Below are 56287 nucleotides of genomic sequence, written 5' to 3'. Positions count from 1 at the left end.
CTACCTGCTGGGCAAGCGCTTCGTGCCGCGCTACGCGGTGCCGCTGACCCTGGTGGTCGCTGTGGCCTATGCCGCGCTGCGCGGTCAACTGGCCTGGAACACCGTGAGTTTCTCGCTGGCCGTGCCAGTGTTCACAGCGCCGAGCTTCACGCTGTCGGCCATCGTCAGCCTGGCGCTGCCGCTGTTTGTCGTGACCATGGCCTCGCAAAACCTGCCCGGCGTGGCGGCCATCCGCGCGGCGGGTTACGACATGCCCATTTCGCGTCTGCTCACGATGACGGGCGTGGCGACCCTGGTGCTCGCACCCTTTGGCGCCTTTGCGCTGAACTTCAGCGCCATCACCGCCGCCATCTGCATGGGCCACGAAGCGCACGAAGACAAGGCCAAACGCTACACCGCCGCCGTGGTCTGCGGCCTGCTTTACGTGCTGGTGGGCATCTTTGGAGCCACGGTCACGGGCCTGCTGCTGGCCTTCCCCAAGGAACTGGTCGCGGCCATCGCGGGCCTGGCCCTGCTGGGCAGCATCGCGGGCGCGCTCGCTGCCGCCTTCGCACAGGAGGACCAACGCGAAGCCGCGCTCATCACCTTCCTCGTCACGCTCAGCGGCGTCGTGATCGCAGGTGTGGGTTCGGCGTTCTGGGGGGTGGTGGCGGGGGCGATTGCGTTGGGGTTGCGGAGGAAGTGATTAAGTTCACTTCATACCGTCCTAATTTTTCAGGACCAAGACAGCAACTCTAAAACTCAGAATCCTGATGGATTGGGCCAGCTCGGATCACCCGCAATACGATTGAAGAACTCATTAAGAGAATCGCAAATCTTCTCTCCCCACATCCAATGAACTGCATTGGGGTTGGCGCTTTTTGGTTTGATACAAAAGAACAAATCTACATCGCGTTCAAAAAATGGTACGACCTCTGGCTCTATCTGCGTATAAGGTGCCATCCATCCACATGTTCCATTAATCAACTCAGGAATATGTGTTGGAATAAGTACGTTATTGAATGAAAAACTTATCGCGTCATCGTGCCCGCGAACCGTACCAACGCCTATCTCGGCGTAGTAGCTCCTGAGCTGCCCAGGAAGACGAAACTGCAAAGATTCCTCGGTCTTCAGAATGATCTCTTCCGAGCACTTCCAAAAGCCACTTGCATAAATTGCATATGGATTCGGGAACACTGTTGAGTCCGCTAGTGCCTCAATCGTCAGAACTTTGCCATTTCGCATTGAATACATGGATTCAAACATCTTGCATGCCTGCAACTGCAATTTCTTGAATATCCGAACCGACTGATGTAAATAACAATGCGGTCTTCACACCGCAACTCAGCTCACAAAATCACCTCTCTCGGTAATACATCCGCATCGCAATCGGCGCCGCCACGGCGGTGATGGCGGCCGAAGCGACCAGCACCCAGACCACATCACCGCCCACCACGTTGCCATGCATCAGCCCGCGCGCGGCGTTGGTCAGGTGAGTGACGGGGTTGAGGTTGACCACGGTCTGCATCCAGCTGGGCATGGTGGTTGGGTTGACGAAGATGTTGCTGACGAAGGTGAGCGGGAACAGCAGCAACATGCTGGTGGTCATCACCATTTCGGGCGTGCGCACCAGCATGCCGATGATGATCCAGAACCAGGACAGGGCCGAGGTGAAGAGCAGCACCAGCAGCAAGGCCATCACCACGCCGGTCACGCCACCTGTCGGGCGAAAGCCCAGGATCAGGCCGACGGTGAGCACCACGAGGGCCGCCAGCAGGTAACGGCTCAGGTCACCGAACAACGCTCCGACGATGGGGCTGGGCTGCCAGATGGGCAGCGAGCGGAAGCGCTCGAACAGGCCCTTGGTGATGTCGGTGCACAGGCCCATGCCGGTGTAGATGGTCAGGAAGACCAGGGTCTGCACCACGATGCCCGGGATCAGCCACTGCAGGTAAGCGTCGGTCGAACCGGCCAGCGCGCCACCGAACAGGTAGGTGAACATGAAGGTCATCATGATGGGGAAGACCAGCACGTCGAAGAGCTGGAAGGGCACGTGCTTGATCTTGAGCATGGCCCGCCAGGCCAGGGTCAGCACAGCCGCACCCGCGCTGGCACGAGCGGGGCGCGGGTCCTTGCTCAAGACGCCATGCAGGGAAATCTTGTCGCTGCTCATTGCTTGCCTCCTTGCTTGTTCGTGCCGTCCGCAGTTTTGTCTTCTGCGGGTTTGCCGGTGATGGCGAGGAACACATCGTCCAGGCTGGGTTGGGCCAGGGCGAATTCGGCGATGGCGATGTTCGCGGCCGCGAGCTGGGCCAGGGCCTGAGGCGCGAGTTCGTCGCGCGCGACCTTGGCGCGCAGCAGCCCTTCGTCGTCGTCACCCGCCTGCACCTCACCCACCGCTTCGCCCAGCACCCGGCGCAGGATGTCTTCCGCCGCCGCGCGCTGAGTCACGTCGGCCAGGCGCAGTTGCAGGGCGCGGCCACCGACCGAGGCCTTCAGCTCACGGCTGGTGCCTTCGGCGATGACCTTGCCGTGCTCGATGACGGCCAGGCGTTCGGCAAGGCGGTCGGCCTCTTCAAGGTACTGCGTGGTCAATAGCACCGTCGTGCCTTCGGCGGCGATCGCGCGCACGATGTCCCAGACCTGGTTGCGACTGTGCGGGTCCAGGCCCGTGGTGGGTTCGTCCAGGAACAGCAGGTCGGCCGTCACGATCAGGCTGGCGGCGATGTCCAGCCGGCGCCGCATGCCGCCCGAGTAGTTGCGAGCCTGGCGCTTGGCGGCTTCTTCGAGGTCGAAGGCGGCGAGCAATTGCTTAGTCCGTGCCTTCGCCGCGCTCCACGTGAACCCCAGCAGCCGCGCGATCAGGATGAGGTTTTCCTCGCCGGTCAGGTCTTCGTCCACGGAGGCGAACTGCCCCGTCACGGCCACCTTGGCGCGCACCTGGGCGGCTTCGGTCACAAGGTCATGCCCGAGCACACGGGCTGTGCCGCCACTGGGGCGCAGCAAGGTGGTCAGCATGCGGATGGTGGTGGTCTTGCCCGCGCCGTTCGGGCCGAGCAGGCCGTAAACCGAACCGCGCGGGATCGCCAAATCGATCCCCTGAACGGCGACGAAATCACCGAACTGCTTGCGCAGTCCGTGGGTCTCGATCGCCAACTCCGTCACAAGTGCAGGCATCCCGTCCCCCCCCAAATAAAGAGCGCTGAGTTTACGGGTTACGCCCTGTTTTTTGCGTGACAAACTGTGCTTCGACACTGGGGGAAACGCGCAACCGCGCCCGGAGCGCCATCCTTCGAGCGCTGTCGCCCAGACCTGGTCAAATCCCTCACAGGGTCTTGAATTTTCCCAGCGTGTGGCGCGCCCATTGCGAAGCGTCATAGCGTTGCACGCTGCGCTGCATGCTGGCCATGCGCTCCTGCTGCTCCTGAGTCGGCATGGCCAGGGCGCGGTCGATGGCGGCATCCATCTGAAAGTTGGAGTAGGGGTTGGCCAGCACCGCGCCGTCCAATTCCACCGCCGCGCCCGTGAACTCGGACAGCACCAGCGCCCCTCCCAGATTGGCACCGTTTCCATTCTCCCGAGCGGCCACGTACTCCTTGGCCACCAGGTTCAGGCCATCGCGCAGCGGGGTGATCCAGCACACGTCGGCACAGCGGTAGTAGGCGATCAGTTCCTCAAAAGGGATGGCCGAGGTCGAGAGCCACAGCGGCCGGTAGGCCAGCGTGCTGTAGCGGCCATTGATGCGCCCGGCGATCTGCTCGATCTCGCGCTGCACATTGCGGTAGACGCCCATGCCCGAGGCCGCCGACACCGACGTGACGAGCAGTTGCACCTGTCCGACCAGCGCCGGTTGACGCTCCAGCAGGCGCTCATAGGCCAGCAGCATGTCGCGCGTGCCCTTGGTGTAGTCCGTGCGTCCGACGGAGACGATGAGCCGACGCCCGGCCAGTTCCTCGCGGATGCGCATCTCGCGTGCCTGCGTCGTCTCGCGCGCCGCCAGTTCACGGATGTAGGGCACGTTGGTGCCTACCGGGCAGGCGTCGACATGGACCACGCGCCCCTGGTAGCCCAGCTTGACCGGCGAGGAGGCCTGCGACAACGCCAGGCCCTGGTGCGACATGCTGGATGGCGCTGCGGCCTCCTCCAGGATCTTGGCGCCCTTGAGGTTGCGCGCCGCCGCCGCGAAGCCTGCGGCATAGCGCGGGATGTGGAAACCCACAAGGTCGCAGTCCAGCAGGCTGTTCATGATTTCGTCGCGCCAGGGCAGGATGCTGAAGATGCTGGACGAGGGAAACGGCGTGTGGTGGAAGAAGGCGATCTTCACGTCCGAACGCAGCTTGCGCACGTAATGCGGCGTGAGCCACAGGTTGTAGTCGTGGATCCAGATCACCGCACCCGGCGCGGCCTGGGCCACGGCGGCCTCGGCGAACAGGCGATTGACCTCGCGGAAGGTCGGCCAGTCCACCGCGTCGTAGTTGTAGCGCTCGGGAAAGGAATGCAGGATGGGCCAGAGCGCTTCCTTCGAAGTGACGTGGTAGAAGCTGCGCACCTGCTGCGCGGTGAGTGGCAGGCGCGAGACGTTGTAGGTGCCATAGGAATCCTGGATGCGCACGACGCGCTCGAATTTATCGGCCTCGCGCCCCTTGCCTTCCACCTGCTTCCAAGCCACCCAGGCGCCGCGCTCGACCGAGCCGAAGAAGCTCTTGAGCGTGGGCACGATGCCATTGGGACTGGCGTGCTCCTTGTAGACCAGTTGGCCGTTCTCCACATGCTCCTCATAGGGCTGGCGGTGGTAGACGATCACCAGGTCGGAGGGTTGCGTTGTGTTGTCCATGGAAGGCTCCTTTCTGTTCTTCTTCACAGTTTCAAAGGGATGGCGCGAAAAATCCGCGTGTGACGAAGCCGTGGTGATGCACCGCGTCGAGGATGCCGGCGGCCCCCGCACGCGGGCTGCGGTAGATGCGCCGCGGGCGGACTTCATGCGCCTGCGCGGGTTCGTCCCAAGCCTGCTCCCGTTCCAGAACGCGCAAGGCTTCGAGCAAGGCAGCCTCGGCATTGCCCACGGCCACGCCGCTGAGCCCGGAGGCGAACAGGGACAGGTCGTTGAGCGTGTCGCCCGCCACCAGCACGTCCTGCGGCGGCAGGCTCAGGTGCGCGATCAGTTGCCGCAGCGTCGGCCCCTTGGAGACACCGCGCGGCAACACGTCCAGGAAGGTGCCGGCCGACAACAGACCGTCGTAACCCGCCGCGTCGATCTTGGGCAAGGTGTCGGGCGACAGCGCGTCGGGTTCGTACCAGTAGCTCAGGCGGTAGCGAAAGGGCGTGTCCTGTTCGCGCAGTCCGGGTTCGTCGGCCAACAAGGCCCGCAGTCGCGCGCGGGCTTGTTCAGCCGAGGCCGCGCCAAGCGTCCAGCGCGCGGCGATGTCCGCTTCCAGCGCAGGCAGCGGTTCGATGCCTGGCCCCCCAGCGACCGTGGTGCCCACGTCACCGATCACGTAATCCGGCCGGGGCACGGCACCCGCGGCCACGAGGCTGCGGATGAAGGGCAGGTCACGCCCGGTGACGAAGATCAGGGTCAGGTCGTTCGGCTGCCGCGTGCGCAAGGCCTGCAGCCATTGGTAGAGCGCGGCGCGCTCGGTGTCGCTGCCACCGAGGAAGGTGCCATCCAGATCGGTCGCCAGCACCAGCGGGCGATCGAGCGCGGGAAAAACGTCGTGAGAGATCGGCGTGGAAGACGGCGATGTCATGCGGGTCAGACTCCTGGCTGCGGCAGTCCCGGCGCACACGGCGCCACGACTGCCTGGGTGAACAGGCCGGGGACGGAAACGGCATCGGTGCGCGGACGCGAAAAGAGGAAGTGACTTTGGAGAACGCCGCCGTGGCACCGAGGCACGGGGGCCGCACCACGACGGCGACCGGGACGCGCGCCCCGCGCTCAGGGCCCGGGGCGTGAGGGTTTCCGCCGTCCGGTCAGGACAGGCGATTCAAGGACGCGCAACCAAGCGGAGGCTCGGAGCGTCGGTTCGTCGCGTAGCGCAGCACGGCAAAGCGCTCGCCCGGCAAGGGCGGCGTGAGCGTGCTGCGCGAGCGCACCATGCCGCGCGTGAGGGCCGCCCCCAGCTTCGCGTTCACCCGCGCACAGCACCGCGCCTGGCGGCGCAGGACGCATTTGGCGTGCAGGTGAGGAAAGGCAGCGGAGTGCATGGACTAAGGCAGACTCAAAAACCAAACGCCGCGTGGCACTTCATCAAGAAAGCAAGTCGCGGCGTGGGATTAGGGAACATTCTAGAAGCCCTGCGCCAAAGGCCTACGCAAAAACCCGGCTCACGGGTGCGACTTACCACGATGTGGGTCGGCGGGTCGCAAAGGAAATCCGCGGACTGCGAAGGAGGGTCGCGACGGCTGCACACAAGGCAAACGTGGGCGCCGGTGGCCACGGGGGCAACGCGGCCGATGCGGGCTGCGGATCAAGGCGCTCCCCGACCCACCCTCAGGATGGCGGCCCCAGACGCTGCATCAAGCGTTTCAAGGCGTTCTGGTACTGCTGCGCCATCATCCGAGCGAGTTGCGGCTGGCCACGGGCGGCCACCAAAGCCAAACCACTGCCATGAGCATGATCGATGAGGAGATCGCGCCAAAGTTCAGGCTCGTCCGTCAGCATGGCCACGAGCGCGGTCAAACGATCGGTGATCTCCCGCGTCACGCCCGCGAACGCTTGTGGCGCCGAGAAAATGGCCAGTGTCAATTGCGGGTGCTTGCCAATGGCCTTGTGGTAGCGGGTCAGCAAGGCGCTGATCGCGGGCCGTGGGTCCGACGTCGCGTCCATCGTCGCGCCCAGCGGCTCCAACACGTCGGCGTAAACCTGGTCCGACAAGGCGCGCAACAAGGCCTCGTGCGTTCCGACATGACGGTACAGGCTCATCGGTGTCACGCCCAGGCGCTTGGCCAGGGCGCGCATCGTCAGACCTTGCCCGCCGCTCTCATCCAACAGCGACAGCGCCGTGGCCAGGATGGTGTCACGCGACACCCCCGCGCCCTGCGCGGGACGACCGCGCGCCAACGTCATGGCCTGACCCGATAGGTCGACTGCACGAGCCCGGAGGGGAAGCTGCGGGACGAGACCAAGGCCAAGTCGATATCACGGGTCAAAGCGCCGAACAGTGGACGCCCTGAGCCCAGCAAGACAGGCACGGTGGTGATCACCAGGTCGGCGACCAAGCCCTCGCGCAGGAAAGACTGCAGCAGCAGCCCTCCGTCCAGATAGACGCGGCGTATGCCCTGCCCCGCCAACGCCTCCATGATGGCCTTGGGCGCAAGCCCGGAAAAACGCACTTTCCCCTTCAATGCCTCGGGCACCGGCATTCCCTCGAGTTGGCGAGACAGCACCAGCACAGGCTGCTCGTAGGGCCAGGCATCGAAGGTGAGCACCTTCTCATAGGACCCACGGCCCATGACGATCATGTCCTTGTCGGCGATGAAGGCGGCGTAGCCATGGTCCTCGGTGGGGTCGTCGCGTTCCAGCAGCCATGCGATGTCGCCATCGTCCCGGGCGATGAAGCCATCCAAACTGGTGGCGATGAAAACGTGGGCAGTGGTCATGTCGACTCAAAAATATACAATGTATATTTTAGTGCTCAATGCTCAGACTTCTGAGCCATCCAGGCTCTTTGGCTCAGGAAAAATGGTTCCAGATCGGCCCGTCACGGGTCGAGTCACGGCATCATCGCGACGGCATGACGAAAAACACTGCGCCTCCCCTGCCCGCCGCGATGCAGACGCCGCCCGACCTGCTGCGTCGGCTGCTTCGCGCCAAGGACCGCATGGACGCGGCCTCGCATGAGGCCTGGCCGGTCGAGCGGCTGGCGCGGGTCAGCAAGGTTTCGGCGACGCATTTCGCGCATGCCTTCCGCGATGCGTTTGGCCTGCCGCCCCACCGCTACCTGCTGACGCGCCGCATCGAGCGCGCCCTGGCCCTGCTGCGTGACACCGAACTGCCCGTGACCGACATCGCCTTCCAGACCGGTTGGGAAAGCCTGGGCAGCTTCGGCCGCACTTTCCGCGACATCACCGGCCTGAGCCCGAGCGCGGCGCGGATCCAAGCACGCGCCCGCGCTCCCCAAGAGTCACATACGCTGGCCCTGGTGCCGGCTTGCTTCATGAGCGCGGCACAACGGCCTGCGCTCGACATCGCAGTTTCGGAGAAGCGCCGCCGCGAAGCCGCCGGTATAAACCGCGCCTGAACTCACCTCAGGAAAGGACTTGGCCATGCGCCTTGGTGTTGAAGTCGTCGGGCTCTACGTGCGCGACCAGGATGAAGCACTTGCGTTCTACGTTGAACAGCTTGGGTTTCGCGTCCACACGGACGTGCGCAATGGGGACTACCGCTGGCTCACGGTCCAGCTACCCGATCAACCATCGTTCCAGCTCGGCCTCTTTTTGCCCGGACCGCCCATGCATGACGCGACGACGTCCCAAACCCTGCAGGCCATGGTGGCCAAGGGCGCGATGCCGCCGCTAGTGTTGACGGTGGACGATTGCCGCGCCGCGCACGCGCAGATGCAGGCGCGCGGCGTGGAGTTCACGCAGGCGCCGACGGAACGTTATGGCAGCGTGGATGCGAGCTTTCGCGACCCATCCGGCAATGGCTGGAAGCTGGTCCAGGCGCGCGGATGAACGCGCAACAAGACAAGAAAAGGAAACGACCATGAACTGGAACCCAGGCATCCGCCAATTCCACCGCTGGGTGTCGCTCGTCTTTACCCTCACGGTGATCGCAAACTTCGCCGCGATGGCGATGAACGGCGGCCAGGCGCCGATTTGGATCGTCTACGCGCCGCTGCCGCCGCTTTTCGTGCTGCTGGGCACGGGCCTCTACCTGTTCGCGCTGCCCTACCTCGGCAAACGACGGAAAGAGCAGGCGCGCTGAGTCCGCTCGGCACCCCATCAAATCGCCACGAGCTGGCGTATGCCCTTGTCTTTCATTTCGCTGCCAGGCCCCTTGGCGATGACGGCACCACGCTCCATGACCACGTACTCGTCGGCCAGTTCCTCGGCGAAGTCGTAGTACTGCTCGACAAGCAGGATGGCCATGTCGCCGCGGTCGGCCAGCATGCGGATGACGCGGCCGATGTCCTTGATGATGCTGGGTTGGATGCCTTCGGTGGGTTCGTCGAGCACCAACAGCTTGGGTTTGGCCGCGAGCGCGCGGGCGATGGCCAGCTGTTGCTGCTGGCCACCGGAGAGGTCTCCACCGCGCCGCCCCAGCATCTGCTTGAGCACGGGGAACAGTTCGTACAACTCGGACGGGATGGGTGTGCCGCCAGGTTGGCTGGCCAGGCCCATGCGCAGGTTTTCCTCGACGGTGAGGCGAGCAAAGATTTCGCGGCCTTGGGGCACGAAACCGATGCCGGCGCGGGCGCGTTCGTAGGGCGTGGCCTTGTGGATGTCCTGGCCCTCAAATTCGATGCTGCCGTTCTTGATCGGCACCAGGCCCATCAGGGACTTGAGCAAGGTGGTCTTGCCCACGCCGTTGCGGCCGAGCACGACGGTGACTTTTCCAAGGGTAGCGCTGAGGCTCACGTCGCGCAGGATGTGGGAGCCGCCGTAGTACTGGTTGATGTTCTTGACGTTCAGCATTTTTCTGACTCTCCAGCATGCGCGGTGACTTCGGCGAAGACCGCCTGCCGAACGGCGCCCCCGGCCCGGCCCGATTGCGCCGGCCGCTGCGCGGCTGCCCTGCGATGCTCGGACAACCGGTCCATCGCATCACTCGCTGCGTTCGCTGCGCTCTCTCCGCTCAAACAGACGCGATGAGTCAGACCACGAAGCACGCGCGACTGCGCGCGTGCCGACCGGCCGCCCTGCGCTTCTCGGCGGCGCAGACGGGCCGGGCCGGGGGCACCATTCGACAGGCTTCCTAGAGTCGAGCAACGCCGTGCGATTTTTCGCAAAGTTTGGCACCCAACTCCAACATCCGAAAAGGCGTCGGGGCCCCAACTCAAACCCTGTTCCGCTGTGCTCTCCCCCTTCGTCACCGCAACGCGGCAAGGCCTGTGTGGGGCAGCGAATGGACGCGGCCGAGCAGCGCAGCGGTTGGCGGAGAAAGGGGCGCGCCGTGTCTGAGCGCAGCGAGTTGGCGCGTCCCCCGCCAACCGCGAGCAGCGCAGGGCAGTCGCGCAGCGACCCGTGTCCTCTGAGCGGAGCCACACAGGCCTTGCCGCGTTGCATCGCAACCCATGCAAACAATGCAACGCGAACGGCAAAAGAAAATCCTCACCGCCCAAGGTACACCTCGATCACCCGTTCATCCGCCTGCACCTGCTCCAGTGTGCCCTGGGCCAGCACCGAACCGTCGCAGAGCACCGTCACGATGTCGCTGATGGTCTTGATGAAGCTCATGTCGTGCTCCACCACCATCAGCGAATGCTTGCCCTTGAGCGTCAGGAACAGCTCCGCGGTACGCGCGGTTTCCTCGTCCGTCATGCCCGCCACGGGTTCGTCGAGCAGCAGCAACTTCGGGTCTTGCATCAACAGCATGCCGATTTCCAGCCACTGCTTCTGGCCGTGGCTCAGATTGCCCGCCTGACGGCCCACGCTGTCCGCCAGATGGATGGTGTGCAGCATGTCGGCCAAGCGATCCGCCTGCGCGGAATCCAGCTTGAAGAAGATGGAGGACTTCACGCTCTTGTCCATCTTGAGCGCCAGCTCCAAGTTCTCGAACACCGTCAGTTGCTCGAAAACCGTGGGCTTCTGGAACTTGCGCCCGATGCCCAGCTGCGCGATCTGAGGTTCGCTGTAGCGCAGCAGGTCGATCGTGGAACCGAAGAACACCGTACCCTCGTCAGGACGGGTCTTGCCCGTGATGATGTCCATCATCGTCGTCTTGCCCGCGCCATTCGGCCCGATGATGCAACGCAGCTCTCCGGGCGCGATGTCCAGGCTCAGCTTGTTGATGGCCTTGAAGCCATCGAAGCTCACGCTCACGTCTTCCAGGTAGAGGATGCGGCCGTGCGTCACGTCCACCTCGCCCGCCTTGACATGACGTCCGTAGCTGGCGTGTTGGCCGCCGGCTTCGGTGTTCTGGCGCGCGACGTCCATTTGCGATTGGATGCGCTGCGCACCCAGTTCGAGCAGATCGGGCGTCATTCTTGATGGCCCCCCCGGAATTTTTTCCACAGACGCTTGACCAGCCCCACGATGCCGTCAGGCAGGAACAGCGTCACCAGGATGAACAAACCACCCAGGAAGTAAAGCCAGAAAGCAGGGAAGGCCGCGGTCAGCCAACTCTTGGCGCCGTTGACCACGAAGGCGCCGACGATGGGGCCGATCAGCGTGGCGCGTCCGCCCACCGCCGCCCAGATCGCGATCTCGATGCTGTTGGCCGGACTCATCTCGCCCGGGTTGATGATGCCGACCTGGGGCACGTAGAGCGCACCCGCGATGCCACACATCACGGCCGACAGCGTCCAGATCGTCAGCTTGTAGCCCAGCGGGTTGTAGCCCGAGAACATCACCCGGCTCTCCGCATCGCGGATGGCCTGCAGCACCCGGCCGAACTTGGCGTTCATCAACCAACGCCCGAGCAGGAAGAAGCCCAGCAGCGTCAGACCGGTCAGCATGAACAGCGTCATGCGCATGCCTTGCCCGATCGGAATGCCCAGAATGCGCTTGAAGTCCGTGAAACCGTTGTTGCCGCCGAATCCCGTCTCGTTGCGGAAAAAGAGCAACATGGCGGCGAAGGTCAGCGCCTGCGTGATGATGGAAAAGTAAACGCCTTTGATGCGCGAGCGGAAGGCGAAGTAACCGAAGACGAAAGCGACCAGGCCCGGCACCAACACGATCAGGATCAGCGTGGCGACGAAACTGTCGCTCAAGGCCCAGTGCCAGGGGAATTCCTTCCAGTTGAGGAACACCATGAAGTCCGGCATGTCGCTCTTGTACTGGCCGTCGCGGCCGATCTGGCGCATCAGGTACATGCCCATCATGTAGCCACCGAGCGCGAAGAACAGGCCATGCCCCAGCGAAAGGATGCCGGTGTAGCCCCAGATCAGGTCCATGGCCAGCGCGCAGATGGCGTAGCACATGATGCGCCCGAGCAAGGCCACCGTGTAGTTGCTCATGTGGAACACATGGCCCTCGGGCACCAGCAGGTTGAGCACGGGTGCCAGCACGAGCACGGCGATCAGGGCCGCGAGAAAGGCCGTCCAGCCGCGCCGGTTCAGCAGAGGCGCGGCGGCGGGAAGCGTGAGGGATGTCGTTGTCATGTCGGTCCGCGCCTCAATCCACCGAGCGGCCTTTGAGGGCGAAGATGCCTTGAGGGCGTTTCTGGATGAAGGCAATGATGAACACCAGCACCATGATCTTGGCCAGCACCGCACCCTGCCAACCTTCGAGCAGCTTGTTCACCAGGCCCAGGCCCAGCGCGGCGTACACGGTGCCCGCGAGCTGGCCGACACCGCCCAGCACCACGACCATGAAGGAATCGACGATGTAGCCCTGGCCCAGGTCCGGGCCCACGTTGCCCACCTGCGAGAGCGCGCAGCCCGCCAGTCCCGCCACGCCCGAGCCCAGCGCGAAGGCATAGGTATCGACCCGCGCCGTGTTCACGCCCATGCAAGACGCGATGGGACGGTTCTGCGTCACGCCGCGCACAAAGAGCCCGAGCCTCGTGCGGCTGATCAGCAAGGCCATGCCGAGCAGCACCGCGAAGGCGAAAGCGATGATGACCAAGCGGTTGTAAGGCAGGGTGAGGTTGGAGAGCACCTGCCAGCCCCCGCTCATCCAGGCCGGGTTTTCAACTGCCACGTTCTGCGCGCCGAAGAGGGAGCGCACGGCCTGCATCAGCACCAGGCTGATGCCCCAGGTGGCCAGCAAGGTTTCGAGCGGGCGGCCGTAGAGGAAGCGGATCACGCCACGCTCCAGCACTGCACCCACCAGGGCAGACGCCAGAAACGCCACGGGCACCGCCGCCACCAAGTACCAGTCGAAGGCGCCGGGCAGATAGGTGCGGAACAGGCCCTGCACCACGTAGGTGGCGTAGGCGCCGATCATGATCAGTTCGCCGTGCGCCATGTTGATGACACCCATCAGCCCGTAGGTGATGGCGAGGCCCAGCGCGGCCAGCAGCAGGATGCTGCCCAGGCTGATACCTGTGAAGAGCACGCCTGCACGCTCGCCCCAGGCCAGGTGATCTTCGATGGCGCGCTGGGCGGCCTGGATCGCGGCTTTGACCCGAGCGTCTTGCTCGCTGGCGAGCTGCTGGCCCAGCAACTGCCGCGTGGCGGGCGTGCGATACGCCGACAGCACCTGCACCGCCGCGTAGCGCTGCGCGGGTTCGTTGCTGGACAGCAGAATCGCGGCGCGCGCCAAGTCGAGTTGCTCGCGCACGGCTGTTTCTTTCTCGGCCGCGAGCGCCTTGTCGATCAAGGGCAAGCGAGACTCATCGGGCTCGGTCGCTAGAGATGTGGCCGCCGCCAAACGCGCACGCACGTCCGGACCGAAGAGCTGCAAGGCAGCCAAGGCATTCGCGATTTCGCCGCGCATGCGGTTGTTGTTGACGACGTCCTCCGCGTCCTCGGGCAAGGGGACCGGCTGGCCAGTCACAGGGTCTTCGCCCTTCCACTCGCCCTCCACCTCGCGCACGAGGATGACCTTGCCTTCATGCACCTTGACCGCGTCGTCGGTCAAGGCCTGCAACAAGGCGGCCAAACGCTCGTCGGGTGTTTGCACCGCCTGCTGCATGGCCGCGATGCGATCACTCGAATCTCCAACCACGATGGCCCGCGCCTGCTCGGGTGTGAGCGCCTGGGCAGGAACCACGCTCAAGAGCGCGGCGAATGACAGCAAAAGTTTTTTCAGCATCACGAGGAATCTCTAGAGTGAACGCGGCGCACCACGCTCACGCTGCAAATCCCATACCAAAATGGACGCCCCCCGAAGTGGTCTACGACCACTTCCCCCCACTGGGGGGGCGGCGCGACCGCTTGGGGCGGCCCGGCGCGGCGCGCCCCCGCATGGGGAACCCGCCGCGCAAGCTGCAAGCCCAAATTACATTTTTGTCTTGCCGTCCGGCTCGTCCTTCTTGCCCTTGTTCTCGGGGATGTAGGGGCTCCAGGGTTGGGCCTTGACCGGGCCGGGCGTCTTCCACACCACGTTGAACTGGCCATCGGCCTTGACTTCGCCGATGAACACGCTCTTGTGCAGGTGGTGGTTCTTCTCGTCCATCTTGGACGTAATGCCCGAAGGTGCCTTGAAGGTCTGACCGGCCATGGCCTTGATCACCGCGTCCACGTCCGTGGTCTTGGCCTTCTCGACGGCCTGCTTCCACATATTGATGCCGATGTAAGTGGCTTCCATCGGGTCATTGGTCAGCGGCTTGTCCTTGTGGCCGGGGATGTTCTTGGCCTTGGCGTAGGTGGCCCACTTCTTGGTGAACTCGGTGTTGGCCGGGCTCTTGATGCTCATGAAGTAGTTCCAGGCGGCCAGGTGGCCCACCAGGGGTTTGGTGTCCACGCCGCGCAGTTCTTCCTCACCCACCGAGAAGGCGACCACGGGCACATCGGTGGCCTTCAGGCCCGCGTTGCCCAGTTCCTTGTAGAAGGGCACGTTGGAGTCACCGTTGATGGTCGAGACCACGGCCGTCTTCTTGCCTGCGGAAGCGAACTTCTTGATGTTGGCGATGATGGTCTGGTAGTCGGAGTGACCAAAGGGCGTGTACTCCTCCATGATGTCGGCGTCCGCGACGCCCTTGCTCTTGAGGAAGGCACGCAGGATCTTGTTCGTCGTGCGCGGATAGACGTAATCGGTGCCCAGCAGCACGAAGCGCTTGGCGGAGCCGCCGTCCTTGCTCATCAGGTATTCCACGGCGGGAATGGCCTGCTGGTTCGGTGCGGCGCCCGTGTAGAACACGTTCTTGGACAGCTCTTCACCTTCGTACTGCACGGGGTAGAAGAGCAGACCGTTCTGTTCCTCGAAGACCGGCAGCACGGATTTGCGCGACACGGAGGTCCAGCAGCCGAAGACCACGGCCACCTTGTCTTGCGTCAGCAGCTGCTTGGCCTTCTCGGCGAACAGGGGCCAGTTGGAAGCCGGGTCCACCACCACAGGCTCGAGCTTCTTGCCCAGCACGCCACCCTTGGCATTGATTTCGTCAATCGCCATGAGCACGGTGTCTTTCAGCACCGTCTCGGAAATGGCCATGGTGCCGGACAGGCTGTGCAGCACGCCCACCTTGATGGTGTCGGCGGCTTGGGCGGACAGGCCCGTCAGGCCGAAGGTGGACACAGCGGCCGCGGCGGCCAGTGCCTTGAGGGTGTAACGACGTTGCGATTTCATGGGGAAAGACTCCGTTCGATGAGGGAAGGGGGTGGGAAAAAAAGCAAGGCCAATGTAAAAAAGGCCGCTCCATGCAGGAATACGCCGGACGGCGTACGCACCCGACACCCCAGGCCCGTCACCGGGCGCGCACGGTCAAAACGCGAGGCCACAGCCTGCGCGTTCCCCTTCGCTCCCCTACAGGGACGACGCACAGGCACGGGCAGACCAGTGCAGGGGCAGCCCACAGTCCAGGGCAAACCCCTAGTCGGGCTCGAAGCAAAATGGTTGCACGCGCAACCATAAGGGCGCTACAGTGGCGCAGCCGGCTTACACGGCATCCACCAGACCAGGAGACAAAACCATGCCCACCCTCACTTCGCACGTGATTTCCACCCGCCCCCGCCGCCTGTTCACGGCCAGCTTGGCCGCCACGCTGCTGTCCACTGGCCTGCTGGCTGCGGCCCCGGCCGTGGCCCAGAACTTCCCCAGCAAACCCATTGAATGGGTCGTGCCTTACCCTGCGGGGGGCGGCACCGATGTGCTGGCACGCACCCTGGCTGAGTCCATGAGCCGTACCCTGGGACAACCCATCGTCATCAACAACAAGCCGGGGGCAGCCACCAGCATCGGCGCGGCTTACGTCGCCGAAGCCAAGCCGGACGGCTACACCCTGCTGTCGGCGGATACGGCGACGCTGGCGGCCAATCCCTTCCTCTATCGCAAGCTGCCCTATGACGCGGAGAAGAGCTTCGCGCCCATCGGCCTGACGGTGCGCTTCCCGCTGATCCTGGCCGTCAACCCGCAGGTGCCCGTCAAGGACCTGAAGGAGTTCACAGCCTGGGCCAAGGCCCAGCAGTCGGGACAGAGCGGCGCCAACTACGGTTCGCCGGGCGCGGGCAGCCCGCACCACCTGGCCACCGCGCTGTTCGCCCAGCAGACCCAGCTCACGCTCACGCACGTGCCCTACCGCGGCGCGGCGCCCGCCATCCAGGACGTGGTCGGCGGCCAGATTCCGTTCATGTTCGTGGACACCGCCGCAGGCAAAGCCTTCCTGGAAAGCGGGAAGCTCAAGCCCATCGGCGTGGCCAGCGCCCGCCGCGTGCGAGGCTTCAACACGGTGCCCACACTGAACGAACAAGGCCTCAAAGGCTTTGAAGCCTATGCCTGGCAGGGCGTGGTCGTGCCCGCTGGCACGCCCGCGCCGGTGGTGGCCAAGCTGCACAAGGCCCTGCACGACGCCTTCAACGACGACAACGTCAAAGCCCGCCTGATCGCGCTGGGCCTGGAGGCCATCCCGAGCACGCCCGAGGAGATGGCCGCCTACGCCGCGGCCGAGCGCGCCAAATGGGCTCCCGTGATCAAGGCGGCCAACATCACGGTGGAGTGAGCGTGACTCAGGCACCCGACCAACCCATCCCGCTGGAACGCACGTTCACTTACCGGCTGCATTTGTTGCACAAGGTCAGTGATCTGGAGACCCAGCAGCGCTACCCTGGGACGGTCGGGCTGAGTCTGAGCGATGGCCGCTGCCTGACCGCCATCGGCCGCTTCGAATCCCTGTCGGTCAAGGACTTGGCGCGCTACGCCAACCTGAACAAAAGCCAGGCCAGCCGTGCCGCGCAGGCTCTGGTGACACTGGGTCTGGTCAGCAAGCGCGACAGTCAACACGATGGCCGGGGCGTCACGCTGACGTTGACCGCGACAGGTCGCAAGGCCTGCGCGCGCGCCATGCAATTGGTTCACGAACGCAACGCGGAAATCGTCGGCTGCCTCACGCCCGCCGAGCAGGCCCAGCTGAGTGGTCTGCTCGACCGGCTGGTGGCGCACAACCTAGGCCTGGCGCTCGCCCGTGGCGCAGCGGACCTCGGCGAGCCCGAAGACGAAGACGCCGCATCGGCGCTCTGAGCCCCATCCGAACTGTCGACCCCTGCGCCGTTCCCTCTTTCCACGCCACGAGGAGCTCCTCATGAAGATATCCAAGATCCACCACGTCGCCTACCGCTGCAAGGACGCCAAGCAGACCGTGGAGTGGTACCAGAAGTACCTGAACATGGACTTCCAGCTGGCCTTCGCCGAGGACTATGTGCCCTCCACCAAGGCACATGACCCTTACATGCACATCTTCCTCGACGCAGGCGGTGGCAACGTGCTCGCCTTCTTCGAGCTTCCAACGCAGCCTGAGATGGGCCGCGACGAGAACACCCCCGCCTGGGTGCAGCACATCGCCTTCGAGGTGGACAGCCTGAACACCCTCGAACAGGTGAAGGCCCGCCTGCAGGCCGATGGCATCGAGGTGGTGGGCGTGACCGACCACACCCTGTTCAAGTCCATCTACTTCTTCGACCCCAACGGCCACCGCCTTGAACTGGCCGTGGACACCAGCACGCCCGAGTTGAATCGGCGTGCGGCCGAGGTCAAGTGGGACATGCTCAACGAGTGGGCCCAGACCAAGCGCGCGCCCAAGCACGCAGCCTGGATGCATTCGCTGGAACTGGCCGAAGCGAAGTAACGAACGAAGAAGACGCTCTTTTCCACCCGGCCCCATCCCATGACCACGACACACCACTTCCGTCTCAACGAAACCCACGATCCGGCACTGCGCAGCTGGGTGGTGTCCGCGAACCCCCATGCCGCGATCGCGGCCAGTGACACGGTCGAGGCCCAAGCCGCCACGGTGAGTGACTTTCCCATCCAGAACCTGCCCTACGCCATCTTCCGTCGCAGCCACACGGACACGCGGTTCCGCGCCGGCGTCGCCATCGGCGACCAGGTGCTGGACTTGGCGGCGCACGCGGTGCATCAGGCGCTGAAGCTCGACACCAGCCTGGCCGCAGCGCTCACGCTCAGCCGAGAAGACGCCGCACTCAACGCGCTGATGGCGCTGGGCCCCGCAGCCTGGTCCGAGCTGCGCCTGGCCCTCTCTCGCGGCCTGCGCACCGAGGCCGCGCATGCGGTGCAGGCGGTGCTGCAAGCCCACCTCACGCCCCAGGCCGAGGTGGAATATGCCTTGCCCGCCCGGATCGGCGACTACACCGATTTTTATACCTCGGTCCACCACGCCACCAACATCGGTCGGCTCTTCCGCCCCGACAACCCGCTGCTGCCCAACTACAAATGGGTGCCCATCGGCTACCACGGACGCAGCAGCAGCATCGGCGTGTCAGGCCAGCAGTTCCATCGGCCCAAGGGCCAGCTGATGGCACCCGGCGCCGACCCCGCCACGACGGCACCCACGCTTGCGCCCACGCAGCGGCTGGACATCGAGCTGGAACTCGGCATCTTCATCGGCCAAGGCAACACACTGGGTGAGCCGGTGCCGCTGGTCCAGGCCGAGGACCATGTGTTCGGACTGTGCCTGCTCAACGACTGGTCGGCCCGGGACATCCAGGCCTGGGAATACCAGCCCCTGGGCCCCTTCCTCTCCAAGAACTTCGCGACCACGATTTCGCCCTGGATCGTCACGCTCGAGGCCCTCGCCCCCTTCCGCACAGCCTTCACGCGCCCAGCGGACGACCCGCAGCCCCTGCCCTACCTGGAGAGCGCGGCCAACCGCGAAGGCGGAGCCTTCGACATCCAGCTGGAAGTGCTGATGCAGACCGGCCGCATGCGCCAGGTCGGCCAGCCGGCCCACCGCATCGTGCGCACCAGCTATCGCCATGCCTACTGGACCCTGGCGCAACTGGTCACCCACCACACGGTGGGCGGCTGCAATCTGCAGCCCGGCGACCTGTTCGGCAGCGGTACGCTGTCCGGCCCCACGCCCGAGGAAGCCGGCGCGCTGCTGGAACTGACCCGGGGCGGCAAGCAGCCGCTGAGCCTGCCCGATGGCGAGCAGCGCACCTTCTTGCAAGACGGTGACAGCGTGACGCTGCGAGGTTATTGCGAGAAGCCGGGCACGGCGCGCATCGGCTTTGGGGATTGCACGGGCACGGTGTTGCCCGCGAGGAACTGAACCACGCCGGCAGCGCGCAGACCCCACCGAGGAGTTCAACGACGCTCGCGTGCACTCACGCGAACAAGGCTTGCACGTCGATGCTGGAACGCCGTCCCACATGGACGGCGTTGTCGCGCAGCCAGTCCTGCGCATGATCGCGCCCTTGCGCATGCAGGTACTGCAAGAAGGGTGCGTAGGGCAGCAACTTGCTCTCGCTGCGCGCCAGGCTTTCCAACTCGCTGCCCCCAATCATGTGGAAGCGCATGGCGCGCAGGCGGCGTTCCAGCTTGGTGTTGAACAGTGAGTAGGACGGTAACGCGGCGAACATGCGCATCTCCCGCATGAAGTGGGTGTTGAAGCCCAGCTCGGCGATGCGGGTCTCGATCTCCGCCGCGCTCTGCGGCATGCGGCTGCGGCGCAGGGGGTTGAGCAACACCAGCAGCACATCGCTGCTGCGGCAGGCGTGGAACAGCGGGTAGACCGCCGGATTGGCGCTGTAGCCGCCGTCCCAGTACGGTTCACCCTCGATCACCACCGTGCGGTGGATGCGCGGCAAGCAGGCCGAGGCCAGCAGCACATCCACACTCAATTCATGCTCGCGAAAGACCCGCAGCCGCGCGGTGTTGACCTGGGTCGCGCCGATGAAGAGCTTGAAAGGTGATTGTCTGCGCAAGGCCTCGAAGTCGATCTGAGCGACCAGCAGGTCCCGCAGCGGATTGAGGTCGAAGGGGTTGATCTGCGCGGGCGAGAACTGGCTGGCCCAGCTGGCCAGCAAGCGCCCAGCCGACCCCAAGCTGACCGCTCCCTGACCCGGACTGACCAAGCCGAAGCCCAGCGGGTCCACCGTGTGGGCGGGCATCTTCTGGCCCAGCGCCGTCCAGAATTCGGACAGCGCCCGACGCGCGCCCGCGCGGCCCCCGATGCCCTCGGCCTCGCCCTTGAGCCAACCATCGGCCAGCACCACGGCGTTCACCGCGCCCGCGCTGCTGCCGGACAAGCCCTCGAACACCAGCCCAGCGCCCGGCGCATTTGCGTCGGCCTCGGGCTGCGCGGACTCTCCCGCGGCGAGCAAGGCGTCAAGCACCCCCCAGGTGTAGGCGCCATGGGCGCCACCGCCTTGCAGGGCAAGATTCAAGGCTGGGGCATGGGTCATGCGGCGCAGTATGACCCATCCATCCCTGGCCTGAAGCTTTTGTCATACCCGCTTACGTCCATAGGGCAACGCGGCTGGCCGCGACAGACCCTGGAGCGGTCAGGGTGGCAGGCTTGTATAAATGCATGTAAGCCATATAATAAGCATTGCTTACTAATAATCTCCGCTGCCCCCTACACGCCCATGGCACGCTCCCAAGACACCCTCGGTTTTTTGCTGGCGGACATCATGCGCCAGATGCGCCGCATCTACGCGCAGCGCCTGCAAGGCACCTCCATGACCCTGGCACAAGCCAAGGTCCTGCTCAACGTGGAGCGCCATCCCGGCATCCGCCAGGTGGATTTGGCGGAACTGCTGGACATCCAACCCATCACCCTGGCAAGGCTGGTGGACCAGCTCAGCCAGTCTGGCCTGGTGGAACGCCGAGCTGACCCACAGGATCGGCGCGCCTACCAGTTGCATCTGCGCCCCGAGGCCATGCCCATCCTGGACACCATCGCTGAAACAGCCGCTGGCGTGCATGCCGAGGCGCTGCAAGGTGTGCCGGCCGCGCAAGCCGCGACCCTGATGAACGTGCTGCGCACCGTGCGCGACAACCTGGGTCAGCGCTGACCTGTTCCGCACCGCCCTTCCATCGCTCTCTTCCTTTCTTGCCCTCCGTTTTCTCTCCTCAAGGTTCACAGCAATGAGTACCTCCACCTTCCTCCCCTCCACGACCGACACCCAGCGCCGTCGCCAGCGCCGACTGCTGCTGATCGCCATTCCGGCGCTGGCCTTGCTGCTCATCGGTGGTCTCTACCTGCACGGTGGCCGTTTGGTCGAAACCGACAACGCCTACGTGAAGGCCGACAAGGTGCCCGTGAGCGCCGAAGTGCAAGGCACCGTGCAACAGGTGCTGGTTCAGGAAAACGAAACCGTGGCGGCGGGTCAACCGCTGTTCCGCGTGGACGACGCGCCCTACCGCGTGGCCGTGGCGGGTGCCGAGGCCAGGCTGGCCCAGGTGCGCAACGACCTGGCGGCCACGCGAGCCGCCTACCGCGAGAAGCAGGCCGAGATCGCGCTGGCGCGCTCGCGCTACCTGTCGGCCCTGCGCGAGCAGAAGCGACAAGCCGATCTCGTGGCCAGCAACTTCGTCTCCGCGGTCCAGTACGACAACGCGCGCGACGCCGCCACCATCGCCCAACAACAAGTGCAGACCTTGGAGGAAGACCTCAAGCGCATCGGTGAAACCCTGGGCGGCGGCGAGAACGCGCTGACCGCGCCCATCGACAAGCACCCGAACTACCTGGCTGCGCAAGCCGCCCTGGCCCAAGCCAAGCTCGACCTGGCCCGCGTGGAAGTGCGCGCCTCGATGCCAGGCACGGTGAACAAGCCACCCAAGCCGGGCCAGTTCGTCAGCCCGGGCGCGAGCGCGATGGCCTTGGTGGTCAACGGCGACCCTTGGATCGAGGCCAACTTTCCTGAAACCGACCTGACCCACGTGCAAGCTGGCCAACCCGTGGTCATCCGCGTCGACACCTACCCCGACGCAGTCTGGACCGGCACGGTGGACAGTCTGAGCCCCGCCACGGGCGCCGAGTTCTCGGTCATCCCCGCGCAGAATGCGACCGGCAACTGGGTCAAGATCGCCCAGCGCGTGCCCGTGCGCATTCGCCTGGAGTCGCTGCGGGCCAGATCCTCCGCGAGTGGGACTGCCCCCGAGCTGCGCGCTGGCCTGTCCGCGCACGTCGAGATCGACACCGGCTACCGCCGCCGTTTTCTGGGGCTGACGCTCTGACTCGCGTCGCAAGCACGCACGCTTTTTCCGCCACGCAATTCCTGATCAGGTGACGAGGCCATGAGCAGCAACACCGCCGCCCTGGACCAGGGCGCAAGTTCCCCCACCGCGCCGCCCCCAGCCCCCGCCGCGCCCGCCCTGCCAGCGGCGCCTGCCGCGCAGCATCGCGGGCTCATCACCCTGTCGGTGATGCTGTCCACCATCATGCAGGCGCTGGACACCACCATCGCCAACGTGGCGCTACCGCACATGCAGGGCGCCATGGGCGCCACGCAGGACCAGATCTCTTGGGTGCTGACGTCTTACATCGTCGCCGCCGCCATCTTCATGCCGCTGACGGGCATCCTGTCCGCGCGGCTGGGCCGCAAGCGCATCTTCCTGTGGTCGGTCGCGGGCTTCACCATCGCGTCCATGCTCTGCGGTGCGGCGCAGAACCTGACGCAGATCGTGCTGTTCCGCATGCTTCAGGGTGTCTTCGGCGCCGCCCTGGTGCCGCTGTCGCAAACCGTGCTGCTCGACACTTACCCGCGCGAGAAACACGGCTCGGCCATGGCCCTGTGGGGCGTGGGCGTGATGGTCGGTCCCATCCTCGGCCCGGCCCTGGGCGGCTGGCTGACCGAGTACTACAGCTGGCGCTGGGTCTTCTACATCAACCTGCCCTTCGGGATCTTGGCCTGGCTGGGCATCGCGGCCTATGTGCGCGAGACGCCGCTGGAACGCCGCCCCTTCGATCTGCTGGGTTTCGTGCTGCTGGGCATCGGCATCGGCGCCTTGCAGATGATGCTGGACCGCGGCGAGTCACAGGACTGGTTCGCCAGCCCCGAGATCGTGGTGGAGACCCTGCTGATGGGGTTTGCCTTCTACCTCTTCATCACGCACATGCTCACGCACGAGCATCCTTTCCTGGAACCGGGCATGTTCCGCGACCGCAATTTCAGCGTCGGCCTGATCTTCATCTTCATCGTCGGCATCATCCTGCTGGCGACCATGGCCCTGCTGCCGCCTTTCCTGTCCAATCTGATGGGCTACCCCGTGATCGACGTGGGCCTGGTGCTGGCGCCGCGCGGCCTGGGCACCATGGCGGCCATGGTCATCGTGGGCAAGCTGTCGGGCAAGGTGGACCCGCGCAAACTCATCGTGCTGGGCCTGTCGCTCACCACCTTGTCGCTCTGGCAGATGACGCAGTTCAACACCGACATCGGCAACCGTCACCTGATCGTCTCGGGCGTGATCCAGGGTTTTGGCCTGGGCTTCATCTTCGTCCCGCTGTCGACGGTGACCTTCGCCACCATCGCACCGCGCTGGCGCAACGACGCCACCTCGCTGTTCAGCCTGATGCGCAACATTGGCAGCAGCATCGGCATCTCGGTCGTCACCACCTACCTCGCCCAGCGCTCCCAGGCCAACCACGCGGCGTTCGCGGGGTACATCAACCCCTGGAGCCTGCCGCTGCAGCAAGCCGCGCAGAGTGGCGGCATCGACCTCTCCAGCGCGGCCGGCCTGTCCACCCTCAACAGCCTGGTCACGCGCGAAGCGGCGGTGCTGGCCTACCTGCAGGATTTCCGCCTGATGATGTGGGTCACCCTCGCGGCTTTGCCTCTGGTGTTGCTGCTCAAGCGTCCGGCGCCCGCGCCCGCGCCCAAGGGCGAGGCGGCGCATGCGTCGGTGATGGAGTAAGCAGCAAGGGCGAAAGCCGCCCTCCGCACCCGGACACCGTCGATCAGGCCAGATCAGGCCGCCGATTCGGGTGCATGCCGCGCCAGATGCACCTGGTGCAGCGTGATCTTGCGCACCTCGGCCTGGCTGGTCTCGATGTGGGCACGCAACAGCAGCACGGCCTGGTCACCCCGCTTGCGCTGGATGGCGCGCAGGATCTTGGCGTGCTCCTCGTAGGTGGCGTCGATGCGCGCGGGCTTGGTGAAGTCGAGGCGACGGATGATGCGGATGCGCTCGGTCACGTCGCGATGCACGCGCGCCATCTCGGCGTTGCCAGCGGCAGCGACCAGGCTGGCGTGGAATTCTTCGTCCCACTGCGCCACCTGGCGAATGTCGCCGCTGCGCTGCTCGGCCGGCACCAGCCAGACCGCGTTGAGCGCCTCCAGACGGTCGCGATCCACCTTGGGATCGTCGCCACACAGGCGCTGCACGGCCGCCGTCTCGATCACCATGCGCAGGTCGTAGAGCTGCTCGAACTTCTCGAAATCGAAGGGCAAGACGCGCCAGCCATTGCGAAACAGCACCTCGACCAAGCCTTCCTGTTGCAAGCGCAGCAGGGCCTCGCGCACCGGCGTGCGGGAAACACCGAGGCGCTCGCTGACTTCGTTTTCGGTGAAGCGGTCACCCGGCACCAACCTGAAATCGGCCACGTCGCGCTTGAGCTGCTCGTAAACCAATTCGGAGCGCGAGGGCGGTTGCGGCGAGGTACGACGTGTGGAACGTTGCGTGGCGGGAGTGGGCATGGGCGTGAAGTAGGCGCGGAGCCTACTTTAGCGCAGCCAGCAGCGCCTCACTCCTTGCCGTCCAACCGACGATGGCGCCCTGGGCGCGGATCATCTCCAGGGTCGCGGCCTTGAAAGCCGGGAAATAACTCTCGGTGCAATCCTCCAGCACCAGGCTGTCGTAACCCCGGTCATTGGCCTCGCGCATCGAGGTCTGCACGCACACTTCCGTGGTCACCCCCATGAAGATCAGGTGAGACACGCCACGTGCCTGCAGCTTCTCATGCAGGCCCGTGGCCCAGAACATGCCCTTGCCAGGTTTATCGATCACGAGTTCACCCGGCGCCGGGGTGAGCGCCTCGATGATTTGGTTGCCCGGCTCGCCCGCGACCAAGATGCGCCCCATGGGCCCCGCGTCACCGATGCGCAGGCTGGGATTGCCGCGCAGCCGCTTGGCCGGTGGGCAATCCGAGAGGTCAGGCTGGTGGGCCTCGCGCGTGTGCAACACCAGGCCGCCCGCGCGCCGCCAGGCGGACAGCACGGCGCGGCAAGCCGGCACGATGGCGGCCAGCAAAGAGACGTCATTGCCCAGGGTCTCGCCGAAACCGCCGGGTTCGATGAAGTCCCGCTGCATGTCGATGAGCACCAGCGCGGTCGCGCGCAGGTCGCAGTCGTAGGCAAAGGGTTGGGCGTTGATGTGCATGTTTGACCTCCTTGTCTTTCATTGCCAGGGCGCGCAACTCCTGGCGTGCAGTGGGTGTGATGACGCTCACGCCGCTTCGTTCAACCCACTCCCCAGATTCCGTCCGTTCAGCCCATCCAACTCACATGCGCCGCCACCACGCGCCATCCCTCGGACGTGCGCAGCCAGGTCTGACTCTGGCGGCCTGTGCGGTCCACGCCCGGGCGGCGGAATTCGACGTTGGCCGTCGCGAAGTCATGTCCGTAGCTGGTGATGGCCGTGCGCAGTAGCTCGCGAGGACCGGGTGCCGCGCGCGCGTTACGGAAGGCGCGGATGGCGTCGATGCCGTAGAGGTTTTCACCGGCGCCGTAGCGCAGGGTGTGCGTGCTGTCCCAGAACAGCTCGTCCAGCACGGCCGTATCGTTGGCCGCCAGCGCAGCTTCGTAACGCTCGAAAGCGGCCGTCACCTCGGCCAGCACCTCGGGCAGGTTGATCTCCATCACAACGTCGTCTCCTTCAGGCGGGCCACGCCCGCCGCTTGCAACACATGGGCGGCGCGCAGCGCCAGGTCTTCGCGCCAGGGCGCGGCAATGATCTGAACACCGATCGGCAAGGGCCCCGCCTCGCCCCCGGGCCAGAGCGGCGCGGCCACCACCGGGCAGCCCGCGAAAGACACGGGCTGCGTGAGCAGGCCGACCGAAGGACGGCAGGGCAGGCGTTCACCGTTGATCTCGACCCACTCCGTGCCGAGCACGGGCGCGGCGAACGGAGTGGCCGGCGCAAGCAACACGTCCCAATCCTTGAACAGCGCATTCACCTGGTCGCGGTAGACACGGCGAAAGCGCTGGGCGCGCGTGGTCCAGGCGGCAGGCTGCAAGGCTCCCGCGATGAAGCGGTCCACCGATAAGGGTTCGGCGTCATCGGCGCGCTGGCGCAAATGGTTCAGGTGCAGGCTCCCGCCCTCGCCGGCCGTGACGATGAACGCCGCGGCGCGCGCCTCGGCGGCGTTGGGCCAGAGCACTTCGTCACGCGCGCCCAAGGCCCGGGCTACAGCCTGAACGGCGGCGCGGGCCGGTGCGGTGGCCCATTCCTCGAAGTAGCCGCCCAACACCCCAATGCGCAAACCTGCCACACCGTGCGTCAGCGAAGGCAGCACCGCTTGCACCGCCCGAGCATGGCAGCCTGGGTCCTGGGTGTCGGGGTACTGCAGCGCGTCGTAGGACAGGGCCAAGCCCTCGACCGAATCGGCGAAAGGCCCCAGGTGGTCGATGCTGTGCACAAAGGGGTAACTGCCCCGGCGCGACAGCCGCCCGAAGGTGGGCTTGAGCCCCCAGACGCCGCACAGCGAGGATGGCACGCGGATCGAGCCGTTGGTGTCCGAGCCCAGGCTCAGGTTCACCTGCGCCGCCGCGACCGCCGCACCGGATCCACCGGAGGAACCACCCGCGCTGCGCGTCAGGTCGTGCGGGTTGCGCGTGGGGCCATGGTGCGAGTTCTCGGTGGTGAAGCCGTAGGCGTACTCGTCCATGTTGAGCGCCCCCACCAGCACCGCGCCCGCCGCGCGCATCCGCTGCACCAGCACGGCGTCGGTCCGCGCGGGCGGATCGTCGCGGTTGATCTTCGACCCCGCCAGCGTGACCTCTCCCTCGATGTCAAACAGATTCTTGACCGCGTAAGGCACACCGGCCAAGGGCGGCAGGGTCTCGCCGCGCGCGCGGCGGGCGTCGATGTCGGCCGCCTCGCGGCGGGCGCGCTCGAAGGTGCGGGCGGTGAAGGCGTTGACGCGGTCGTCCGTCGCTTCGATGCGCGCGATGGACTGGGCCAGCGCCTCGGCTGCGCTGAGCTGCCCCGCAGCGATGGCGTGCGCCAACACATCGGTTCGCAAGGGAAACCCACTCATGCGGACGCTCCAGGCACGGGCCGTGCGGGGCAGTAAATTTCGGCGGGCTCGTCCTCGACGGCCAGGTCCATGCGATCCAGCAAGGCCGCCAGCGCAGCCGTGCGTTGCAGATGCCCGGCCACGCGCGCGGCGCGGGCCTCGTCCAGGGGCAAGCCAAGCAAGCGCGCCGAGGCGCGGACATAAGCCAACATGTCGTCGTCACTCACGCCGATTTCTCCAAGATTCACCGACCTGCATAAGGCTGCGCGAGCGCCGTGGGCGCCACCTGTCGACCGACCAGGCCGCCCACGGCCAGCAAGGCCAGCACGTAAGGCAAGGCAATCAACAAGGCACTGGGCACATTCACGCCCAGGGCAGGCAACTGGAACTGCAGCGCCGTGGCCGCGCCGAACAGCCCGCAGGCGAGGAGCGTGCGGCCCAGCTTCCAGTTGCCGAAGATCACCGCCGCGATGGCCAGGTAACCCGCGCCGCTGGTCATGCCTTCGGTGAAGGTGTGGATGTCGCCGATGGACAGAAAACACCCCGCCAGCGCCGACATGAAACCCGTGAACAGCACCGCGCCATAGCGGATGCGCCGGACCTTCAACCCCGAATGGCTGGTCGCCTGCGGCGACATGCCGGCAGCATGCACGGCCAGGCCCATGGCGGTGGAACGCATCACCCACGCCAAAACCACGATCAGCAACAGCGCGGCGTAGAGCAGCCAGGTCTGGGTGAAGACATGCTCACCCAAATAAGGCACATCGGCCAGCCCCGGCGGTGCCCACTTGTCCAGGCCCGGGATCTCGGCGCGCGAACGGCTGCCGAACAGGGCGCGGTAACCCAGCGTGGTGGCGCCCAACACCAGGATGTTGATGCCAATGCCGGTGACGATCTGGTTCGCGCGCAGCGTGATGCTCAGGAAAGCCTGCAACCAGGCGATGGGTAAAACGCACAACACCCCAAACAACAGGCCCAACACCGGCGAGCCGGTCATCCACGAAGCGGTGGCGCCCGCGAAAGCGCCCGCGAGCATCATGCCCTCCACGCTCATGTTGAGCACGCCCGCACGCTCGCTCACGTACTCACCGGCGGCGGCGAGCAACAGAGGCGCGGCCAGGCGGACGCTGGAGCCGATGAAGACGGCGGCCAGTTCGGGTTCGATCATGGGTGACCTTTCATGGTTTGCGGGCCTCCAGACGCTGGATGCCCAAGGCCGCGCCAGCCAGCGTGACGATGATCAAGCCCTGGATCACCACGACCAGGGCCGTGGGCACTTGGGCCACCATTTCCATGTTGATGCCGCCCGAGCGCAAAAAGCCAAACAGCAGCGCCCCGGCGATCACGCCCGGTACCGAACCGCGTGCCAACAAACCCACCACCAGGCCATCAAACCCATACCCCGAGGAAAAGCCCGCTTTCAGCGTGTACTGCTCCCCCTGCAGCATGCAGGCCCCCGCCAGGCCACCAAAGGCCCCAGCCGCGCACAGCACGCCCACCGTGAGCCGCTCGATGGACATGCCCGCGCGCCGAGCGGCCCGAGGGTTCAGCCCCGTGGCCTGCAGCTGCAGACCCAGCACCGTGCGCCGCAGGATGACCGCGACCCCGATGGCCAGCACGATGCCCAGCAGCAGGCCCGCATGCACCGGCATGGATGCGTCTCCCGTGAGTAGCGGCAATTGCGTGGCTTCAGAAATTTCCAAGGACTCCGGCAGCGTGGCCGAACTCGTCATGGGCCGACGAAGGAGGTTCTCCGATTGCACGCTGCCATAGACCATCCAGATCGCGATGAAGGACAGCAGCAGGGTGGCGATCACCTCGTTGGTGCCGGCCTTGACCTTGAGCACGCCCGCGATGCCGCCCCAGATCGCGCCTGCCAGGCAGGCACCCAGCAGGGGCACGACAAAAGACAGGCCCCAAGGCAGGCCCGCCACGGGCGCCCATAACGCGAAGGCCGTCGCGGTGATGCCGCCGACCGCAATCTGTCCCTCGCCGCCCACATTGGTGAGGCTGGCGCGCTCGGCCAGGATGAAACCCAGGCCCACGAGCATGAAGACCAGGGCCCGGTTGAGCGAGGCGGCCAGGGCATAAGGCGAGCCCCAGGCTCCTTCGGCGAAAGCCGCCACGGCCTCGCCCACCGGCACGCCCAGCAGGGCGATCAGTACCGCGCCCGCGCCGAAAGCAAGTAGCACGGCCGCGGCCGAGACCAGCAGGGCCGGACTGGGCCGCAAGTGGATCCGCATCGAAAGTCCCAAGCTCATGCCAGCACCTCTTGTTCTTCCCGATGACCGGCCATCCAGGCGCCGATGCGCGAGCGATCAGCACCGGCCGTCGCGCAACTGCCCATGATGCGGCCGCGGTAAAGCACCACGACCCGGTGCGCCACCGACAACAACTCGTCCAGCTCCGACGAAATCAACAGCACACCGACACCCCTCGCCGCGGCGGCGCGGATGTGGCCGTAGACCGCCTCGACCGCGCCCACGTCCAGGCCGCGCGTCGGTTGCGCCGCCAGCAGAAAACGCAGGGGATCGAGCGTGAGTTCTCGCGCCAACACGGCCTTTTGCTGGTTACCGCCCGACAAGCCGCCAAACGCCACGTCGGGGCTGGCCGCGCGCACATCGAAGCGCTGCATCAATGTGAGCGCCGCCGCACGCATGCCCGCGCGGTCCAGCAGGCCCCAGCGGCGGTAATCCCGCAGGCGGTCGAGCAGCAGGTTTTCCGCCACGCTCATGCCCGTGACGCAGGCCAGGGCATGCCGGTCCTCGGGCACGACGCCACAACCCGCGGCGGTCAGGGCGCGCGGCGTGGCGCGTGTCATTTCCTGCCCGTGAATGAAATACCGGCCTTCGGTCGGCGCCAGCATGCCCGAGAGCACGGCGCCCAACTCGCTCTGGCCGTTGCCCTCCACCCCGGCGACCGCAACGATCTCGCCGGGGTCCACCAACAGCGTGAAGTTGTCCAGGCGCAGCACGCCGTCCGCGTCGCGCACGGTCAGGCCGTCGGCATGCAACGCCGCCTCGGGCACGGGCTGGCCAGGCGCGCGCTGGGGGGCACCTGCGAGCGCAGCCCGCACGAAGGGTGTGGACGACGCGGACTCGGACACGGAAGGCCGCGCCTCGAGATCACGCTGGATCATCGCGCGCACCAGCGCGTCGATCTCCTGCGCGGGCGCCTCGGAGCGCGCCACCACGCGACCCGCGCGCAACACGGTGGCGCGACGCGCGATCCGCTGGATCTCGGCCAGCTTGTGCGTGACCAACACGACGCCGCAACCTTGCTGCGCGACGCGCTCGCAGACCGCCAGCAAGGCCTTGATTTCCTCCGGCAGCAGCACGGCGGTGGGCTCGTCCAACACCAGCAGCCGAGGTTCGCGCGCCAGGCATTTGACGATCTCCACCCGCTGGCGTTCGCCCACCGACAGATCTTGGATGCGCGCCTGCGGGTCCAGCTCCAGGCCGTAACGCTCGCGCATGGCCAGGATGCGGGCGGCCCCGGCCTTGCGGTCCAGTACGCCCCGCGCCTGGCCGAGCAAGAGGTTGTCCAGCACCGTCATGTCGGGCACCAGGCTGAAATGCTGGTGCACCATGGCGATGCCTTGAGCCAAGGCGTCGGCGGGCGAGCGCGGTAGGTACGGCTGGCCGGCCAGCGTCATGCCCCCGGTGTCGGGCTGGTGCACACCGAACACCAGATTGCACAGCGTGGACTTGCCAGCGCCGTTTTCACCGAGCAGGCAATGGACCTCGCCCGGGTGCAACGCCAGCGACACCTCACCCAGCGCCTGCAAGGCACCGAAGCGCTTGGACAGGCCATCCAGCCGCAGCAGGGGTGCGCCATCGCGAACGCCGCCCTGCGCTGGGTTTGAGGTGGGCAAACCGGCCGACATCGATCAGCCTTCCAGCACCTTGATCTTGCCGGACTGGATGTCCTTCTTGATCTGTTCGAGCTTGGTCTTCTGCTCGGCCGTGCCACCGCAGGTCACCATGTCAGACGCCTTGGGACCCATGGCCAAACCGAAGGGCTTGTAACCCGCTTTCCAGGTGCCCGCAACGGCTTCCTTGATCGCGTACTGGACCTGGAAGCCCACGCCCGTGATGCTGTAGGCGATGTAGAGCGGGTCGCTGCCGCAGTAATTGGTGTAGCTGCCAATGATCTTGGTGCCCTTTTCCTTGGCCGCTTGCTCCATGCCGCGCAGGCCCAGGTTGAGGATGTGGTAGTGCACGTCGGCGCCCTGGGCGATGGCGGCGAGCGTGGCTTCCTTGGACTTGGCGACGTTGTCGAAGTCACCCGTGTAGTTTTCGAAATACTTGATCTTGGGGTTGATGTACTTGGCGCCGTTGCCGAATTCCTTGCCCGCGTTGACGATGGAGGGAATCTCCATGCCGCCGACGTAGCTGACGGCGCCGTTCTTGGAGAGCATGGCGGCGGCGGCGCCAGCGACGAAGGCGATCTCGGCCTGCTTCACGTCGTAACCGGCGACATTGGCCAACTCCTCGGACTTGTTGCCACCCACGATGGAGAACTTGACCTTGGGGAAACGCTTGGACACCTTGAGCACCGCGGCCTGGGTCTGACCGCCCACGCCAATCACCAGCGCGTTCTTGCTGGCCAAGTTGGTCAGCGCCTGCTCCATGTCGGCGTAGTTGATGTTCTCGATCATCTGCACCTTGATCTTCGGACCCAGTTCCTTCTGCGCGGCGACCAGGCCGTCGTAGCCCGATTCCATCCAGCCCTTGTCGGACTTCGAGCCAGGAATCAGGATGCCGACAGCCAGAGGGTCGGCGGCTTGCGCCGGCACCGCCAGCAAGAAGGCAGCGAACAGGCCACCCAGGGCGACCAAACGACGGGACAAAACGGAAGCTTCCATGACGAGACCTTTCAGCGTATGGGTTGCAGCAAGTAAATAACTGATTACTTACGGGCATGGCTCTTGCAATATCGATGCCAGCCGGGGCGGACGCTCAACGCTGTTTTTGGAGGCACGAGCGCGGTGATTCAGGGCGTTCGCGGTGCGCGGATGGTGCGCGCGCAAGCCATCGCACCAAACCGCGGCACAGCCTCTCCAAAAACTCGCCCACGTGTGTTCCTTGATCTCAGGAGTTCCCATGAAACCTCACCCCTACATCCCCGACGCCCGGCCCGACAATGCCCTGGGGCTGGCGCCGCAGTACTACTGGGTCGCCCGCCAGGACGAAGTCGACATGTCGGTGGACCCCCCCGCGCCCGTGCGCGCGCGCATCACCGCCGAACCGCAAAACGTGGTGCTGGACCTGCGCCGCACGGCCATCGTCATCATTGACCTGCAAAACGATTTCTGCACCGAGGGTGGCTGGGTGGACCACATCGGCGGCAACTACCAGGCCGACCGCGCACCGATTGCGCCGCTACAGGCCCTGCTGCCCGGCTTGCGCCGGGCCGGGGTACCGGTCATCTGGGTGAACTGGGGCAACCGCCCGGACCTGGCCAACATGCCGCCCAACCAGATCCACCTCTATAAGAACAGCGGCAGCGGCGTGGGTCTGGGCGACCCGCTGCCCAATGGCAAAGGGCATGTGCTGCAAAAGGACTCCTGGCCCGCCGCCATCGTGGACGAACTCACGCCGCACGACGGCGACTACCTCGTGGACAAGCACCGCATCAGCGGCTTCTGGGACACGCCGCTGGACAGCATCCTGCGCAACCTCGGTGTGAAAAGCATCCTCTTCGCGGGCTGCAATACCGACCAGTGCGTGCTGCACACGCTGACCGACGCCAACTTTCTCGGCTACGGCTGCGTGATGCTGAGCGATTGCTGCGCCACCAGCTCGCCCTACTTCTGCACCGAGGCGACGATCTGGAACGTCAAAAAGTGCTTTGGCTTCGTGACCGACTCCGCGGCGGTGCTGCGCGCCCTGCCCACGTGAGCATGCTGGGATCCGTTGGACCGAGCTGCGCAAGCTCGGGGGCTTTCATTCCTGGCCCGCGCACGGAACGCGAACCGACCCGTCACGGCCGACTCGACGGGGTACGGCTGGCGGTCAAGGACCTGATCGACGTGGGTGGCGCGCGCACCGGCGGCGGCAATCCCGATTGGGCGTCCGCTCAGAGCGAGGCCCGCGCGGACGCACCGTGCGTGGCTGCGCTGCGCGCCGCGGGTGCGCGTGTCGTCGGCAAGACCGTCACCGATGAACTGGCCTTCAGCCTGGAAGGAGAGAACGCCTTCTTCGGCACGCCAGTCCACCCGCTGAACCCCGAGCGCCTGCCGGGCGGTTCGTCCAGCGGTTCCGCCGTGGCCGTGGCCTGGGGCGAGGCCGACCTGGCCCTGGGCACGGACACCGGCGGCTCGGTGCGCGTGCCCGCTGCCTTCTGCGGCTTGCACGCCTTTCGACCCAGCCATGGGCGCATCTCCCTGGAGGGCGTGCTGCCCTTCGCGCCCAGCCTGGACACCGTGGGCTGGTTCGCGCGCGACGCCACGCTGCTGCGCGACGCCGGGCAGGTGTTGCTCGGTGACTCGCAGGCCCCAGCCCCAGCACATGTTCGCGCCCCGTTGCGCCTGTGCGTCGCGCGAGACGCAATCGCCCTGGCCTCGCCCGAAGTGCGCGAAGCTTTGCTGGACTGGGCCCGGCGCGCCGATGTGCGGGAAGAGCGGCTGGCCTTTGGCGAAGGAGGCGTGGAGGGCGAACAAGAACACGACCAGACTCCGTGGCGTGACTGGCTCACCGCCTATGCCACACTCCAGGGCTTGGAAATTCGCACCCACCTCGGCCCCTGGATCCGCGCGCGACGCCCGCGCTTCGGCCCCGCGATCGCGCCCCGCTTCGCGGGCGCGCTGGCCTTGGACGAGTCCCTCGGGCCGCGCTGGCGCGAGTGGCGCCGCCGGGCGGCGCAGGCCTTGTGCGAGCGGCTGGGGCCGGACGAAGCCTGGCTGGTTCCGGCCGCGCCGACGGTGGCACTGCGCCGCGCGGCAGGCGCCGAGGAACGCAGCGTTTTTTACGACCACGCGCTGGCTCTGGGCGCGCTGGCCGGATTGGCGGGTCTGTCCCAACTGGTTTTGCCGCTGCGCCGCGCCCCCGGTCTGCCGATCGGACTGTCTTTCATCTCCGCGCCAGGCAACGACGAGCGCCTGCTCGATCTCGCCGTGGCCTTCTCGCCCGCCTAGGAACCCCGCTTTTGAGCACCCGTCCCACCCAGCGCAGCGCGGCCGCCCCCGCCGCGGCACGCAAGGCGCCCAGCCAGACCGCAAGCCGTCCCGGCATCCGTCGCGACCCGGAACGCACCCGCGCGCGCTTGCTGGAGGCCGCCATCGAAGAGTTCGCCAGCCATGGTTACAGCGGGGCGCGCACCGACCGCATCGTGCAAGCGGCCGGCACCAGCATCCGCATGCTCTACCACTACTTCGACGGCAAGGATGGTCTGTACCTGGAGGTGCTGGACACCGTGATGGCGGAGCTGCGCCAGGCGGAATTGCAGGCCATCCCCGACGACCTGCCGCCAATGGAGGGACTGCTGCGCGCCTTTGACTTCATCGCCGAGCACTTCGCCGACCATCCCAAGCTGCGCAAGCTGCTGGCCTTTGAGAACCTGAACGAGGCCCGGCATCTGTCATTGTCCGAGCGCATTCCAAAAATGGCGGCGCCGGTGGTCAGCCGCATCCGCCAGCTATTGGCGCGTGGCGCGGCCACGGGCGAAGTACGCGCGGACATCGATGCGCTGCAGCTCTACATCGCCATGGCCGGCCTGGCCTATTACGGCCGACAACACGCCCACACGCTCTCGCACATCCTCAAGCGCGACCTGCTCAAGCCCAGTTGGCAAAACGCCAACTTGCAGACCTGTCGCGCCATGGTCGAGGCCTACCTGAAGCCACCCAACTGAAGCCACCCAACTGAAGCCACCAAGCTGGACGGGCGCGCCGAGGCCAACCCGCCAGCGCCAAGGGCTTGGCGCTTCAGCGACGCACCTCGCGCTGGAAGATTTCCAGGCTCTTCTTCTTGGTCGCGACAAAGCTGGCCTCCGACAAGGTCTCGACCGTGCGGGGACGGGCATCGTCGTAAGACAGGATCTCGGCCACCTTGGTCGGACGCTTGGTCAGCAGCAACACCTGGTCGGCCAGGTAGACCGCCTCCTCCAGGTCGTGCGAGACCAACAACATGGTGGTGCCGGTCTGCATGAAAACCTCTTGCAGCTTTTCACGGATGAACAGCGTCATCTCGAAGTCCAGCGCGGAGAATGGTTCATCCAAGAAGAGCACCTCGGGCTTGGGCGCGAGCGCGCGCATGATGGACGCGGTCTGCTGCTGCCCGCCCGACAGTTCGTAGGGGTAGCGGTTCAGATCGAACTTGACGTCGAAGCTGGCCACCAACTCCTGCATGCGGCGGTCCACCTCGGCTTTGCTCTGGCCTTCGAGCTTGAGCGGGTAGGCGATGTTGTCGATGGTGCGCATCCAAGGGAACATCGCTTCGCGGTAGTTCTGGAAGACGTAGCCGATCTTGGTGTCCTTGAGCGACTTGCCATCGAACAGGATCTCGCCGCTGTCGATGGGCACCAGGCCCGCGATCATGTTGATCAGCGTGGACTTGCCGCAGCCATTCGGACCGAAGACCGAGACGATCTTGCCCTTGGGGATGTCGAGGTCGAAGTTCTCGTACAGCGGCCAGCCCGCGAAGTACTTGGTCAGGCCGCGGATGGTGATGTGGGTGCCGACCGGACCGGGCCTGAATGGCGGCACGGGTACGTCCGCCACAACGGGCGCATTCAGAACCTCACTCATCTTCCACTCCAATGCACGATGCGGCGTTCAATGACCAGGAACAGGATGTTGAGCACGTAGCCCAGGATGCCCGCCGACAGGATGGACGCGTACATGTCGCGCACGTTCATGACCTGCTGCGCGTTGATGATGCGGTTGCCCAGGCCGCTGTCGGAACCGATGAACATCTCGGCCACGATCACGATCACCAGGGCCATGGACACCGCTGAGCGCAGACCCACGAAGCTGGGCTGCAGGCTTTCCCAGATCAGCACGTCCTTGAAGATCTGCCAGCGCGATGCGCCCATGACTTTGGCCGCCATCACGCGCTGCTTGCGCGCGTTGATCACGCCGTAGGCGCTGTTGAACACCACGATCAGCATCGCGCCGAACGCGGCAATGGCCACCTTGTTGATGTCGGACACGCCGAAGATCATCAGGAACAGCGGGATCAACGCTGACGACGGGGTGGAACGAAAGAAATCGATCAGGAACTCGACGCTGCGATAGGCCTTCTCCGCGCTGCCGAGCACCACGCCCAACGGCACGCCCACCACGGCCGCGATCAGGAAGGCTTGCGTGGTCCGCCACAACGTGACCACGAAATCGGTCAGCAGCGGGCCACCGGCCAAGCCATTGAGCAAGGTGCTGACCGTGGCGGCTGGCGGCGGCAGCAAGATGGGCTTGACCAGACCGAAGCGCACCACCAGGTCCCAGACGATGAAGAGCAAGGCCGGGCCGATGAAGGGCAAGGCCTTGGCCCAGCTGCGCTTGCGCGCAGCCGCAGGCATCTTCGCCGCGGCCTGGGCCCAGGGCGTGGCTGCGACCTTGTGAGGGGTGGACTCCGCCATCATGGTGCCGCCGGGCCGCCCCAAGGCGCCATGGACCCCCTTGGGGGGCAGAGAAACCGCAACGCGGCGAAAGTAGGGGTCGTCATGATTTCACCCTTTGTAAAGCATGCTGTCGACCATCAAGCGCGAGGAGAAGATGCCCTTCTCGGCGAACAGGTCGAAGAACTTCTGGAAGTGCGCCACGTCGGCGGGCGTGAACTCGTTGTACATGGTGTAGGCGGCCAGCGGCACCTCACCCGTCAGCGCACCTTCGATGGCGGTGTAGCCCTTGAGGTACTGGCGCGCTTCCACGGCCTGACTGCGCACGAACTGCACGCCCTTGCCATAGGCCGCGATGAATTTCTTGGCCTCGGCCGGGTACTTCTTGATGAAGGCCGAGGACAGCGAGGCCGAGCCACCGAACCACGGCGCCATCGGGTCGCCCAGCACGTACTTGGCGATCACGCCGGCTTCAAGCATGCGCGTGGTGCCATTCATGCGACCTATCGTGCCCGTGGGCTCCAGGGTGTAGCAACCATCGACTTGGCCCGCGGCGAGCGCGGCCACATGCTGGCCAATGGGCAACTCGACCACAGTCACGCCGGTGGCGCCGCCCTTCTCAAACACGGTCTTGGCCAGGGTCACGTTCTGGATGCCGGGGCCAGAAGCCACGCGCTTGCCCTTGAGGTCGGCAATGGTCTTGGCAGGGCTGTCCTTGGGCACCAGCACTTGGTCCAGCACGTTCTTGGCGTTGCTGGGGTTGGAACAGAAGATCTTGAAGGTACCGGGCTGGGCCAGCTCACCGATGGCGATGTTGGCCGAACCGGTGCCGTTGGCCGTGCCGTCGGCGCGGTCAGACAGCACGGCCTCCATCACCTGCTGGGCGCCCGCGAAGCGCAAGGCCTCCACGTCCAGGCCCGCTTCCTTGAAGAAGCCGCGTTCGATCGCCGTGTAGAAAGGCAGGCCCGCTGCGATGGGCCAGTAGCCGATGCGGATCTTGGGACCACTTTGCGCGCGCACCAGAGCCGGTGCGCCCAGCACGCCCAGCGCGGTAGCGGCGCCGACCGCCTGCACGAGCTTGCGGCGCGTGCTCGCGGCGGAGGACGGGACGGAGAGTTGGCTGTCTTTCATGGAAAACTCCTGCACAGTGGGTTGAAGAGAGGCACGCATATTTCAGGCCTGCGTATCGCGCGACGCGGTCGGCACGGCTTGCGCCGCGAGGTAGGCCCGCCAGCCGCCGTGGGCCGTGATGTCCAGGGCGCCTTCCAGGGCCAGCCCCTCGCAAAGAAAGCCCTGAACGCTGGCGCCGCCGTCCAGCGTCAGCGTGCCAATGCCCAAGGGCGCAGGCACGAGGGCGACGAAGGAGCCGTAGTGCTCGATCGGCATCTCCCAAACCTCGACCGCGATGCGTGCGCCCTGCCCATCGGCCACGCGTTGCAGGCCGGGCTTGGGCGGCACGGTGCCAGGCAAGGCATAAAGCCGGTAGCAAGGCGCCGTCGTGGTCTGCGAGAGCAGTCGAGCGCCACGTTCGGTGAGTTGGACGTTGAGGGGCATGCCGGACAGGTGCGCGCCCACAACGGCCACGCGCACCATCGACGCGGCGGTTTGGGTTTGGATGCCCGGGATGGGCGTCGGCGCGGGCAGGGGCTCGCCCGTCGCCCCTTGCGTCAGGCCCGTGGCGTGGTGGTAGCGTTGGCCCAGCTCAGCGAGCTGCCAGTCGCTGCCGCAGGGGCCGATCAGCGTGATGCCGAACGGAAGGCCATCGGGGCGAATGCTGCTGGGCACGGACAGGGCCGCGTAATCCAGCAGGTTGACGAAGTTGGTGTAGGCGCCCAGGTTGCGGTTGAGCACCACCGGGTCGGCCTGCATCTGCGCGATGGTGTAGTGCGTGGGCGCCGTGGGCACGAGCATCACGTCCATGCCCTGTCCACCCGCTTCTCGCCACTGCGCCGCGGCCTGCTGACCCAAAGCGCGCAAACGGGTTTGAGCGATGCAAAGGTCCGCAGCGTCATAAGAGCGCCCCTGGGCGATGATGCCCCGCACGGGCTCCATCACGTCCGCCTCATGCGTGTCGAAGAAGTCGCGGATGGCGGCATAGCGCTCGGCCACCAGAGCGCTTTCGTACAGCAGCGCCGCCGCCTCGGCGAAGGGTTGGTAAGCGAAGCGCACTTCCACCCCACCCAGCTCGCGCAGACGCGCGCGCGCGCGGTCGAACTCAGCCTCGGCCAGCGTGTCGCCGAAGAAGGTCAGCACGTCGGGCACGCCAAAGCGGAAGGTGTTGGGGAAAGGCCGATCCGCCAACGTCAGCGCGCGGGAATACGGGTCTTCGGCGTCGTGGCCGCGCGCCGCGTCCAACACCTGCGCAGCCAGCCCCACGCTGCGCGCGAAGATGGAAACGCAGTCCACACTCTGCGCGGCCGGCACCACGCCCCGAGCGCTGATCAGTCCTTTGGACGGTTTGAGCCCGACGATGTTGTTCAGGCCAGCCGGTACCCGGCCCGAACCCGCCGTGTCAGTGCCCAGGGCAAAGTCCACCTGGCCCGTCGCCACCACATAGGCCGAGCCGGAACTGGAACCACCAGAGACATAAGCCGGGTCGAAGGCATTGGGCACCGCGCCCCAGGGCGAACGTGTGCCGTTCAGCCCGCACGCAAACTGGTCCAGGTTGGTCTTGCCCGCCAAGGATGCACCGGCATCGAGCAGCTTACGCACCACGGTAGCGTGAGCCGACGGCGTGCGCGCGAAAGCAGCACAGGCGGCTGTGGTGGGCAGACCCGCCGCGTCGATGTTGTCTTTCACAGCGAAGCGTATCCCCCGCAAGGGGCCCGCCGCCGCGCCTGGCAAGGGTGTTTCGCAGCGGCTTATCCAGGCGCGCGCAGCCTCCAACGGAGTTGGAGCGGGGTTGGAATCTGAGTCAGGAGTAGGAGGGTGCACCATGGAGCCGCAATTCATCTTGTATACATGAAAACATGCAACATGCATGCCAAGCCATGGCCGGCACAAGTGGCGACGCAGAGCAAACGGCTGGACAACCGGCCATTTGCTCGCGCATTTGCAGTGAATTTTTCACGCTATGGCTTGACGCGTGCCCACGGAATCGGCAAAGGAGGCGCCGCCGCACCCTTGAATGGCTAAATTAGCGCCTTGCGCTTTGACGCTTTGAATCCGGCTGCGTTTTACTTCGCTGCCCAGCCCAATTGGAAGCGTCGTGGTCGGCATCTCGGACCGTGGCCATGGCCAGGAAACCGCGCAAGTGGTCGCCTGGGCGCATGGCGTTCCACGGGTCACGGCTGGCGTTGGGTTGTCGCGCGCTTTCAACGTCAGCGTGCGCTGTGGCCTTTCATGGATCAGGATCTCTCTCAAAACCACTCTGAGGAAACATCGTGAACGCTCTGAAGAACATGCGCATTGGCGCCAGGCTGGGCCTGGGATTCGGCGTGATCCTGGTTCTGCTCGCGGTGGTCTCGCTGCTGGGCATCAGCCGCATGGCGCAGGTCTACACGGAACTGCAAGCCATCACCGATGAGAACAACGAGAAAGTGAAGCTGACCGAGAACATGAGCGAGACCATCACGCACATCGGTGCGCTGGCGCGTGACGTGGTGCTCCAGACGGAAGAAGCGGGCATGCGCGCCGCGCACAAGAGTCTGCTCGACACGCGCAAGGATTACTCCAAACTGGAAGCTGACCTTGCCAAGATGCTGGAAAGTCTGGCCAGCACGAGCCCCCGTGAAAAAGAGGCGCTCGCCAAAACCCGCACGCTCAGGGCTCGGGCCGAGGCCATCACGGACAAGGTCGTGGAACTTGGCCTCGCCAACGACAATGTAGAAGCCACGCAGATCCTGACGCGCGACGCGCTGCCCGCCCAGCGCGACTGGCAAGCAGCGGTGGATGAGCTGGCCAACTTTGAGTACCAGGCCAGCGACGACGCGGAGGTGCGTGCCAAGGGGGTTTACGACACGGCCATGGCTTCCATCATCGCGTTGACCACCATCGCGATCTTGCTGGGTGTCTTCGTCGCCTTCGTGATCACGCGCTCCATCACGGCCCCCGTCGGGCGAGCCGTGACGCTGGCCGAAACCGTGGCCGCAGGCGATCTGTCGAGCCGGGTCGTGGTGGAGGGCAAGGACGAAACCGCGCAGTTGCTGCGCTCACTGGCACACATGCAGGAAAACCTGTCCCGGGTGGTGAGCACGGTGCGCGTGGGGTCCGAGTCGGTGGCCACGGCCAGCGCCGAAATCGCGCAGGGCAACCAAGACCTGAGCGCGCGCACCGAGACCCAAGCCAGCTCCTTGGAAGAAACGGCCGCATCGATGGAGGAACTGTCCTCCACCGTCACCCAGAACGCCGACAACGCGCGCCAAGCCAACCAGCTCGCTCAAAGCGCATCGTCCGTCGCGGTGGAGGGTGGCGAGGTGGTCTCGCAAGTGATCGAGACCATGCGAGGCATCAGTGACGCGAGCAAGAAGATCGCCGACATCATCAGCGTGATTGACGGCATCGCTTTCCAGACCAACATCCTCGCCTTGAACGCGGCGGTGGAGGCGGCACGAGCGGGCGAGCAGGGCCGCGGCTTCGCCGTGGTGGCGGGTGAGGTGCGCAATCTGGCCCAGCGCAGCGCCGAAGCCGCCAAGGAGATCAAGACCCTGATCACGGACAGCGTGCACCGGGTCGAGGCGGGAACCACCCTGGTGGACCAAGCGGGCAACAAGATGTCGGAAATCGTTCAGGGCATCAAGCGCGTGACGGACCTGGTGGGCGACATCAGCGCGGCCAGCACCGAGCAAAGCCAAGGCGTTGCCCAGGTCGGCGAAGCGGTGCAACAGATGGACCAGGTGACGCAACAGAATGCGGCCTTGGTGGAGCAAATGGCGGCTGCGGCCAACAGCCTCAAGGGCCAGGCCCATGAGCTGGTTCAGGCCGTGGCCGTCTTCAAGCTGCTGGACGGACAGGGTGGCGCGCGAGCATCCGCGCCCAAGGGCTTGGGCGCCCATGTCGCCCCGGCATCGGCACATGCAGCGCCGACCGTCGCGCCCCCGACCACCCAGTCAGCTGCAGGAGACAGCCCTCAGCGGCCCGCGGTGAGCAGCCTGTCCCGACCCGCAACGACCGCCGCATCCAAGCCCCTCGCGAAACCGGCAGCCCGGAGCGCGCCCCCGCAGGCGGCCCTGCCAGCATCGGCGACGACACCCATCAAAGCCCCGCCTGCCGCCGCCGCCAGCGCCCGCGGTGAGGAGGGCGACTGGGAAACCTTCTGACGAAACGCGCAACGCAGGCACTTGCCTGCGAGGGGGCTGTGCGCTGCGCCCATCCTCCACTGCATCCAGAACGTCAAACGACGGGGCTCTCGCCTGGGGCGGACGGCTTGAGTTGCCCGCCCCAAGACTGCACGGTCTCCCGTATCAGACGTGAAACGATGCGGCTGGCCTGGGTCAGCTGACCCCATTTCGGATGCGCCAAGGTGACATACCGTTTGAGCTCAGGCCCCACCAGCTTGGCGGCCTGCAACTTGCCCTGACGCAACTCCTCGTCAATGGAAAACGGACCCAGCAGCGCGTACAGATTCGGGTGATCAACCAGAACCTGCTTCTGGAGACGCAGGGAATCCGCATCGATCACGGTCTGCAGGTGGAAGCCCTGGCTGCGGGCCGTCTCGTCCAGGATGGCCCGCCAATGCGCGGGACGTCGCGGCAGCACCAAGGACAGGCCTTCGAGCATCCTGAAGCCCACGGTCTCACCCTGCGTGCGGGCCGCGCCAGGACTGGACACCAGATAGGTGTCCACCGTCGCCAGCAGGATTTCGTCGGGGCTGCGAGGCTTGTCAAATCGGAAAAGGATCGCCATGTCCACGCCACCAGTGTCGAGCATGGCGTCCAACTCTCCGCCCTGCCCCTCGCGCACGTTGAGCACGATTCGGGGATAGTCCTGTCGCAAGCGACTGAACACATGGCTCATCAAGGGGTGCGCCACCGAGGGGAGGATGCCGATGCGCACCTCTCCCATGGGCACGGTGGACGTTTGCCGGATCTCCGCGAACAGCTCGTCACAGCCGCTCAGCCAGAGCCTGACCCGCCGTTCGACATGCTGTCCGAATTCGGTCAAGGCCACGCCCCGGCCCGTGCGCCGGAACAAGGGGCCACCGCACGCCTTTTCAAGCGCGCTGATTTGACGGCTGATGTGGGATTGGACCGTCTGGCGCCGTGCGGCGACTTTGGTGAAACTGCCCAACTCAGCGACCTCCAGGAACAGTCGGAAATCCTGAATCTGAAACTGCATCTGCGGACTCTGTTATGCCTTATTTGGCATTTCTGAAATCTACGAGTGCATTCTATGCAGATGACTCGAGCATTCCTAGACTGCCCCTCATGGACAACCCAGCCACCGTCAGGTGACAACCAAGAAAGCAAGACATGAGTTTCGTGAGTTTTGAGATCGAGGGCCGTGCGAGTTACGGTGTTTGGAAAGATCAGCAGACCTGGATCCAGGTGCCTTCGGAGTTTGAAGCCCTGTATCCCGACCTCAAGTCCGTGATCGCCGCCGATCGGCTGGACGAACTGGACCTCGTGGCGCGTGCCTCTGGCCGCGCTGTGTCAGCCGCCCAGGCGCGCTTGCTGCCGGTCATCCCCAACCCCGGCAAGATTCTGTGCGTGGGCCTGAACTACAAATCCCACGTCGCCGAGACCAAGCGCCCTGACAGCGAGTACCCGGCCATCTTCACGCGCTACGCGGACAGCCTGCTGGCGCATGGCGCCAAGATGCCCAAGCCCAAAGCAACGCAGCGCTTCGATTTCGAGGCGGAACTGGCCGTCATCATCGGCAAGGGCGGACGCGCCATCCCACAGGCCCAGGCGTTTGAGCACATCGCCGGTTATGCCTGCTTCAATGACGGCACCGCGCGCGACTGGCAACGGCATACCCACCAATGGACCCCGGGCAAGAACTTCCCGTCCACCGGGCCTTTCGGGCCCTACATGGCCACGACTCGCGAGATCCCCGACGTGAACCAGCTGACGATCGCGTCGCGCCTGAATGGCCAGGTGATGCAGCAAGCCTCCCTGGCCGACCTGATCTACACCCTTCCCGTCATCATCGAATACCTGTCGGGCTTCACACCACTCTCGCCTGGCGACGTGATCGCGACCGGCACGCCCGGCGGCGTCGGTGACCGCCGCGAGCCGCCGGTCTACATGAAGGCCGGTGACGTGATCGAAATCGAGATCACCGGATTGGGCGTTCTGCGCAACGTCATCACCGACGAGGCTTGAGCACGCCATGAACGCAAGCTCATCCCATCAGTCGCTGCGCATCGCCGTCGATATCGGCGGCACCTTCACCGACATGGCGGCCTTTGACGAGACCAGCGGCAAACTGCTGTTCGGCAAGGCGCTTTCCACCCATGGCGAACTCGTCAAGGGCATCCAGGACACCATCAACAGCGCGCGCATCGACTGGCGCGATGGTCGCCTGTTCCTGCACGGCTCGACCATCGCCATCAACACCTTGCTGGAGCGCAACGGGGCCAAGACCGCACTGCTGATCACCGAGGGATTTCGTGACATCTACGAAATCGGCCGCGTGAACCGGCCCGATGCCTACAACCTTTTCTTCAACAAGCACCAGCCTCTGGTCAAGCGTTCGCTGCGTCATGAAGTGGCCGAGCGCTTGCGTGCCGACGGCAGCATCCACAAGCCGCTGGATGAAGCCGCCGTGAGACAGCTTGCACGCGAACTCAGAAGCCAGAACATCGAGGCCGTCGCCGTGCTGCTGCTGCACTCCTACCGCAACCCGGCGCACGAACAACGCGTCAAGCAGATCCTGCAGGAAGAACTGCCAGGCGCCTTCGTCTGCGCCTCGCATGAACTGTCCCAGGAATACCGCGAGTTCGAGCGCGTGTCCACGGCGGTCGCCAATGCCTATGTCGGCCCGCGCGTCAGCGAGTACCTGGGCCAACTCGAGCGGCACCTGGGCGACCAAGGCTTCGGGGGCGACTTCTACATCGTGCAGTCCACCGGCGGCTTGTTCCCGGTGGCGCATGCCAAGGTGGGTTGCGTGCGCATGCTCGAGTCCGGTCCCGCCGCCGGGGTGATCGGCGCGCAGGCCATCTGCGCCCAACTGGGCATGGGCGACGCCATTGCCTTCGACATGGGCGGCACCACGGCCAAGGCCGGGGTGATCAGCGAGGGTCGCCCGCTCACCACGGGCTCGGCGCTGATTGGCGGCTACGAGCGTGCGCTGCCCATCCAGATTCCGATGATGGACATCCATGAAGTCGGAACGGGTGGCGGATCGATCGCGCGCGTCGAGACCGGCAAGGCGCTGCGCGTCGGTCCGCAAAGCGCGGGCTCCATTCCCGGACCGGTGGCCTACGGCCGCGGCGGTCAGGACCCCACGGTCACGGACGCCAACCTGCTGCTCGGCCGCCTGGACGCGGATCACTTCCTGGGCGGTGAACTCAAGCTGGACTTGGAAGGCTGCCGACGCCAGATGCAGGATCGGGTGGCCGGCCCGCTGGGGCTGGACCTGACCGAGGCGGCCGACGGCATCCTGCGCATCGCGGTGACGCAGATGTCCCACGCGGTCAAGGCCGTGACCACGGAACGCGGCCTGGACGCCGGCAACTTCGCCATGGTGGTCTACGGAGGCGCCGGTCCGCTGCACGCATCGGCCATCGCCCGGGAGATCGGCATCCGCAAGGTCTTGATTCCCTACGCGCCAGGCTACTTCTCGGCCTACGGCATGCTGTTCTCCGATTTGCGCTATGACTACGTGCGCTCGGTCTTTCGCAAACTCAATGACGTGTCCTTCGATGACATCGAGGCGGCCTACCAGTCCATGGAAGACGAAGGCCGCGCGGCGCTGGCGCAGTCGGGCGTGAAGCCGGAAGGCGTGGTCATCGAGCGCGCCGCCGACATGCGTTACGTCGGCCAGGAACACGCGGTGACCGTGGACCTGCCGCAGGCCTTCTTCGCGGCCAAGGATCGGGCCGCGATCAAACGGCAGTTCGACGAGTTGCACCAGGTGCGCTATGGCACGTCCGCGCCGAAGGAACCGGCGGATTTGGTCAGCCTGCGCGTCACCGTGTTGGGCACGATGAAAAAGCCGCCTCGGCACAGCGTGGAACCCGGCACCACCACGCCCACGCCTCAGGCGATGCGTGCTACCAAACCGGTTTACTTCCGCGCGACGGGATGGATCGACACGCCGGTTTACATGCGCGAGCAACTGCTGGCGGGCAACGTCATCGCGGGCCCCGCGCTGATCGAAGAACATGCCTCCACCACGGTCGTTCAACCTGGCGACAAGCTGACCGTGGACGAACTCGGAAACCTGCAAATCGCCATTGGGAGCGAACGGACATGAGCCTGCAAGCCACTGCCAAGACCCAGACGAACGGCGTGGACCCGGTCACCGTCGAAATCATCCGCAACGGCCTGTATGCCGTGACGGAAGAAATGAAGACCAACCTCACGCGCACGGCCTACAACCTGATCATCTACGAGGCGCTGGATTTCACCGTCGGCCTCTTCACCAAGGAAGGGGACACCGTTTCCATCGGCCTCGGCCTGCCAATGTTCATCCGCGGCATGTCCGAGACGGTGAAGGCGAAGATTCGTCACTTTGGCTACGACAACATCAAGCCGGGTGACATCCTGGTGACCAACGATGCCTACACCACGGGCAGTCACCTGAACCACTTCACCTTCACGATGCCGGTCTTTCACGAAGGCCTGCTCCAGGGCTTCACCTGCTGCATGGCGCACTGGCTCGACGTGGGCGGAACGCTGGGCAATGTGACGACCGACATCTACAGCGAAGGCATCCAGATCCCGATCGTGAAGTACCAGCGCGAAGGCGTGGTCAACCAGGACCTCATCGACATCATCGCGATGAACGTGCGTCTCTCCGAGCGGGCCATGGGTGATCTGCGCGCCCAGATCACCGCCATCACCACGGGCGAGCGACGTTATGTCGAACTGCTGCAACGCTATGGTGCTGACGCGGTGCATGGCGCGATCCAGCAGATCATGGACGCCTCCGAGGCCGTGGCTCGCGAGAACACCCTCTCCATCCCCGACGGTACCTACGAAGCCGAATCCTTCATGGACGACGACGGCCTGGAGATCGGCAAGCGCATCCCGATCCGGGTGAAGGTCACGGTCCAGAGCGACGAGATGACCATCGACCTGTCGGACGTCAGCAAGCAGGTCAAGGGCTTCTACAACTCCGGCTTCACCACTGGCATCGCCTGCGCGCAGGTCGCCTACAAATGCCTGACCACGCCCACCGACTACCCGGTCAACGACGGCAGTTTCCGCCCGCTCAAGGTGATCATGCCCATGGGCACCGTGATCAGCGCGGAACGGCCCTATCCCATGCGCGTCTGGATGACCTTCCCCATGACGGTGATCGACACCATCTTCAAGGCCCTGGCGCCGGCCATCCCCCATCGTTCGATCGCGGGCCACCACGCCGACCTGGTCTTCCCCAACATCCACGGGATCTCACCCGAGGACGGTCGGCTGTTCATCGTGGGCATCGGCCCACTGGGTGGCGGCTGGGGCGCCAAAAGCAGCGAGGACGGGGTGTCCGTCACCGTCTGCATCAACGACGGCGACACCCACAACAGCCCGACCGAACAGCTGGAAGCCAAGTACCCGGTGCTGGTGGAGAAATACGAGATCCGCCAGGATTCGGGCGGCGCGGGCAGGCATCGCGGCGGCCTGGGCGCCGAGATGGTGGTGCAGGCGCTCTCGCCCTTCACGGTCACCACCCGCATCGACCGCGTGCACTGCAAGCCCTGGGGACTGGAAGGCGGTGGCGACGCCATGGGCAACGGCCTGGCGGTGCGGCACCAAGGGCAATGGAAAACCGACCACCCCAACGCCAAGATTTTCAATGTGCGCCTGGAACGTGGCGACGCCTACAAAATGTTGTCAGGCGGCGGCGGCGGATTCGGCAACCCCTTGGAACGCGACGCCGAATTGGTTGCCGAGGACGTGCGTGAAGGCTACGTGAGCCGCGCGCAAGCCGAGCAACTCTATGGCGTCGTGCTGGACGAGGGCTTGCAGGTCCATGCTCAGGCAACCGCGCGGCGTCGCGCCCAATGACACGGGAGAGGGACCACCATGGACACGCACCAATGCGACCAAGCCGGCGACTTGTCCATGCTTTGGCATCGGCTGGCGGCCCAGCACATCGCGCTGGGTTGCGCCTGCGCCATGAGTGGCGTGACCATCACGCTGGAGGACTTCGAGCGTGACATCGCTGACTATTTCCTGGCCCGCAGCGAACGGGAAGGAATGAGCGACGTGGTCACTTTTCTGCTGGCGCGGGGCCCCCTGGCCGCGCAGCCCCAGGCCATTCGCGACATCCTGCAACGCCTGAGCGACGGAGAGGCCAGCGCGGCGGTCGCGGAGTGGTTGCTGCCTCGCATGGACAGGACCCTGCGGTCCTATGCGGAACTGCATGGACCGGCCCTGGCCGCACCCCTGTTGGGCGGCTCCAAGGCATGGCGCGGCGCGTACCGTGGCGAGGTTTGACGATTTCAATTTTCTTCAGGAGACAACGATGCACACCCGTATCCGGAAATTGCTGAGCTTGGTCATGGAATTACTCATGGGCTTACTCATGGGATTGCTCATCGCCAGCACCGGCGCGGCCCAGGAAAAATTCCCTGACGGCCCGGTCAAGATCATCGTTCCCTTTGCCGCGGGGGGCGGTGTGGACAACGCCGCCCGCCTGCTCGCCAAGCAGTTGCAAACCGATCTGGGTGTGCCGGTCATCGTCGACAACCGCCCAGGGGCCAGCGGCGCGATTGGTGGCAAGGCCGTTCAAACAGCGCCGGCCGACGGCCTGACACTGCTGTTCTCTGCGGCGACCCAGGTGCTGACCAAAGAAGCGATGGCCAAGCCCCCCTACGATCCCTTGACCGACTTCAGCTTCATCGCCCGGACCGCAACCGCTCCCCTGCTGATGGTGATCTCACCCAATCTGCCGCAGACGCACATCAAGGAAGTCATGCAGGCCGCGCGCAATGAACCGGACAAGTGGTATGCGGGCCTGCCCGCGTTGGGCGCGCCCAGCCACTTGGCCACCTTGATGCTCGCCAAGGAAGGGCAGCTCAATCTCGCGACCGTGGTGTACCGGGGCACGGCGCCTGCCCTGACCGACGTGGCCGGTGGGACGACGCAGATACTGGTCGACTCCATCATCTCGCTGCAATCCCTGGCCAAGGCGGGCAAGGTCAAGGCCATCGCAGTGACTTCAGCCCAGCGCAGCGCGCTGATGCCGGAAGTGCCCACGGCGGCGGAGAGCGGCTTCCCCAACTTCGTCGCCGTATCCTGGTATGGCGTCTGGGGCCCCAAGGGCTTGCCCGCGCAGCGACAGCACATGCTGAACAAGGCGATCAACGAGGCCACGCGGCAACTGGTCAAGTCCGGTGCCTATGCGCCGCTGGGGATTGACCCTGTCATCGAAACCATCGACGACTTCAAGAAGTACAGCCAACGCTATGTGGCTGAGAGCGCAGCCTTGCTCAAGAGCAGTGGCTACAAACCGGAGTAAGGGAGCCCAGGCCCGGATCTCCGTCGAGATCAAGGTACTGGCCACGACCTGATCGCCCGAAGACATCCAGTTTCGGGGTCCCGAGCACATTCCGATGGCGAAATCTCGCCGCACGAAACAACGGCGCGTGAAGCGCCGTTGTTGCACGCCGAGCGCAGACTTATTGGAACGCCACTTCCGCGAAGCTCCTGAGCTTGCGGCTGTGCAATTGGTTGACGCCGCCTTGGCGCAGCAGCTCCAGGGCGCGGATGCCGATGCGCAGGTGCTGGTCGACGCGTTCGCGGTAGAAGTGGTCGGCCATGCCGGGCAGTTTGATCTCGCCATGCAAGGGCTTGTCGCTCACGCACAGCAAGGTGCCATAGGGCACACGGAAACGAAAGCCGTTGGCGGCGATGGTCGCGCTTTCCATGTCCAGGGCCACAGCGCGGCTTTGGCTGAAGCGGCGCTGCGGACGATTCTCCGGCAGCAGTTCCCAATTGCGGTTGTCGGTGGTGGCCACCGTGCCCGTGCGCAGGATGCGCTTGAGCTGCGCGCCGTGCAACTCGGTCACTTCGGCCACGGCTTGCTCCAGCGCGAGCTGCACCTCGGCGAGCGCCGGGATGGGCACCCATAAGGGCAACTCCTCGTCGAGCACATGGTCCTCGCGCACGTAGGCGTGGGCCAAGACGTAGTCACCGAGCTGTTGGCCATTGCGCAAGCCCGCGCAATGACCGAGCATGAGCCAGGCGTGCGGGCGCAGCACGGCCACATGGTCGGTGATGTTCTTGGCGTTGGCGGGGCCCACGCCGATGTTGACCATGGTGATGCCGTTCCCATCGGGCATGACCAAGTGGTAGGCCGGCATCTGGGGCAGCCGTGGCGGCGCCTTGCCCAAGGTGTCCTCTTCCCTGGGGGGTTCACCCACGCGGCGGGTGACCACGTTGCCGGGCTCGACGAAGGCGATGTATTCGCTGTTCGCATCCCGCATGAGTTCGCGCCCCAGACGGATGAACTCGTCGATGTAGAACTGGTAGTTCGTGTAGAGCACGAAATTCTGGAAATGCCCAGGCCCCGTGCCGGTGTAGTGGCGCAGCCGGTGCAGTGAATAGTCCACGCGGGGTGCGGTGAAGAGCGACAAGGGCTGAGGCTGCCCCGCCTGGGCCTCGTGGGTGCCGTTGGCGATGCCATCGTCCATGGCCTCCAGGTCGGGCAGGTCGAACCAATCGCGCATCTTCTGGCGGCGTTCGGCGCTGAGGCTGCCCTCGATGTGGTCATGCTCGGCGAAGGAAAAATGCACGGGAATAGGCTGGCGGCTGGTCGCGACCTCCAGCGTGACGCCGTGGTTGCGCAGCAGCAGGCGGAACTGCTCCAAATAGTAGGTGCTGAACAGATCAGGCCGCGTGAGCGTGGTCTCGTACACCCCGGGACCCGCGACGAAACCGTAGCTCAGTCGCTCCTGCACGCCCGCCTGCTGCCTCAGCACGGTCTCCGTGCGGATGCGCACCAGCGGGTAGTAAGCCCGCACGGGTCCGGCGCTGTCATCCCCGGCCACGAAACGCCGCATGCCTTCGCGCAAATGCGCAATGCTGGCGTCATAGATCAGCTGGACCTGGGCCAGGGCCGCTGCGGCATCGTCAAAGGGTTGGGGCGAAATGAAGGGCGGGAGGTGGTGCATGCACGGATTCTGCCGCAGGCGGCGCACGCCGCTCTCACCCCTCGAACTGCGGATGCAATTGCCGAATGCGGTTCATCGCCAGCGCCGCGGCGGCGGTGCGCGTCTCGACACCGAGCTTGGCGTAGACACGCTCTAGATGTTTTTTCACCGTCATCGGGCTGCTGCCCAGAATGTCGCCAATGTCGCGGTTGATCTTGCCCTTGATGACCCAGTAGAGCACTTCGGCCTCCTTGGCCGTGAGCCGGAAGCTGAGGGAGATCGCCTCGATCACGCTTTCGTCCGAGGCCTCTTGCATGATGAGCATCCAGTCGCCCGCGGACGCGGACGTTGCACCATCGTCGTTGCGCTGGTGCAGACGCAAGGTGAGGCGGCGCGCGCCCTGCTCCACGCTCAAGCGGGGGGGTTCGGCCAGGGGCTCACCCCGGGCCTGGGCTTCCAGCACGTGCTCCACGCTGCGGCGCAACCAGGACAGCACCGGCTCAGGCACGTGGGCGGGGCCGGGGACCGGCTCACCGTAATAACGCGCCAGCAATTCGCGGGCGAGCGGGGTCTGCCACATCAGGCGGCCATCGCTGGCGCGCACGGTGATGCTGGCGTAGCCGAAGGCGTCCAGCGCGTTGCGTGCCTGGCGTCGCTCGCGCGCGCCCTGCAAATGCACCTGCATGCGCGCCAGCACCTCCTTGGGCCGGATGGGCTTGGTCACGTAGTCGGTGCCGCCCGCCTCAAGCGCGGCCACCAGGTGCTCGGTCTCGGTCAGCCCCGTCATGAAGATGATGGGAATGTGGGCCGTGGTCGCGTCGGCCTTGAGGCGCCGCGCGACTTCGAAACCATCCATGCCGGGCATCATGGCGTCCAGCAGCACGATGTCCGGTCGGGCCTGCGCGGCGCGCTGCAATGCCGAGGCACCGTCCAGGGCGACCAACACGGTGCAGCCCGATTCGTCCAGCGCATCGTGCAGCAGCGACAGGTTGTCCGGCACGTCATCAACGATCAGCACCACGTCGCTGTGCGCGCGGTTGAGGGCCTGGGCCAAGGTATCGCTCATGTCTTCGAGGCAGAGGGTTCGATCAGCGCGAGGATGGCGTCGAAGCGGTACGCACGCGCCAGCGCACGCACCTGGGCCACCCAGCTTTGGTGGACCGGATTCTGCGCCTCGACCTCGTCGAGCAGGCGCACGATGCCACGGTAGTAGCCCAGCCCCGCGAGCTCGCGCAGCTCGGCCACGCGCTCGTCCGAGGGTGGCGTGACCGGGCCGGGCGCGACCGGCGGAGGGGACTGAGGCGGCGTGTGCTCGGTCCAGCGCAGTTGCAGTCGCTGCTCCAGCCAATCCAGCAGCTCGCTGTGGCGGATGGGCTTGGTGATGAAGTCTGCGGGGGTGATGCCCGCATCGTTCTCCAGGCCCTTGTCGAAGGCATTGGCCGAGACCACGGCCACGGGCAGTTGGGCCAACCCCTGCATGCGACGCAGGCGGCGGATGGTTTCCCAGCCGTCGATGCCGGGCATGGCCAGGTCCATGAAGATGGCGTCGGGCAGGTACCCAGCGGCCAGCAGGTCCAGCGCGTCGTGACCACTGGAGGCGGTGCGCAGCACAAAGCCCAAGGGGACGAGCAGCTGCGTGAGCATCTCGCGGTCCGGCTCCTCGTTGTCCACCACCAGCACATGGCGCCGCGCGCCCAAGTAGCCACGTCGAGGTGGCCTGGGCATGGCTGGTCGCGCCGAAGGCAGGGCGGCGTGCACTTCGGGCAGGAACAGCTTGACGTGGAACACCGAGCCCAGGCCTGGCGTACTCTGCACCGTGAGCTCGCCACCCATGAGGTCGGTCAGCATCTTGGCAATGGTCAGTCCGAGACCGGCGCCCGGTGTCCCCTGCGCGGACGCCGTGCGGGCGAAGGGCTCGAACAGGCGCTCCATCTCGTCCAGCGCCATACCCGGGCCGGTGTCACGGATGTCGATGTAAGCCATTTCGCGCGCATGACGCACCTGGAACGTGACCTCACCCTGAGCCGTGAACTTGATGGCATTGCCCAACAAATTGATCAGGATCTGGCGCACGCGCTTTTCGTCGGCGCGCACCCGCTCGGGCAGCGTGGACAGGGGCACGAAACGGAAGGCCAGGCCCTTGGCCGCAGCCTGCAATTCGAACATCGCGGCCAGTTCATGCACGACGTCGGCGAAGGCCATGGGCTTGACGTCCAGGGTCAGCTTGCCCGATTCGATGCGCGCCAGGTCCAGCGTGCCTTCGATCAGCGACAACAGATGCTCGCCGCCACGTCGGATCACCTGCACCGCGTGCTTGCGGTGCGCGGGCACTTGCGGGTCCTCGCCCATCAGTTGCGCGTAGCCCAGGATGCTGTTGAGTGGCGTGCGCAACTCGTGGCTGATGGCGCTGATGTAGCGGCTCTTGGCCTGGTTGGCCTGCTCGGCCTGCAAACGCGCGTGCTCGGCGATGCTCTGCGCTTCCTCGGCCACACGACGTGCCTCCTGCAAGGCGGCGTCGGTCTGTTGATGCAGGTCGATCTCACGGCGCAGCAGCGCGGTCTGGCGGTTGGACTCTTCTTGCGCGACCTGCCGACTCTTGTGCGCCAGCACCACCCACCAAGCCACGGTGCCCGCGACCAGCAGCAGGGCCACATAGGCCTTGAGGAAGGCCGAGCGCAGGGCCGCTTCGGCGGCCTCCAATTCGACCGCGGAGCTCAAGCCGCGGTGCATCAAGCCCTGCAATTCCTGTTGGTAGAACAGCGCAAAAACGCCCGCCAACAAGGGCGCGGTGAACAGCATCAACAACAGAAAGTGGGCGAGCCCGCGGTCCAGGTACGGCCACAAGGCGCGCGGCAACAGGCGCTGCAGCACGCTGTTCCATTGCGCGGAGAAACTGGCTCCCGGCTTGCACAGATCACCGCAGCGTGCGTCCAGGGTGCAGCACAGGGAACAAATGGCACCCTGGTAGGCCGGGCAATGGGCCATGTCTGGTCCTTCGTACTCACGCTCGCAGATCACGCAGCGTTGCAATTTCACGCCCAAATAGGCCCCCTGCGTCGCACCCGCCGCCACCACGTCTGGGCCACGCCACGGCGATCGCGCACCCGAGACCGGGTCGGACATGCCGCGCGGAGCATGGCCGGGCGCGTGGGCATGGCGCGCCAGGTAATAGCGCCCTCGCGTGGCCCAGGCGATCAAGGGTGACGTGACAAAGGCCACGCCCAAGGCGATCAGGGCCGAATAGGCCTGGGCCATGGGCCCAAACACGCCCAGGTGCGCCGTGACCGAGACCAGGGACGCCAAGGCCATCGCGCCCACGCCCACGGGGTTGATGTCATACAGATGCGCGCGCTTGAACTCGATGCCCTTGGGCGAGAGCCCCAGGGGCTTGTTGATGACCAGGTCCGCCACCACGGCCATCATCCAAGCAATCGCGATGTTGCTGTAGAGCCCCAGCACGTCGCCCAGTGCCTGGAACACGTCCATCTCCATCAGCAGGAAGGCGATCAAGGTGTTGAACACCACCCACACCACACGCCCGGGATGACTGTGCGTCAGGCGCGAGAAAAAATTGCTCCAGGCCAAGGAGCCGGCATAGGCGTTCGTCACGTTGATCTTGAGCTGCGAGATCACGACGAACAGTGCCGTCGCGGCGACCGCCCAGCCGTAATGCGGGAACACATAACCATAGGCCGCCAGGTACATCTGGTTCGGGTCCACCGCCCGATCCGCTGGCACGGCCTGACCCAAAGCCAGGTAGGCCAGCAAGGCGCCGCCCAGCATCTTGAGCACGCCCGGCAGGACCCACCCCGGGCCACCCGCCAGCACCCCCGCCCACCAGCGCCAGCGGTTGCTGGAGGTGCGCGCGGGCATGAAACGCAGGTAGTCCGCCTGCTCGCCCATCTGGGTCATCAAGGCCACCCCCACCGTCAACGCCGCACCAAAGGGAAGCAAACTCAGGCTCGCCGTACCACTGCGATCACCAATATAGTGCACAACGCCATCGAGCGCATGGGGGTCCAGCACCAGGACCGTCACAAAAGGCACCACCAGCATCAGCAGCCACAGGGGCATGGTCCAGACCTGCAAGCGACTGATGACCGAGACCCCATGCGTCACCAGGGGGATGACCACCAGCGCGCAAATGAGGTAACCCCAGCGCGGCGGAATGTCCAAAGCCAGTTCCAGCGCGTAGGCCATGACGGCGGCCTCCAACGCGAAAAAGATGAAAGTGAAGCTGGCGTAGATCAGCGAGGTGATGGTCGAACCGATGTACCCAAAGCCCGCGCCGCGCGTGAGCAGGTCCATGTCCACCCCGTAACGCGCCGCGTAGACGCTGATGGGCAGGCCGGCCAGAAAGATGATGAGGCCGGTCGCCAGGATGGCGAGCGCGGCGTTGGCCCAGCCGTACTGCACCAGCAGCGTGGCGCCCACAGCCTCCAGGATCAGGAAGGAAGCCGCGCCACCCGCAGCCGTGTTGGCGACATTCCAGGCGTTCCACTTGCGAAAACGCTGCGGCGTGTAGCGCAACGCGTAGTCTTCCAGCGTTTCGCTGGCCACCCAGGCGTTGTAGTCACGCCGGACCTTGACGATGGTCTGGACGGGCGCACCGGCCGAGTCCGCCGGTTCCGGCACGGCAGTTTCGGCGGACTCAGACGGAAAACGTGCCGGGGCATCCATGCCCAGTGCCATTCAGGAACCATGCCATGCGCGGCCCCCGGGAAACCCTCGAAGGAGCGCTTTCAGGCTCCGTCAGTGCGGCGGCGGCGCATCCAGCCGTGCCATAAGCCCACCAGGGCCGGCACCCACAGGCACACGCCGGCCAGCATGTCGCCGAAGCCACCATCGCTGAACAGCGCGGCAACCAGCCCCACAGCGGTCAGAACGCCCAGCAGGATAGGCCAGGTCCAGATGGCGGGTCCGCTCAGTTCTTGCTGCTGCTCGCTCATGCGATTCCCTTCATACCGAACAACGTGCCATCAAGGCTCTTGCAATGCCAGATCATGCTCATGAGGTCACCGCGCTTTCGTCCTGCGGCTTGGATGCGTCACGGCGGCGGCGGGCGGCGCCCTGGGGCTTGGCCAGCCAGAGGTAAAGGCCGCTGCCCAGCACGATGATGGTCGCGATGTCCAGCACCGCCCAGACGATCTGCATGGGCCGCCCGCCGTAATCCCCAAAGTGCAGCGGCTGCGAGACCAGCAGCGTGTTGATGTACCAGGGCGAAGGCGGGGCCGCCGTCACCTCGTTGGTCTTGGCGTCCACCAGCACCGGTTGGATCAGACGCGCGGTGAAGGGCTCGTTGCCTTTCAGGAACACGGTGTTGTGGTGCGGGCTGGAAAAGGCTGTGCCTGGGAAGGCGATGAAGGACAAAGCCT

At 65.5% G+C, this 56287-nt stretch carries 53 protein-coding genes (2 of these 53 cut by a window edge); 20 read left to right on the top strand and 33 right to left on the bottom strand.

Going from position 1 to position 56287, the window contains the following annotated elements:
* Positions 1-685: the 3' portion of a benzoate/H(+) symporter BenE family transporter gene (locus ACLBKS_RS11815; protein WP_410193000.1), read on the top strand. The gene continues 479 nt to the left of window position 1, outside the view; the window shows 685 of its 1164 coding nt (coding positions 480-1164); the start codon falls outside the window, past its left edge; the stop codon is at positions 683-685.
* A 56-nt stretch (positions 686-741) separates the two neighbouring features.
* Here the strand turns inward: ACLBKS_RS11815 and ACLBKS_RS11810 are convergent, their stop codons facing one another.
* The 8 genes from ACLBKS_RS11810 to ACLBKS_RS11775 form a co-directional block, all read right to left on the bottom strand.
* A complete protein-coding gene (locus ACLBKS_RS11810; protein ID WP_410192999.1) occupies positions 742-1245 on the bottom strand; it encodes an SMI1/KNR4 family protein in 504 nt (167 codons plus the stop codon).
* A 91-nt stretch (positions 1246-1336) separates the two neighbouring features.
* Positions 1337-2152, bottom strand: coding sequence for an ABC transporter permease (locus tag ACLBKS_RS11805; RefSeq protein ID WP_410192998.1), 816 nt, complete (start codon positions 2150-2152; stop codon positions 1337-1339).
* Complete coding sequence (locus tag ACLBKS_RS11800; RefSeq protein ID WP_410192997.1) at positions 2149-3156, bottom strand: ATP-binding cassette domain-containing protein; 1008 nt, start codon at positions 3154-3156, stop codon at positions 2149-2151. The genes ACLBKS_RS11805 and ACLBKS_RS11800 overlap by 4 nt, the downstream gene beginning before the upstream one ends.
* Before the next feature lie 148 nt (positions 3157-3304).
* Complete coding sequence (gene ggpS / locus ACLBKS_RS11795) at positions 3305-4813, bottom strand: glucosylglycerol-phosphate synthase (RefSeq protein ID WP_410192996.1); 1509 nt, start codon at positions 4811-4813, stop codon at positions 3305-3307.
* 31 nt (positions 4814-4844) lie between these two features.
* Complete coding sequence (locus tag ACLBKS_RS11790; RefSeq protein ID WP_410192995.1) at positions 4845-5726, bottom strand: HAD-IIB family hydrolase; 882 nt, start codon at positions 5724-5726, stop codon at positions 4845-4847.
* 223 nt (positions 5727-5949) lie between these two features.
* A complete protein-coding gene (locus ACLBKS_RS11785; protein WP_410192994.1) occupies positions 5950-6183 on the bottom strand; it encodes a hypothetical protein in 234 nt (77 codons plus the stop codon).
* 286 nt (positions 6184-6469) lie between these two features.
* Positions 6470-7045 (bottom strand): TetR/AcrR family transcriptional regulator, encoded by a 576-nt coding sequence (locus ACLBKS_RS11780; protein ID WP_410192993.1) that lies wholly within the window; start codon positions 7043-7045, stop codon positions 6470-6472.
* Complete coding sequence (locus tag ACLBKS_RS11775; RefSeq protein WP_410192992.1) at positions 7042-7578, bottom strand: dihydrofolate reductase family protein; 537 nt, start codon at positions 7576-7578, stop codon at positions 7042-7044. The genes ACLBKS_RS11780 and ACLBKS_RS11775 overlap by 4 nt, the downstream gene beginning before the upstream one ends.
* A gap of 134 nt (positions 7579-7712) precedes the next feature.
* Here ACLBKS_RS11775 and ACLBKS_RS11770 point away from each other — a divergent pair, with 134 nt between their 5' ends.
* From ACLBKS_RS11770 to ACLBKS_RS11760, 3 genes are read left to right on the top strand one after another with little or no spacing between them, the layout of a single operon-like run.
* Positions 7713-8219, top strand: coding sequence for a helix-turn-helix transcriptional regulator (locus ACLBKS_RS11770; RefSeq protein WP_410192991.1), 507 nt, complete (start codon positions 7713-7715; stop codon positions 8217-8219).
* Between the two features lie 25 nt (positions 8220-8244).
* Positions 8245-8652 carry a VOC family protein gene (locus ACLBKS_RS11765; RefSeq protein ID WP_410192990.1) on the top strand — a complete coding sequence of 136 codons (408 nt, stop codon included), beginning with the start codon at positions 8245-8247 and terminating at the stop codon, positions 8650-8652.
* A gap of 31 nt (positions 8653-8683) precedes the next feature.
* Positions 8684-8905 (top strand): hypothetical protein, encoded by a 222-nt coding sequence (locus ACLBKS_RS11760; protein WP_410192989.1) that lies wholly within the window; start codon positions 8684-8686, stop codon positions 8903-8905.
* Between the two features lie 17 nt (positions 8906-8922).
* Here ACLBKS_RS11760 and urtE read toward each other — a convergent pair whose 3' ends face one another.
* From urtE to urtA, 5 genes are all read right to left on the bottom strand, one after another.
* On the bottom strand, positions 8923-9615 hold the full coding sequence (gene urtE, locus ACLBKS_RS11755; RefSeq protein ID WP_410192988.1) for an urea ABC transporter ATP-binding subunit UrtE: 693 nt from the start codon (positions 9613-9615) through the stop codon (positions 8923-8925).
* A gap of 636 nt (positions 9616-10251) precedes the next feature.
* Positions 10252-11124, bottom strand: coding sequence for an urea ABC transporter ATP-binding protein UrtD (urtD, locus tag ACLBKS_RS11750; protein WP_410192987.1), 873 nt, complete (start codon positions 11122-11124; stop codon positions 10252-10254).
* On the bottom strand, positions 11121-12242 hold the full coding sequence (gene urtC, locus ACLBKS_RS11745; protein ID WP_410192986.1) for an urea ABC transporter permease subunit UrtC: 1122 nt from the start codon (positions 12240-12242) through the stop codon (positions 11121-11123). Before urtC ends, urtD begins: the two co-directional genes overlap by 4 nt.
* A 13-nt stretch (positions 12243-12255) precedes the next feature.
* The gene (urtB, locus tag ACLBKS_RS11740) at positions 12256-13839 is read right to left on the bottom strand and encodes an urea ABC transporter permease subunit UrtB (RefSeq protein ID WP_410192985.1); all 1584 of its coding nucleotides are present in this window, start codon (positions 13837-13839) and stop codon (positions 12256-12258) included.
* Between the two features lie 186 nt (positions 13840-14025).
* The gene (gene urtA / locus ACLBKS_RS11735) at positions 14026-15312 is read right to left on the bottom strand and encodes an urea ABC transporter substrate-binding protein (protein ID WP_410192984.1); all 1287 of its coding nucleotides are present in this window, start codon (positions 15310-15312) and stop codon (positions 14026-14028) included.
* A 343-nt stretch (positions 15313-15655) separates the two neighbouring features.
* Between urtA and ACLBKS_RS11730 the strand changes: the two genes are divergently transcribed.
* The 4 genes from ACLBKS_RS11730 to fahA all read left to right on the top strand — a co-directional run bounded on the left by ACLBKS_RS11730 (position 15656) and on the right by fahA (position 19246).
* Complete coding sequence (locus ACLBKS_RS11730) at positions 15656-16681, top strand: Bug family tripartite tricarboxylate transporter substrate binding protein (RefSeq protein WP_410192983.1); 1026 nt, start codon at positions 15656-15658, stop codon at positions 16679-16681.
* Positions 16682-16683: 2 nt separating this feature from the next.
* Entirely contained in the window at positions 16684-17199 is a 516-nt protein-coding gene (locus tag ACLBKS_RS11725) for a MarR family winged helix-turn-helix transcriptional regulator (protein ID WP_410192982.1), read from the top strand.
* A gap of 61 nt (positions 17200-17260) precedes the next feature.
* Positions 17261-17803: a VOC family protein gene (locus ACLBKS_RS11720; RefSeq protein ID WP_410192981.1), complete on the top strand. Its 543-nt coding sequence runs from the start codon at positions 17261-17263 to the stop codon at positions 17801-17803.
* A gap of 39 nt (positions 17804-17842) precedes the next feature.
* Positions 17843-19246, top strand: coding sequence for a fumarylacetoacetase (fahA, locus tag ACLBKS_RS11715; protein ID WP_410192980.1), 1404 nt, complete (start codon positions 17843-17845; stop codon positions 19244-19246).
* A gap of 55 nt (positions 19247-19301) precedes the next feature.
* Here the strand turns inward: fahA and ACLBKS_RS11710 are convergent, their stop codons facing one another.
* Positions 19302-20381: a patatin-like phospholipase family protein gene (locus ACLBKS_RS11710; protein ID WP_410192979.1), complete on the bottom strand. Its 1080-nt coding sequence runs from the start codon at positions 20379-20381 to the stop codon at positions 19302-19304.
* Between the two features lie 183 nt (positions 20382-20564).
* Between ACLBKS_RS11710 and ACLBKS_RS11705 the strand changes: the two genes are divergently transcribed.
* The 3 genes from ACLBKS_RS11705 to ACLBKS_RS11695 all read left to right on the top strand — a co-directional run bounded on the left by ACLBKS_RS11705 (position 20565) and on the right by ACLBKS_RS11695 (position 23835).
* Positions 20565-20993 (top strand): MarR family winged helix-turn-helix transcriptional regulator, encoded by a 429-nt coding sequence (locus ACLBKS_RS11705; RefSeq protein WP_410192978.1) that lies wholly within the window; start codon positions 20565-20567, stop codon positions 20991-20993.
* A 73-nt stretch (positions 20994-21066) separates the two neighbouring features.
* On the top strand, positions 21067-22158 hold the full coding sequence (locus ACLBKS_RS11700) for an HlyD family secretion protein (protein WP_410192977.1): 1092 nt from the start codon (positions 21067-21069) through the stop codon (positions 22156-22158).
* 60 nt (positions 22159-22218) lie between these two features.
* Complete coding sequence (locus ACLBKS_RS11695; protein ID WP_410192976.1) at positions 22219-23835, top strand: DHA2 family efflux MFS transporter permease subunit; 1617 nt, start codon at positions 22219-22221, stop codon at positions 23833-23835.
* Between the two features lie 53 nt (positions 23836-23888).
* Here ACLBKS_RS11695 and ACLBKS_RS11690 read toward each other — a convergent pair whose 3' ends face one another.
* From ACLBKS_RS11690 to ACLBKS_RS11650, 9 genes are all read right to left on the bottom strand, one after another.
* Positions 23889-24617, bottom strand: a complete 729-nt coding sequence (locus tag ACLBKS_RS11690; RefSeq protein ID WP_410192975.1) for a GntR family transcriptional regulator — start codon at positions 24615-24617, stop codon at positions 23889-23891.
* Between the two features lie 22 nt (positions 24618-24639).
* Complete coding sequence (locus ACLBKS_RS11685; RefSeq protein WP_410192974.1) at positions 24640-25299, bottom strand: cysteine hydrolase family protein; 660 nt, start codon at positions 25297-25299, stop codon at positions 24640-24642.
* 107 nt (positions 25300-25406) lie between these two features.
* Positions 25407-25778 carry an oxalurate catabolism protein HpxZ gene (gene hpxZ, locus ACLBKS_RS11680; protein WP_410192973.1) on the bottom strand — a complete coding sequence of 124 codons (372 nt, stop codon included), beginning with the start codon at positions 25776-25778 and terminating at the stop codon, positions 25407-25409.
* Positions 25778-27178 carry an AtzE family amidohydrolase gene (locus tag ACLBKS_RS11675; protein WP_410192972.1) on the bottom strand — a complete coding sequence of 467 codons (1401 nt, stop codon included), beginning with the start codon at positions 27176-27178 and terminating at the stop codon, positions 25778-25780. The genes hpxZ and ACLBKS_RS11675 overlap by 1 nt, the downstream gene beginning before the upstream one ends.
* Positions 27175-27384, bottom strand: a complete 210-nt coding sequence (locus ACLBKS_RS11670) for a DUF4089 domain-containing protein (RefSeq protein WP_410192971.1) — start codon at positions 27382-27384, stop codon at positions 27175-27177. Before ACLBKS_RS11670 ends, ACLBKS_RS11675 begins: the two co-directional genes overlap by 4 nt.
* Positions 27385-27401: 17 nt before the next feature.
* The gene (locus tag ACLBKS_RS11665; protein ID WP_410192970.1) at positions 27402-28325 is read right to left on the bottom strand and encodes an ABC transporter permease; all 924 of its coding nucleotides are present in this window, start codon (positions 28323-28325) and stop codon (positions 27402-27404) included.
* Between the two features lie 10 nt (positions 28326-28335).
* Positions 28336-29418 carry an ABC transporter permease gene (locus tag ACLBKS_RS11660; protein ID WP_410192969.1) on the bottom strand — a complete coding sequence of 361 codons (1083 nt, stop codon included), beginning with the start codon at positions 29416-29418 and terminating at the stop codon, positions 28336-28338.
* Positions 29415-31043 (bottom strand): ABC transporter ATP-binding protein, encoded by a 1629-nt coding sequence (locus tag ACLBKS_RS11655; RefSeq protein WP_410192968.1) that lies wholly within the window; start codon positions 31041-31043, stop codon positions 29415-29417. The genes ACLBKS_RS11660 and ACLBKS_RS11655 overlap by 4 nt, the downstream gene beginning before the upstream one ends.
* Positions 31044-31046: 3 nt before the next feature.
* On the bottom strand, positions 31047-32024 hold the full coding sequence (locus tag ACLBKS_RS11650; RefSeq protein WP_410192967.1) for a BMP family protein: 978 nt from the start codon (positions 32022-32024) through the stop codon (positions 31047-31049).
* A 238-nt stretch (positions 32025-32262) separates the two neighbouring features.
* Here ACLBKS_RS11650 and ACLBKS_RS11645 point away from each other — a divergent pair, with 238 nt between their 5' ends.
* Genes ACLBKS_RS11645 through ACLBKS_RS11635 form a run of 3 tightly spaced genes read left to right on the top strand, consistent with a single transcriptional unit; the run spans position 32263 to position 35011 of the window.
* Positions 32263-33060 carry a cysteine hydrolase gene (locus tag ACLBKS_RS11645; RefSeq protein ID WP_410192966.1) on the top strand — a complete coding sequence of 266 codons (798 nt, stop codon included), beginning with the start codon at positions 32263-32265 and terminating at the stop codon, positions 33058-33060.
* A 2-nt stretch (positions 33061-33062) separates the two neighbouring features.
* The gene (locus tag ACLBKS_RS11640; RefSeq protein ID WP_410192965.1) at positions 33063-34295 is read left to right on the top strand and encodes an amidase; all 1233 of its coding nucleotides are present in this window, start codon (positions 33063-33065) and stop codon (positions 34293-34295) included.
* An 11-nt stretch (positions 34296-34306) separates the two neighbouring features.
* Positions 34307-35011, top strand: a complete 705-nt coding sequence (locus ACLBKS_RS11635; protein ID WP_410192964.1) for a TetR/AcrR family transcriptional regulator — start codon at positions 34307-34309, stop codon at positions 35009-35011.
* 73 nt (positions 35012-35084) lie between these two features.
* On the opposite strand, the gene ACLBKS_RS11630 is transcribed toward ACLBKS_RS11635, so the two are convergent.
* The 4 genes from ACLBKS_RS11630 to atzF form a co-directional block, all read right to left on the bottom strand.
* Positions 35085-35906: an ABC transporter ATP-binding protein gene (locus tag ACLBKS_RS11630; protein ID WP_410192963.1), complete on the bottom strand. Its 822-nt coding sequence runs from the start codon at positions 35904-35906 to the stop codon at positions 35085-35087.
* The gene (locus tag ACLBKS_RS11625; protein WP_410193047.1) at positions 35903-36676 is read right to left on the bottom strand and encodes an ABC transporter permease; all 774 of its coding nucleotides are present in this window, start codon (positions 36674-36676) and stop codon (positions 35903-35905) included. The genes ACLBKS_RS11630 and ACLBKS_RS11625 overlap by 4 nt, the downstream gene beginning before the upstream one ends.
* Positions 36677-36826: 150 nt before the next feature.
* Positions 36827-37846 (bottom strand): ABC transporter substrate-binding protein, encoded by a 1020-nt coding sequence (locus ACLBKS_RS11620; RefSeq protein ID WP_410192962.1) that lies wholly within the window; start codon positions 37844-37846, stop codon positions 36827-36829.
* A 42-nt stretch (positions 37847-37888) separates the two neighbouring features.
* Positions 37889-39652, bottom strand: a complete 1764-nt coding sequence (atzF, locus tag ACLBKS_RS11615; RefSeq protein WP_410192961.1) for an allophanate hydrolase — start codon at positions 39650-39652, stop codon at positions 37889-37891.
* 446 nt (positions 39653-40098) lie between these two features.
* Between atzF and ACLBKS_RS11610 the strand changes: the two genes are divergently transcribed.
* Positions 40099-41973 (top strand): methyl-accepting chemotaxis protein, encoded by a 1875-nt coding sequence (locus ACLBKS_RS11610; RefSeq protein WP_410192960.1) that lies wholly within the window; start codon positions 40099-40101, stop codon positions 41971-41973.
* 73 nt (positions 41974-42046) lie between these two features.
* Here ACLBKS_RS11610 and ACLBKS_RS11605 read toward each other — a convergent pair whose 3' ends face one another.
* Complete coding sequence (locus tag ACLBKS_RS11605) at positions 42047-42991, bottom strand: LysR family transcriptional regulator (RefSeq protein ID WP_410192959.1); 945 nt, start codon at positions 42989-42991, stop codon at positions 42047-42049.
* 134 nt (positions 42992-43125) lie between these two features.
* Here ACLBKS_RS11605 and ACLBKS_RS11600 point away from each other — a divergent pair, with 134 nt between their 5' ends.
* From ACLBKS_RS11600 to ACLBKS_RS11580, 5 genes are read left to right on the top strand one after another with little or no spacing between them, the layout of a single operon-like run.
* Entirely contained in the window at positions 43126-43980 is an 855-nt protein-coding gene (locus ACLBKS_RS11600; protein ID WP_410192958.1) for a fumarylacetoacetate hydrolase family protein, read from the top strand.
* Between the two features lie 7 nt (positions 43981-43987).
* Entirely contained in the window at positions 43988-46075 is a 2088-nt protein-coding gene (locus tag ACLBKS_RS11595; RefSeq protein ID WP_410192957.1) for a hydantoinase/oxoprolinase family protein, read from the top strand.
* On the top strand, positions 46072-47823 hold the full coding sequence (locus tag ACLBKS_RS11590; RefSeq protein WP_410192956.1) for a hydantoinase B/oxoprolinase family protein: 1752 nt from the start codon (positions 46072-46074) through the stop codon (positions 47821-47823). Before ACLBKS_RS11595 ends, ACLBKS_RS11590 begins: the two co-directional genes overlap by 4 nt.
* An 18-nt stretch (positions 47824-47841) precedes the next feature.
* The gene (locus ACLBKS_RS11585; protein ID WP_410192955.1) at positions 47842-48255 is read left to right on the top strand and encodes a hypothetical protein; all 414 of its coding nucleotides are present in this window, start codon (positions 47842-47844) and stop codon (positions 48253-48255) included.
* A gap of 28 nt (positions 48256-48283) precedes the next feature.
* Positions 48284-49279, top strand: a complete 996-nt coding sequence (locus tag ACLBKS_RS11580) for a Bug family tripartite tricarboxylate transporter substrate binding protein (RefSeq protein ID WP_410192954.1) — start codon at positions 48284-48286, stop codon at positions 49277-49279.
* Between the two features lie 160 nt (positions 49280-49439).
* On the opposite strand, the gene ACLBKS_RS11575 is transcribed toward ACLBKS_RS11580, so the two are convergent.
* The 5 genes in view from ACLBKS_RS11575 to ACLBKS_RS11555 are tightly spaced (at most 58 nt apart) and all read right to left on the bottom strand, a layout consistent with a single transcriptional unit that may run on beyond the window.
* The gene (locus tag ACLBKS_RS11575) at positions 49440-50933 is read right to left on the bottom strand and encodes an AMP nucleosidase (RefSeq protein WP_410192953.1); all 1494 of its coding nucleotides are present in this window, start codon (positions 50931-50933) and stop codon (positions 49440-49442) included.
* A 34-nt stretch (positions 50934-50967) separates the two neighbouring features.
* Positions 50968-51978, bottom strand: a complete 1011-nt coding sequence (locus tag ACLBKS_RS11570) for a response regulator (protein WP_410192952.1) — start codon at positions 51976-51978, stop codon at positions 50968-50970.
* The gene (locus ACLBKS_RS11565; protein ID WP_410192951.1) at positions 51975-55604 is read right to left on the bottom strand and encodes an ATP-binding protein; all 3630 of its coding nucleotides are present in this window, start codon (positions 55602-55604) and stop codon (positions 51975-51977) included. The genes ACLBKS_RS11570 and ACLBKS_RS11565 overlap by 4 nt, the downstream gene beginning before the upstream one ends.
* Before the next feature lie 50 nt (positions 55605-55654).
* On the bottom strand, positions 55655-55861 hold the full coding sequence (locus ACLBKS_RS11560) for a hypothetical protein (protein WP_410192950.1): 207 nt from the start codon (positions 55859-55861) through the stop codon (positions 55655-55657).
* A gap of 58 nt (positions 55862-55919) precedes the next feature.
* A protein-coding gene (locus ACLBKS_RS11555; RefSeq protein WP_410192949.1) for a PepSY-associated TM helix domain-containing protein crosses the window boundary here: on the bottom strand, positions 55920-56287 show its final stretch. It continues 787 nt past the right edge of the window; the window shows 368 of its 1155 coding nt (coding positions 788-1155); its start codon lies beyond the right edge, outside the window; the stop codon is at positions 55920-55922.

The sequence above is a fragment of the Hylemonella sp. W303a genome, assembly GCF_046452315.1.
Classification (GTDB): domain Bacteria; phylum Pseudomonadota; class Gammaproteobacteria; order Burkholderiales; family Burkholderiaceae_C; genus Hylemonella.
This window is presented reverse-complemented; position numbering and strand designations above follow the sequence as displayed.

Bases quoted from the DNA above. Each gene is read 5' to 3' on its own strand.
- ACLBKS_RS11810 (WP_410192999.1), bottom strand. From the start codon at position 1,245: ATGTTTGAATCCATGTATTCAATGCGAAATGGCAAAGTTCTGACGATT.
- ACLBKS_RS11805 (WP_410192998.1), bottom strand. From the start codon at position 2,152: ATGAGCAGCGACAAGATTTCCCTGCATGGCGTCTTGAGCAAGGACCCG.
- ACLBKS_RS11800 (WP_410192997.1), bottom strand. From the start codon at position 3,156: ATGCCTGCACTTGTGACGGAGTTGGCGATCGAGACCCACGGACTGCGC.
- ggpS (WP_410192996.1), bottom strand. From the start codon at position 4,813: ATGGACAACACAACGCAACCCTCCGACCTGGTGATCGTCTACCACCGC.
- ACLBKS_RS11790 (WP_410192995.1), bottom strand. From the start codon at position 5,726: ATGACATCGCCGTCTTCCACGCCGATCTCTCACGACGTTTTTCCCGCG.
- ACLBKS_RS11785 (WP_410192994.1), bottom strand. From the start codon at position 6,183: ATGCACTCCGCTGCCTTTCCTCACCTGCACGCCAAATGCGTCCTGCGC.
- ACLBKS_RS11780 (WP_410192993.1), bottom strand. From the start codon at position 7,045: ATGACGTTGGCGCGCGGTCGTCCCGCGCAGGGCGCGGGGGTGTCGCGT.
- ACLBKS_RS11775 (WP_410192992.1), bottom strand. From the start codon at position 7,578: ATGACCACTGCCCACGTTTTCATCGCCACCAGTTTGGATGGCTTCATC.
- ACLBKS_RS11770 (WP_410192991.1), top strand. From the start codon at position 7,713: ATGACGAAAAACACTGCGCCTCCCCTGCCCGCCGCGATGCAGACGCCG.
- ACLBKS_RS11765 (WP_410192990.1), top strand. From the start codon at position 8,245: ATGCGCCTTGGTGTTGAAGTCGTCGGGCTCTACGTGCGCGACCAGGAT.
- ACLBKS_RS11760 (WP_410192989.1), top strand. From the start codon at position 8,684: ATGAACTGGAACCCAGGCATCCGCCAATTCCACCGCTGGGTGTCGCTC.
- urtE (WP_410192988.1), bottom strand. From the start codon at position 9,615: ATGCTGAACGTCAAGAACATCAACCAGTACTACGGCGGCTCCCACATC.
- urtD (WP_410192987.1), bottom strand. From the start codon at position 11,124: ATGACGCCCGATCTGCTCGAACTGGGTGCGCAGCGCATCCAATCGCAA.
- urtC (WP_410192986.1), bottom strand. From the start codon at position 12,242: ATGACAACGACATCCCTCACGCTTCCCGCCGCCGCGCCTCTGCTGAAC.
- urtB (WP_410192985.1), bottom strand. From the start codon at position 13,839: ATGCTGAAAAAACTTTTGCTGTCATTCGCCGCGCTCTTGAGCGTGGTT.
- urtA (WP_410192984.1), bottom strand. From the start codon at position 15,312: ATGAAATCGCAACGTCGTTACACCCTCAAGGCACTGGCCGCCGCGGCC.
- ACLBKS_RS11730 (WP_410192983.1), top strand. From the start codon at position 15,656: ATGCCCACCCTCACTTCGCACGTGATTTCCACCCGCCCCCGCCGCCTG.
- ACLBKS_RS11720 (WP_410192981.1), top strand. From the start codon at position 17,261: ATGAAGATATCCAAGATCCACCACGTCGCCTACCGCTGCAAGGACGCC.
- fahA (WP_410192980.1), top strand. From the start codon at position 17,843: ATGACCACGACACACCACTTCCGTCTCAACGAAACCCACGATCCGGCA.
- ACLBKS_RS11710 (WP_410192979.1), bottom strand. From the start codon at position 20,381: ATGACCCATGCCCCAGCCTTGAATCTTGCCCTGCAAGGCGGTGGCGCC.
- ACLBKS_RS11705 (WP_410192978.1), top strand. From the start codon at position 20,565: ATGGCACGCTCCCAAGACACCCTCGGTTTTTTGCTGGCGGACATCATG.
- ACLBKS_RS11700 (WP_410192977.1), top strand. From the start codon at position 21,067: ATGAGTACCTCCACCTTCCTCCCCTCCACGACCGACACCCAGCGCCGT.
- ACLBKS_RS11695 (WP_410192976.1), top strand. From the start codon at position 22,219: ATGAGCAGCAACACCGCCGCCCTGGACCAGGGCGCAAGTTCCCCCACC.
- ACLBKS_RS11690 (WP_410192975.1), bottom strand. From the start codon at position 24,617: ATGCCCACTCCCGCCACGCAACGTTCCACACGTCGTACCTCGCCGCAA.
- ACLBKS_RS11685 (WP_410192974.1), bottom strand. From the start codon at position 25,299: ATGCACATCAACGCCCAACCCTTTGCCTACGACTGCGACCTGCGCGCG.
- hpxZ (WP_410192973.1), bottom strand. From the start codon at position 25,778: ATGGAGATCAACCTGCCCGAGGTGCTGGCCGAGGTGACGGCCGCTTTC.
- ACLBKS_RS11675 (WP_410192972.1), bottom strand. From the start codon at position 27,178: ATGAGTGGGTTTCCCTTGCGAACCGATGTGTTGGCGCACGCCATCGCT.
- ACLBKS_RS11665 (WP_410192970.1), bottom strand. From the start codon at position 28,325: ATGATCGAACCCGAACTGGCCGCCGTCTTCATCGGCTCCAGCGTCCGC.
- ACLBKS_RS11660 (WP_410192969.1), bottom strand. From the start codon at position 29,418: ATGAGCTTGGGACTTTCGATGCGGATCCACTTGCGGCCCAGTCCGGCC.
- ACLBKS_RS11655 (WP_410192968.1), bottom strand. From the start codon at position 31,043: ATGTCGGCCGGTTTGCCCACCTCAAACCCAGCGCAGGGCGGCGTTCGC.
- ACLBKS_RS11650 (WP_410192967.1), bottom strand. From the start codon at position 32,024: ATGGAAGCTTCCGTTTTGTCCCGTCGTTTGGTCGCCCTGGGTGGCCTG.
- ACLBKS_RS11645 (WP_410192966.1), top strand. From the start codon at position 32,263: ATGAAACCTCACCCCTACATCCCCGACGCCCGGCCCGACAATGCCCTG.
- ACLBKS_RS11640 (WP_410192965.1), top strand. From the start codon at position 33,063: ATGCTGGGATCCGTTGGACCGAGCTGCGCAAGCTCGGGGGCTTTCATT.
- ACLBKS_RS11630 (WP_410192963.1), bottom strand. From the start codon at position 35,906: ATGAGTGAGGTTCTGAATGCGCCCGTTGTGGCGGACGTACCCGTGCCG.
- ACLBKS_RS11625 (WP_410193047.1), bottom strand. From the start codon at position 36,676: ATGCCTGCGGCTGCGCGCAAGCGCAGCTGGGCCAAGGCCTTGCCCTTC.
- ACLBKS_RS11620 (WP_410192962.1), bottom strand. From the start codon at position 37,846: ATGAAAGACAGCCAACTCTCCGTCCCGTCCTCCGCCGCGAGCACGCGC.
- atzF (WP_410192961.1), bottom strand. From the start codon at position 39,652: ATGGTGCACCCTCCTACTCCTGACTCAGATTCCAACCCCGCTCCAACT.
- ACLBKS_RS11605 (WP_410192959.1), bottom strand. From the start codon at position 42,991: ATGCAGTTTCAGATTCAGGATTTCCGACTGTTCCTGGAGGTCGCTGAG.
- ACLBKS_RS11600 (WP_410192958.1), top strand. From the start codon at position 43,126: ATGAGTTTCGTGAGTTTTGAGATCGAGGGCCGTGCGAGTTACGGTGTT.
- ACLBKS_RS11595 (WP_410192957.1), top strand. From the start codon at position 43,988: ATGAACGCAAGCTCATCCCATCAGTCGCTGCGCATCGCCGTCGATATC.
- ACLBKS_RS11590 (WP_410192956.1), top strand. From the start codon at position 46,072: ATGAGCCTGCAAGCCACTGCCAAGACCCAGACGAACGGCGTGGACCCG.
- ACLBKS_RS11585 (WP_410192955.1), top strand. From the start codon at position 47,842: ATGGACACGCACCAATGCGACCAAGCCGGCGACTTGTCCATGCTTTGG.
- ACLBKS_RS11580 (WP_410192954.1), top strand. From the start codon at position 48,284: ATGCACACCCGTATCCGGAAATTGCTGAGCTTGGTCATGGAATTACTC.
- ACLBKS_RS11575 (WP_410192953.1), bottom strand. From the start codon at position 50,933: ATGCACCACCTCCCGCCCTTCATTTCGCCCCAACCCTTTGACGATGCC.
- ACLBKS_RS11570 (WP_410192952.1), bottom strand. From the start codon at position 51,978: ATGAGCGATACCTTGGCCCAGGCCCTCAACCGCGCGCACAGCGACGTG.
- ACLBKS_RS11565 (WP_410192951.1), bottom strand. From the start codon at position 55,604: ATGGCACTGGGCATGGATGCCCCGGCACGTTTTCCGTCTGAGTCCGCC.
- ACLBKS_RS11560 (WP_410192950.1), bottom strand. From the start codon at position 55,861: ATGAGCGAGCAGCAGCAAGAACTGAGCGGACCCGCCATCTGGACCTGG.